This is a genomic window from Aeromonas sp. FDAARGOS 1414 (assembly GCF_019047065.1).
Classification (GTDB): domain Bacteria; phylum Pseudomonadota; class Gammaproteobacteria; order Enterobacterales; family Aeromonadaceae; genus Aeromonas; species Aeromonas veronii_A.
Window position 1 is genome coordinate 2815001 of record NZ_CP077210.1, and the last position, 56396, is coordinate 2871396.

At 58.7% G+C, this 56396-nt stretch carries 56 protein-coding genes (2 of these 56 running past the window's edge); 22 read left to right on the plus strand and 34 right to left on the minus strand.

Translation table 11 applies throughout. The annotated features are described in order from the left end of the window. From I6L44_RS12495 to I6L44_RS12505, 3 genes are all read right to left on the minus strand, one after another. Positions 1 to 726, minus strand: partial view of a nitronate monooxygenase family protein gene (locus tag I6L44_RS12495; protein WP_158112851.1) — the 5' portion only. It extends 321 nt beyond the left edge of the window; the window shows 726 of its 1047 coding nt (coding positions 1–726); its start codon is at positions 724 to 726; the stop codon falls past the left edge of the window. After that, positions 723 to 1001: a helix-hairpin-helix domain-containing protein gene (locus tag I6L44_RS12500; protein ID WP_216951994.1), complete on the minus strand. Its 279-nt coding sequence runs from the start codon at positions 999 to 1001 to the stop codon at positions 723 to 725. Before I6L44_RS12500 ends, I6L44_RS12495 begins: the two co-directional genes overlap by 4 nt. Positions 1002 to 1073: 72 nt before the next feature. Next, positions 1074 to 1715: a ribonuclease gene (locus tag I6L44_RS12505; protein ID WP_216951995.1), complete on the minus strand. Its 642-nt coding sequence runs from the start codon at positions 1713 to 1715 to the stop codon at positions 1074 to 1076. Positions 1716 to 1912: 197 nt separating this feature from the next. Between I6L44_RS12505 and I6L44_RS12510 the strand changes: the two genes are divergently transcribed. Next, positions 1913 to 2473 (plus strand): carbonate dehydratase, encoded by a 561-nt coding sequence (locus I6L44_RS12510; protein WP_005335471.1) that lies wholly within the window; start codon positions 1913 to 1915, stop codon positions 2471 to 2473. Positions 2474 to 2553: 80 nt separating this feature from the next. On the opposite strand, the gene I6L44_RS12515 is transcribed toward I6L44_RS12510, so the two are convergent. Beyond that, positions 2554 to 3462, minus strand: a complete 909-nt coding sequence (locus I6L44_RS12515; RefSeq protein WP_216951996.1) for an S-adenosyl-l-methionine hydroxide adenosyltransferase family protein — start codon at positions 3460 to 3462, stop codon at positions 2554 to 2556. A gap of 198 nt (positions 3463 to 3660) precedes the next feature. Between I6L44_RS12515 and I6L44_RS12520 the strand changes: the two genes are divergently transcribed. Next, positions 3661 to 4125 carry a hypothetical protein gene (locus I6L44_RS12520; protein WP_216951997.1) on the plus strand — a complete coding sequence of 155 codons (465 nt, stop codon included), beginning with the start codon at positions 3661 to 3663 and terminating at the stop codon, positions 4123 to 4125. Between the two features lie 217 nt (positions 4126 to 4342). After that, a complete protein-coding gene (locus I6L44_RS12525; protein ID WP_216951998.1) occupies positions 4343 to 5593 on the plus strand; it encodes a DEAD/DEAH box helicase in 1251 nt (416 codons plus the stop codon). A gap of 82 nt (positions 5594 to 5675) precedes the next feature. Here I6L44_RS12525 and I6L44_RS12530 read toward each other — a convergent pair whose 3' ends face one another. Together I6L44_RS12530 and I6L44_RS12535 are read right to left on the minus strand one after the other, a co-directional pair. Then, positions 5676 to 6947: a hypothetical protein gene (locus I6L44_RS12530; protein WP_103252384.1), complete on the minus strand. Its 1272-nt coding sequence runs from the start codon at positions 6945 to 6947 to the stop codon at positions 5676 to 5678. Positions 6948 to 7175: 228 nt separating this feature from the next. Beyond that, positions 7176 to 7940: a CphA family subclass B2 metallo-beta-lactamase gene (locus I6L44_RS12535; RefSeq protein WP_204385102.1), complete on the minus strand. Its 765-nt coding sequence runs from the start codon at positions 7938 to 7940 to the stop codon at positions 7176 to 7178. A 343-nt stretch (positions 7941 to 8283) separates the two neighbouring features. Here I6L44_RS12535 and I6L44_RS12540 point away from each other — a divergent pair, with 343 nt between their 5' ends. Next, entirely contained in the window at positions 8284 to 9312 is a 1029-nt protein-coding gene (locus tag I6L44_RS12540) for a hypothetical protein (RefSeq protein WP_216951999.1), read from the plus strand. 98 nt (positions 9313 to 9410) lie between these two features. Here I6L44_RS12540 and I6L44_RS12545 read toward each other — a convergent pair whose 3' ends face one another. Further along, positions 9411 to 11114 (minus strand): amidase, encoded by a 1704-nt coding sequence (locus tag I6L44_RS12545; protein ID WP_216952000.1) that lies wholly within the window; start codon positions 11112 to 11114, stop codon positions 9411 to 9413. 127 nt (positions 11115 to 11241) lie between these two features. Then, positions 11242 to 12339, minus strand: coding sequence for an agmatine deiminase (gene aguA, locus I6L44_RS12550; RefSeq protein ID WP_201961399.1), 1098 nt, complete (start codon positions 12337 to 12339; stop codon positions 11242 to 11244). Positions 12340 to 12494: 155 nt separating this feature from the next. Between aguA and I6L44_RS12555 the strand changes: the two genes are divergently transcribed. Continuing rightward, positions 12495 to 13448, plus strand: coding sequence for a LysR family transcriptional regulator (locus I6L44_RS12555; RefSeq protein ID WP_216952001.1), 954 nt, complete (start codon positions 12495 to 12497; stop codon positions 13446 to 13448). A 532-nt stretch (positions 13449 to 13980) separates the two neighbouring features. Continuing rightward, positions 13981 to 14325: an endonuclease domain-containing protein gene (locus tag I6L44_RS12560; RefSeq protein ID WP_216952002.1), complete on the plus strand. Its 345-nt coding sequence runs from the start codon at positions 13981 to 13983 to the stop codon at positions 14323 to 14325. 62 nt (positions 14326 to 14387) lie between these two features. Here I6L44_RS12560 and I6L44_RS12565 read toward each other — a convergent pair whose 3' ends face one another. Further along, the gene (locus I6L44_RS12565) at positions 14388 to 14954 is read right to left on the minus strand and encodes a TetR/AcrR family transcriptional regulator (protein WP_005335495.1); all 567 of its coding nucleotides are present in this window, start codon (positions 14952 to 14954) and stop codon (positions 14388 to 14390) included. Between the two features lie 199 nt (positions 14955 to 15153). Between I6L44_RS12565 and I6L44_RS12570 the strand changes: the two genes are divergently transcribed. After that, positions 15154 to 16191, plus strand: a complete 1038-nt coding sequence (locus tag I6L44_RS12570) for an alkene reductase (protein WP_199258864.1) — start codon at positions 15154 to 15156, stop codon at positions 16189 to 16191. Positions 16192 to 16304: 113 nt separating this feature from the next. Here I6L44_RS12570 and rpoS read toward each other — a convergent pair whose 3' ends face one another. From rpoS to putP, 10 genes are all read right to left on the minus strand, one after another. Next, positions 16305 to 17288 carry an RNA polymerase sigma factor RpoS gene (gene rpoS, locus I6L44_RS12575; protein ID WP_005335504.1) on the minus strand — a complete coding sequence of 328 codons (984 nt, stop codon included), beginning with the start codon at positions 17286 to 17288 and terminating at the stop codon, positions 16305 to 16307. Between the two features lie 45 nt (positions 17289 to 17333). After that, a complete protein-coding gene (locus I6L44_RS12580; RefSeq protein WP_216952003.1) occupies positions 17334 to 18404 on the minus strand; it encodes a LysM peptidoglycan-binding domain-containing protein in 1071 nt (356 codons plus the stop codon). A 9-nt stretch (positions 18405 to 18413) separates the two neighbouring features. After that, the gene (locus tag I6L44_RS12585) at positions 18414 to 18995 is read right to left on the minus strand and encodes a YqaA family protein (protein ID WP_005354505.1); all 582 of its coding nucleotides are present in this window, start codon (positions 18993 to 18995) and stop codon (positions 18414 to 18416) included. Further along, on the minus strand, positions 18992 to 19609 hold the full coding sequence (locus I6L44_RS12590) for a protein-L-isoaspartate(D-aspartate) O-methyltransferase (RefSeq protein WP_005335507.1): 618 nt from the start codon (positions 19607 to 19609) through the stop codon (positions 18992 to 18994). Before I6L44_RS12590 ends, I6L44_RS12585 begins: the two co-directional genes overlap by 4 nt. A 7-nt stretch (positions 19610 to 19616) precedes the next feature. Next, positions 19617 to 20378 carry a 5'/3'-nucleotidase SurE gene (surE, locus tag I6L44_RS12595; protein WP_005335515.1) on the minus strand — a complete coding sequence of 254 codons (762 nt, stop codon included), beginning with the start codon at positions 20376 to 20378 and terminating at the stop codon, positions 19617 to 19619. Next, positions 20359 to 21417, minus strand: a complete 1059-nt coding sequence (truD, locus tag I6L44_RS12600) for a tRNA pseudouridine(13) synthase TruD (RefSeq protein WP_005354508.1) — start codon at positions 21415 to 21417, stop codon at positions 20359 to 20361. The genes surE and truD overlap by 20 nt, the downstream gene beginning before the upstream one ends. Then, on the minus strand, positions 21417 to 21893 hold the full coding sequence (gene ispF / locus I6L44_RS12605; protein ID WP_005335518.1) for a 2-C-methyl-D-erythritol 2,4-cyclodiphosphate synthase: 477 nt from the start codon (positions 21891 to 21893) through the stop codon (positions 21417 to 21419). Before ispF ends, truD begins: the two co-directional genes overlap by 1 nt. 146 nt (positions 21894 to 22039) lie before the next feature. Further along, positions 22040 to 22732, minus strand: a complete 693-nt coding sequence (gene ispD, locus I6L44_RS12610) for a 2-C-methyl-D-erythritol 4-phosphate cytidylyltransferase (RefSeq protein WP_216952004.1) — start codon at positions 22730 to 22732, stop codon at positions 22040 to 22042. Then, a complete protein-coding gene (gene ftsB / locus I6L44_RS12615; protein ID WP_005335520.1) occupies positions 22725 to 23042 on the minus strand; it encodes a cell division protein FtsB in 318 nt (105 codons plus the stop codon). The genes ispD and ftsB overlap by 8 nt, the downstream gene beginning before the upstream one ends. A 208-nt stretch (positions 23043 to 23250) precedes the next feature. Then, the gene (gene putP, locus I6L44_RS12620; protein WP_216952005.1) at positions 23251 to 24768 is read right to left on the minus strand and encodes a sodium/proline symporter PutP; all 1518 of its coding nucleotides are present in this window, start codon (positions 24766 to 24768) and stop codon (positions 23251 to 23253) included. A 326-nt stretch (positions 24769 to 25094) separates the two neighbouring features. On the opposite strand from putP, the gene I6L44_RS12625 reads away from it, so the two are divergent. Further along, positions 25095 to 25988: a DUF535 family protein gene (locus I6L44_RS12625; RefSeq protein WP_216952006.1), complete on the plus strand. Its 894-nt coding sequence runs from the start codon at positions 25095 to 25097 to the stop codon at positions 25986 to 25988. A 69-nt stretch (positions 25989 to 26057) separates the two neighbouring features. Here the strand turns inward: I6L44_RS12625 and I6L44_RS12630 are convergent, their stop codons facing one another. From I6L44_RS12630 to I6L44_RS12665, 8 genes are all read right to left on the minus strand, one after another. Then, positions 26058 to 26984, minus strand: a complete 927-nt coding sequence (locus I6L44_RS12630; protein ID WP_005354531.1) for a L,D-transpeptidase family protein — start codon at positions 26982 to 26984, stop codon at positions 26058 to 26060. A gap of 187 nt (positions 26985 to 27171) precedes the next feature. Continuing rightward, positions 27172 to 28413 (minus strand): mechanosensitive ion channel family protein, encoded by a 1242-nt coding sequence (locus I6L44_RS12635; protein ID WP_005335524.1) that lies wholly within the window; start codon positions 28411 to 28413, stop codon positions 27172 to 27174. A gap of 143 nt (positions 28414 to 28556) precedes the next feature. Further along, positions 28557 to 29756 (minus strand): acetate kinase, encoded by a 1200-nt coding sequence (locus I6L44_RS12640; RefSeq protein WP_005354534.1) that lies wholly within the window; start codon positions 29754 to 29756, stop codon positions 28557 to 28559. 221 nt (positions 29757 to 29977) lie between these two features. Beyond that, complete coding sequence (locus I6L44_RS12645) at positions 29978 to 30448, minus strand: YhcH/YjgK/YiaL family protein (protein ID WP_124928596.1); 471 nt, start codon at positions 30446 to 30448, stop codon at positions 29978 to 29980. 314 nt (positions 30449 to 30762) lie between these two features. Continuing rightward, on the minus strand, positions 30763 to 31869 hold the full coding sequence (locus I6L44_RS12650; RefSeq protein ID WP_042084524.1) for a 1-acyl-sn-glycerol-3-phosphate acyltransferase: 1107 nt from the start codon (positions 31867 to 31869) through the stop codon (positions 30763 to 30765). A gap of 130 nt (positions 31870 to 31999) precedes the next feature. Further along, positions 32000 to 32698, minus strand: a complete 699-nt coding sequence (locus tag I6L44_RS12655) for an aspartate/glutamate racemase family protein (protein ID WP_216952007.1) — start codon at positions 32696 to 32698, stop codon at positions 32000 to 32002. Between the two features lie 126 nt (positions 32699 to 32824). Continuing rightward, on the minus strand, positions 32825 to 33415 hold the full coding sequence (locus I6L44_RS12660) for a LysE family translocator (protein ID WP_088868534.1): 591 nt from the start codon (positions 33413 to 33415) through the stop codon (positions 32825 to 32827). Positions 33416 to 33540: 125 nt separating this feature from the next. Continuing rightward, positions 33541 to 34137, minus strand: a complete 597-nt coding sequence (locus I6L44_RS12665) for a LysE family translocator (RefSeq protein ID WP_216952008.1) — start codon at positions 34135 to 34137, stop codon at positions 33541 to 33543. A 116-nt stretch (positions 34138 to 34253) separates the two neighbouring features. Between I6L44_RS12665 and I6L44_RS12670 the strand changes: the two genes are divergently transcribed. From I6L44_RS12670 to I6L44_RS12680, 3 genes are all read left to right on the plus strand, one after another. Continuing rightward, on the plus strand, positions 34254 to 35630 hold the full coding sequence (locus I6L44_RS12670; protein WP_216952009.1) for a PLP-dependent aminotransferase family protein: 1377 nt from the start codon (positions 34254 to 34256) through the stop codon (positions 35628 to 35630). A 54-nt stretch (positions 35631 to 35684) separates the two neighbouring features. Continuing rightward, entirely contained in the window at positions 35685 to 36152 is a 468-nt protein-coding gene (locus I6L44_RS12675; RefSeq protein WP_216952010.1) for a hypothetical protein, read from the plus strand. 125 nt (positions 36153 to 36277) lie between these two features. Continuing rightward, complete coding sequence (locus tag I6L44_RS12680) at positions 36278 to 37939, plus strand: hypothetical protein (protein ID WP_216952011.1); 1662 nt, start codon at positions 36278 to 36280, stop codon at positions 37937 to 37939. 152 nt (positions 37940 to 38091) lie between these two features. Here I6L44_RS12680 and I6L44_RS12685 read toward each other — a convergent pair whose 3' ends face one another. Beyond that, on the minus strand, positions 38092 to 38505 hold the full coding sequence (locus I6L44_RS12685) for a CBS domain-containing protein (protein WP_216952012.1): 414 nt from the start codon (positions 38503 to 38505) through the stop codon (positions 38092 to 38094). A gap of 154 nt (positions 38506 to 38659) precedes the next feature. Between I6L44_RS12685 and I6L44_RS12690 the strand changes: the two genes are divergently transcribed. From I6L44_RS12690 to I6L44_RS12710, 5 genes are all read left to right on the plus strand, one after another. Next, entirely contained in the window at positions 38660 to 40570 is a 1911-nt protein-coding gene (locus I6L44_RS12690; protein ID WP_216952013.1) for an ABC transporter ATP-binding protein, read from the plus strand. Next, positions 40563 to 41024 carry a DUF2390 domain-containing protein gene (locus I6L44_RS12695; protein ID WP_005343337.1) on the plus strand — a complete coding sequence of 154 codons (462 nt, stop codon included), beginning with the start codon at positions 40563 to 40565 and terminating at the stop codon, positions 41022 to 41024. Before I6L44_RS12690 ends, I6L44_RS12695 begins: the two co-directional genes overlap by 8 nt. Then, on the plus strand, positions 41018 to 41872 hold the full coding sequence (locus I6L44_RS12700; RefSeq protein ID WP_216952014.1) for a 23S rRNA (adenine(2030)-N(6))-methyltransferase RlmJ: 855 nt from the start codon (positions 41018 to 41020) through the stop codon (positions 41870 to 41872). The genes I6L44_RS12695 and I6L44_RS12700 overlap by 7 nt, the downstream gene beginning before the upstream one ends. A 722-nt stretch (positions 41873 to 42594) precedes the next feature. Further along, positions 42595 to 43224, plus strand: coding sequence for a hypothetical protein (locus I6L44_RS12705; RefSeq protein ID WP_201995639.1), 630 nt, complete (start codon positions 42595 to 42597; stop codon positions 43222 to 43224). Positions 43225 to 43374: 150 nt separating this feature from the next. Beyond that, positions 43375 to 45858, plus strand: coding sequence for a hypothetical protein (locus I6L44_RS12710; RefSeq protein WP_216952015.1), 2484 nt, complete (start codon positions 43375 to 43377; stop codon positions 45856 to 45858). Positions 45859 to 46120: 262 nt separating this feature from the next. Here the strand turns inward: I6L44_RS12710 and I6L44_RS12715 are convergent, their stop codons facing one another. Further along, on the minus strand, positions 46121 to 46327 hold the full coding sequence (locus I6L44_RS12715; protein ID WP_201995637.1) for a hypothetical protein: 207 nt from the start codon (positions 46325 to 46327) through the stop codon (positions 46121 to 46123). 218 nt (positions 46328 to 46545) lie between these two features. Further along, positions 46546 to 46752 carry a hypothetical protein gene (locus I6L44_RS12720; RefSeq protein WP_005354562.1) on the minus strand — a complete coding sequence of 69 codons (207 nt, stop codon included), beginning with the start codon at positions 46750 to 46752 and terminating at the stop codon, positions 46546 to 46548. 191 nt (positions 46753 to 46943) lie between these two features. Between I6L44_RS12720 and I6L44_RS12725 the strand changes: the two genes are divergently transcribed. Both I6L44_RS12725 and I6L44_RS12730 read left to right on the plus strand, forming a co-directional pair. Further along, positions 46944 to 47309, plus strand: coding sequence for a DUF2061 domain-containing protein (locus I6L44_RS12725; protein ID WP_042084552.1), 366 nt, complete (start codon positions 46944 to 46946; stop codon positions 47307 to 47309). Positions 47310 to 47494: 185 nt separating this feature from the next. Continuing rightward, positions 47495 to 48091, plus strand: a complete 597-nt coding sequence (locus tag I6L44_RS12730; RefSeq protein WP_216952016.1) for an MliC family protein — start codon at positions 47495 to 47497, stop codon at positions 48089 to 48091. 38 nt (positions 48092 to 48129) lie between these two features. On the opposite strand, the gene I6L44_RS12735 is transcribed toward I6L44_RS12730, so the two are convergent. Further along, positions 48130 to 49305: a retropepsin-like aspartic protease gene (locus I6L44_RS12735; RefSeq protein WP_216952017.1), complete on the minus strand. Its 1176-nt coding sequence runs from the start codon at positions 49303 to 49305 to the stop codon at positions 48130 to 48132. Between the two features lie 723 nt (positions 49306 to 50028). Here I6L44_RS12735 and I6L44_RS12740 point away from each other — a divergent pair. The 4 genes from I6L44_RS12740 (at position 50029) to I6L44_RS12755 (ending at position 52527) form a co-directional block, all read left to right on the plus strand. Then, positions 50029 to 50625 carry a hypothetical protein gene (locus I6L44_RS12740; RefSeq protein WP_216952018.1) on the plus strand — a complete coding sequence of 199 codons (597 nt, stop codon included), beginning with the start codon at positions 50029 to 50031 and terminating at the stop codon, positions 50623 to 50625. Positions 50626 to 50730: 105 nt separating this feature from the next. Next, positions 50731 to 51069 (plus strand): hypothetical protein, encoded by a 339-nt coding sequence (locus I6L44_RS12745; RefSeq protein ID WP_152564640.1) that lies wholly within the window; start codon positions 50731 to 50733, stop codon positions 51067 to 51069. 166 nt (positions 51070 to 51235) lie between these two features. Further along, positions 51236 to 51838 (plus strand): hypothetical protein, encoded by a 603-nt coding sequence (locus I6L44_RS12750; protein ID WP_216952019.1) that lies wholly within the window; start codon positions 51236 to 51238, stop codon positions 51836 to 51838. A 203-nt stretch (positions 51839 to 52041) separates the two neighbouring features. After that, positions 52042 to 52527: a GNAT family N-acetyltransferase gene (locus I6L44_RS12755; protein ID WP_216952020.1), complete on the plus strand. Its 486-nt coding sequence runs from the start codon at positions 52042 to 52044 to the stop codon at positions 52525 to 52527. Between the two features lie 124 nt (positions 52528 to 52651). Here I6L44_RS12755 and eno read toward each other — a convergent pair whose 3' ends face one another. The 3 genes from eno to mazG all read right to left on the minus strand — a co-directional run. Further along, positions 52652 to 53953 (minus strand): phosphopyruvate hydratase, encoded by a 1302-nt coding sequence (gene eno, locus I6L44_RS12760; RefSeq protein ID WP_005335583.1) that lies wholly within the window; start codon positions 53951 to 53953, stop codon positions 52652 to 52654. An 89-nt stretch (positions 53954 to 54042) separates the two neighbouring features. Further along, positions 54043 to 55680, minus strand: a complete 1638-nt coding sequence (pyrG, locus tag I6L44_RS12765; protein WP_005335584.1) for a glutamine hydrolyzing CTP synthase — start codon at positions 55678 to 55680, stop codon at positions 54043 to 54045. A gap of 141 nt (positions 55681 to 55821) precedes the next feature. Continuing rightward, a protein-coding gene (mazG, locus tag I6L44_RS12770) for a nucleoside triphosphate pyrophosphohydrolase (protein WP_216952021.1) crosses the window boundary here: on the minus strand, positions 55822 to 56396 show its 3' portion. Its footprint extends 223 nt past the window's final position; only the last 575 of its 798 coding nucleotides appear in the window; the start codon falls outside the window, past its right edge; it ends in the stop codon at positions 55822 to 55824.

Consider the following 56396-nt stretch of genomic DNA (forward strand, 5'->3'; position numbering starts at 1 on the left):
GCAACAGAGAAAGGCAGTGCCCATCTGCACAGCGCTCGCCCCCATTTGCAGCGCGTTGGCTATCCCCTTGCCATCGACGATACCACCAGCGGCAATCACCGGCAGGTCGGTTGCCGCGAGGATCTGCGCCAACAGGGTCAGGGTGCTCTGCTGCAGCGCGAGATCCTCAGAGAGGAAATGACCGCGATGACCTCCCGCCTCCAATCCCTGAGCGATGATGGCATCGGCGCCGTGTTGAGCGAGCCATACGCCCTCCGCGACCGTAGTGGCGCTGGCAAATACCTTGGCCCCCGCATCCTTCACTTGGGCAAGCAGCTCGGGCGCGGGCAGGCCGAAGTGAAAGCTGACCACCGCCGGTCTGAACTCAGCCACCATGGCGGCATGCTCCTCATTGAAAGGTGCACGACTTGGCACCATCGTGACCGCTGGGGGAAGTATGCCGAACTCGATGTAGTAGGGAACAAGGCACTGCTGCCAGCGGGCCAGAGCAACGGGATCCGGTTCCCGTTGCCGATGGCAGAAGAAGTTGATGTTAAATGGCCCAAGGCCGCTGTGGGCAAGTCGCTCCAGTTCGCTGCGCAGCTCCGCTGGCGTGAGCATGGCGGCAGGCAAGGAGCCCAAGCCGCCCGCACGGGTCACGGCCAGCGCCAGCTCGCTACCCTGCACACCGGCCATCGGCGCCTGAATAATGGGATAACGCATCCCCAGTTCGCTAAAGAGGCTCATCCATTCACCCCTTTTGCAGCGTCCGCCGCCAGATGTGCGCGGGCCAGCGCAATGGCACCGTCGATGGCACTACGCGCCTGCGGGCTGTTCTGCCAGCAAGTCGAGCCCAGCATGCTGGCCACCAGCTGGACGATATGGGTGGTGTCGGCCTCGGCCAATCCGGCCAGGGTATGATAGCCCAGCTGTTCGAGCCGCCCGATAACGGGCGGCCCCACCCCTTTCACTCCGAGCAGCATTGCCCGCTCTTGTGGGGTAAACCGGTTATTGCCATCCATCTGTCAGACTCCTTTCTGATAACCGTGGTTAAACATCAGGCCCGCAAGGGGCCCGATGAAGAGAGTGGAGGCTTAACGCACGCTGCGCAGCAGGAAGTCCGGCTGACCACAGGAGCGGCGCTCGCGCTTTTGCATCTCGGCGGAGCAGGTGACCGCATCCGTCCCCTCTTTATTGACGCAGATGTAGATCTCCCGCAGGAAGCGGCCACCATCGGCGCAAGCCACCGTGATGTTGTCGGGGGCCAGCCACTGGTTGGCGCTCGCCAAATCGGCCTTGAGCTGGAAGCTGGTTTTGCGCAGCGGCTCTTCCGGGGATTGATAAGCCGCCGGGATCTTCACCTTCTGGCGCAAATCACTCGCCAGCTGATGGAAGGCCTGCTGGCTCAGGCCGGAGCAGGTGCCATGTTTCTCCCACTCATGGCGATAGAGGAAACGGCTGGGGTAGAGGTCGGCAAACTTGCTCTCCATATCGGGATCGAGCCGTTCGCGAGTGCAGTTGCTGGGGTAACCGCGATCGTACTGGGGCCAAAGACCATGCAGCACAAAGCCCAGCTTGCGGGAACACTGGTCCCGATCCGCCGGTTTGACGGCGCAGTGCTCGGGCGACCAGGAGAGCGCCATGGCGTAATAGTCAAACGCCCCCGCCTCCCCTTTGGCCTGCACGGCCGAGGAGAGCAACAAACCACCCGCCAACAGGGCAATCATCTTCTTCATCTATATATGTCCATTTCAACCAACTCGGGAATGGCTGCAATGCTCCCATATTCCAGCGCGCGGAAACAGTGGTCCCGCCAAGGCTTGCGACAAGGGTCAGACCACTTCGGGGTTTCACCGGATAATAACGAGGCGTAAGCTGGCATCCTGGCGCCGGGTGCGCCACCGCATCATTTCAAGCAACCACAGGATGTAACATGATCCGCAAGAATCCCTCCGGCCATCTGCCTGTCATCGACGAATCCGCCTATATCGACAAGACCGCCATCATCTGCGGCAAGGTGATCATCAAAGAGAATGTCTTTGTCGGCCCCTATGCGGTGATCCGTGCCGACGAGGTGGATGAGAGTGGAGATATGGAACCCATCGTCATCGGCGCCAACTCCAATATCCAGGACGGGGTGGTGATCCACTCCAAATCCGGCGCCGCCGTCACCATCGGCGAGTACACCTCCATCGCCCACCGCAGCATAGTCCACGGGCCGTGCGAAGTGGGGAACCGGGTCTTTATCGGCTTCAACAGCGTGCTGTTCAACTGCCATATCGGTGACGGTGCCGTGGTGCGTCACAACTCGGTGATCGATGGCTGCGATCTGCCGCCGGAGTTCTACGTCCCCTCCACCACCCGTATCAACCAGCAGAGCGATCTGACCCATATCCCGCGGGTTTCGGTAGATGCCGCCGAGTTCTCCGAGGACGTGGCCCACACCAATATCGATCTGGTCAAAGGGTACAAGGCGCTCTCCAACGAGTTCTGATCCCTTTCTTTATTACCAGAGAACAAAACGGGCGCCGAGGCGCCCGTTGCTGTTTCTATCTCTACTTATATATGTGCTGGTCAGGAGCACCTCTTCAGGCTGATATGCCAGTTGGCACCGGATTGCACCTGATGCTTGGCGGCGAAGCTGTCCATGTTCAGCGCCACCGACACCTGCAGCAGACTGTTGAGGTAGACCAGCGGCTGACCTTCCGGCACATCGCCGAAGCTGCTGACGTAAGGGGCCTTGCCGTCATATTTGACCACATCCCCTTCACGGATCTTGATGCAGGCGTTATCCCCCTTGTTGATCCCCGCCTTGGTCAGCAAGGCATCGTCGATATTGGTCCAGACGTTGCCGTACTGCACATCGAGGATCGGGATGGTGCCCTTGAGGGTGCCATCTTTCTCTGCTACCGCAGGCTGATAGGGGATCTTCACTACCTCGGCGGGCAGCAGCGGGCCAACCTGCTCGTAGCTGATAGCGCCGGAGGCGAGCCGTGCGCCGGTATAGGCGTACACATCGCGGCCGTGGAAGGTGTAGGACTTCTCGGAACCCTTGAGGCGGTTGAGCTTCTCGTCGATCTGGCGCACCGCCTCGATGCCGAAGTGCTCGGCCACCAGGGTCAGGGTGCCGTTGTCCGGAGTCACGATGTAGTGACCGCTCCTGGTCTTGAGGACCACTGACTTGCGCTCGGTGCCGACACCGGGATCCACCACGCTGACAAACACTGTGCCCTTGGGCCAGTACTGCAGGGTCTGGTAGAGGCGGTAAGAAGCTTCCCAGATGTTGTAAGCCGGGATCTCGTGGGTCAGGTCATAGAGCGGCAGGGTGCGATCCACCCCGAAGGCGACCCCCTTCATGGCCGACACGGCGCCATCTTTGAGGCCGAAATCGGTCTGGATCACCAGCGCTTCGTTGGCGGCGGCGATGCCGCTTGCCAGCATGAGGGCGAGCGCTATGGCGCGGGGTGTGGTGCGAATATCCATATCTGAACTCCTGAATCATCTGAGGATAACGAAACGGCGACGGCCATTTAGACATCCAGACTGCCACCAATGGATTTTTTTGCAAGGGGTTTGCAACAAAGTGAGGGACGACTCGCAGAAATTGTGCTCGCAAAACGTCGGCGGCGGGGGTATCAAAGGCAGAATGGGAAAACGTTTACAATACAGGAGCTCAGCACCATGACACAACCCGTACCGGAGATGATGACCCTGCTGCTGGAGATTGGTGAACAGAGCAGTCAGCTCTGGCTGAGCCAGCCAGATGCGGCCCCGTCTCACTACCCGCTGGCCTTTGGCACCCACGCCATCCAGCCCGGACCGTTTCGCAATGCGCCACCCACCCCGCTCGAACTGGAGCGGGCCATCATGGTGGTGGAAGATGAGCTGATGCGCATCGCCCCACAGATCCCGCCCGGCTTGCAGCTGACCCTGCGCAGCCAGCCATCGCTGGCCGAAGCGCTGGGGGACAATGAACTCAGCCGGGATCTGGTGGAGCAAGCCTTTGGCCAGCTGGCCGCGATGGCGGAAGGGGATCCCCTCACCGCCAGCTTGCTGCCACGCGACGAGCACTTTGCCGCCGTGCTGCTGATCGTCAGGGAGTGGCTGCACCATCTGGCCAGCGAGAGCGTGCTGATCGTGGAGTAGTGTCATGGCTGATGCCCCTTGCACTGCCGACTCGCGGTAAAACAGAAGCGCGGCGACGAGGTCCTGCGCCACCGCCATGCGCAGCATGCAAAACCGGGAGCTATGCGCCCTTGCTCATCATCGCCTTCTGCCGCGCCCCCAGCTTCTGTTACCATCGCGGCCACGATCACTCATTGCATCGCGGCCGCTGGCCACGATAACCCCGACTGGTGCCCCTATGTCCACAGCCTCCTTTGCCGAACTGGCCCTCTCCCCCCGTCTGCAGCAGACCCTGACCGAGCTCGGCTATGCCGCCCCCACCCCCATTCAGGCTCGTGCCATCCCCGTCATTCTGGCAGGGCGGGATCTGATGGCGGGGGCCCAGACCGGCACCGGCAAAACCGCCGCCTTTGTGCTGCCGCTGCTGGAGCAGTTGCTGGCGCAGCCGCAAGCAGAATCCCCGCGCCCAATCCGTGCGCTGGTGCTGGTGCCGACCCGCGAGCTGGCGGTGCAGGTCGCCGAGAGCGTCGCGCACTACGGTCAGGGCACCGGTCTCACCAGCACGCTGGTCTACGGCGGGGTGAGCATCGCGGCGCAGGTCGAGGCGCTTCAAGCCGGGGTGGATCTGCTTATCGCCACCCCGGGCCGTCTGCTCGACCATCTGCGGCAGGGGGCATTGAGCCTTGATAGCCTGCGCCATCTGGTGTTTGACGAGGCCGATCGCATGCTCGACATGGGCTTTATGGACGAGATCAAGGCGCTGCTCAAACAGATCCCGGTGGATCGCCAAACCCTGCTCTTCTCCGCCACCTGCGACGACAACCTGTTTGCCCTCTGCAAGGTGCTGCTGCGCGACCCCGAGCTGATTGAAGTAGCGCCGCGCAACACCACGGCGGCCGAGGTGGAACAACGGGTCTACACGGTGGACAGTGATCGCAAGCTGGCGCTGGTCGAACACATGCTGAAAGTGAAAGGGTGGGCACCGGCACTCATCTTCAGCCGCACCCGCCAAGGTGCTGACAAGCTGGCCCAGCAGCTCGGCAAGGCGGGCATCAATGCGCTGGCCTTCCACGGCGATCTGTCGCAAAGCGCGCGTGAAAAAGTGCTGCTGGAGTTTCGCGCCGGCACCCTGCAGGCGCTGGTCGCCACCGACGTGGCGGCTCGCGGCCTCGATATCACGGATCTCAACTACGTGATTAACTTCGAGTTCCCGTTTGTGGCGGAGGATTACGTCCACCGTATCGGTCGCACCGGCCGTGCCGGCAACAAGGGGCTCGCCATTACCCTGTTCAGCCCGGAAGATGCACCGCTGCTGGAGAAGGTGGAAGCTGTGCTCGACACCCGCTTGCCCCAGCAGTGGTTTCCGGGCTTTGAGCCGGATCTCACCCGCTTCGAGCCCGAGCCGCGCCGCAACAGCAAGGCGGCCCAGAAGCAGCGCGCCAGAAAGCAGGCGCTCTCTGGCAACAAAGGCAGCAAGGGCAAGCGTTAAGCCTCCCCTGCACCGCCAATAAAAAACGCCCGCATGGGCGTTTTTGTTATCTGACCAAAGCCAGCTCTTGGCGAGTAACCCCCTAACGGGTCGCCAGCACCAGTGGCAGGGATCGCAAGATCTGCCGCTCCGCCAGGGTCGAGAGAATAAACATCACCATATAGCCGAGGCCCAGCGCCACGATAATCGCCACCACGTTGGCGGTGAACTCGGCCACCAGATAGTAGGCGGCAACCAGTGCCACTATGCCCGCCAGCCGGATCAGCAAACTCCGGGTAAAGTGGCCGTGAGCCTTGATATAGGCGAGCTGATAGCCGTTGAGCATCATAAAAATGAAGAAGATGGAGAAGTGGAACAGCACAGGCACCGCCCCCACGTAGTCGGCGGGGAAGAACAACAGCACCAGCGGCTTGCCCGCCAGCAGCATCAAACCAAAGAAGGCCAGACTGACGATGGCGGAGAGACGGAAGATCCAGCGGCGAATAAGCCTTATCTGACGGTGATCGCCATTGCGCAGATTGACCGCCAGCTCCGGCAGCACAAAGCGGTAGATGGGGAAGACAAACAAGGTGGTCATATAGGTAAAGATGGGACGCACCACCACCTGAAAATCCCCCAGCTCGTCGATGCTGAAGTGGCGGATGGTGAGCAGCACTGTGATGTAGATCATCAGGATACTGGCCCCCGCCTCCAGCGAGGCGGTAAAGCTCTTCTTCACATAGCTCACCATCTCGGGGCCGAGCGCCACCTTGGCCAGCGGCTTGGTGGCGATAGCCCGACGACGCGAAACATACATATAACCGGCGATGGCGAGCGACGAGAAGGTCAGCCCGTAGAAGAGCGAAGGGAGCGCATCCATCCCGAGCCCAAAGTAGCAGGCCATAAACAACAGGCCGTTGGCCAGCGGCTCCAGCCAGGTGACCCGGTTGGAGAGCGCATACATCCGGTACATGGCCACCAGATTGGTGAAGTAGACCTTGAGCCCCAGCCCGAAGATGACCCCCACCAGTTGCAGATACTCCACCCGGATATGGAGCCCGTGCTTGATATAGGGGATCACCGCCCCCCAGGTGAGCAGCACGATGCCGATGAGGAAGTAGCGAAAGATATTGATGATGTCCCGATCGTTCTTGGTCTGGGAGTAGCTCACCACCATGGAGGAGCGAAAACCTGTCATCAGGATAAAGGAGAGGGAGATCAAATCCACCACGCTGTTGAACAGCGCCAGCTCTCCCTTGGCGACCCACTGCGCCAGCCACACCTTGAAGGCGAAGCCGATAACGATGCTGACCAGCGAGGCCCACATCCCGGTGATAAAGGCCTGCTTGAGGCGCGCGAGAGAGGCGTATTGCATAACGAAAATGGATAACTTTCAGGGAAAAGAGAGAGGGCCATCTTATGAAAGCCCACCCGCCTTGAACAGCCTTAATCTCGCAGTGCCAACGCCCGCAATAAGTGGCCGCAGAAAAGCCGCAACAGCAAAACCCCCGCTTATTTCCTGAAAGCGGGCGTTTTGTGGTGTGCCGTTATGGCTGCTGATTGCAGCAATGGCAAGGCTTGCTACCAGTCTGTCGCGCAGCCGTTATGACTGCGGCGCCGCCTTGATCAGCTCCTCGTAGTGATCAATCAGCTCGGGGCCGTGCAGCGGCGAGTCGTGACCGCCAATCACCGTCTTGATCGGCAACTTCATCGCTTTAAGCCGCTCGATGGTCTGCGGATAGGCCTTCACATTGGCAAAGCTCAGGTTGCCCAGCTTCTCCTTGAGGATGCAGTTGCCATAGAGCACCTGCTCGTCGGGGAAGTAGACAAAGATGCCGTCCGGCGTATGGGCCGGGCCCGCGTAGAAGGCGCGCACCTTGCCCTCTTGCAGCTTGAAGTCGCCATCATGCACCACGTTCGGCAGCACCAGCGGCAGATCCGGATACTCCGGCAGCCCCTTGCGGGTAAAGGCGACAATCTCGGCCCAGTCGCTCTTCATCAGATCCCGGGTCTGGCGGGTCGCCACCACCTTGGCCCCGATGGACTTCCAGTAGGCGTTACCGCCCGCCCGGTCGGTGTGGTAGTTGGTGTTGATCACCTCCAGCACCGGCTTGCTGCTGACCCGTTTAATGAGCTTGTGCAGCTCGCGGGCGGTATCCGGCGTCCAGGTCGCCCCCACCACCGTCACCCCCTTGGCCCCGAAATAGACCATGGAGTTCTCTTTGACGTAGTAGTTGTCTTCAACAACATAGACAGGGCCGCTCACCTGCTTGAGGGAGATCCCCGCCGCCCGCACGCTGCCACCCCAGAAACTCGCCATCAGCACCACGGCCCCGGCCAACCCGCACTTCATCCAACCTTTCATCATCTTGCTCCCTCGAACCAACCGCCCCCTCGCCACCCCTGTGGCAAGCCGGGCCTTTTAAGCAGTGGGCAGAAGATACGGGGGATTTGTGAGGGGAAAATGAGGTTGTGTGAAGAGAAGGTGAAGTCTGGGGGAAGTCAGGGGAAAGTCCGGAAAAATCAGCAGCGACCTCCTGTTCGCGAACGACCGAATACTCTGTAAACGTAGGGCTTCGCTGCGCGAAGCCCTACATACAAGATGGTGAGTAATTGAGTCTGTTTTGAGCTCATTTGTGATAGACCTAATTTATTCACAAAACGATTCATAGTAACCTTTTGGCTCTTTTCTCGTGGCCGAAAGATACCCTATGGAAGCACCTGCGTTTGTTATTCGCTCAGAAAATGATGCCTATGAACTGCTTCGGCAGCTGTTGGAAAACGAAATTGATGTTGATGCTTATGACCTGCGGTTTGATGGATGGCCACGATTAACAGTCCATCTAAAAGGAGAGGGATTTCAGTCAACAATCACCCCTCCTTTGATGAGTGCCTTCTTGGAACTTCAACGCAATATATACAGAAGCTATGCTATCGCACGTTACAATACTCCTAAGGTAACGGCACTAAATGCCCTAGAGAAAGAAGCACTCCAGATCGTTGTAAAGGTAGAACCGGGTAGCTCCTTATTCAGTGTGGATCTGGATGGCCTGTTAGAAAAATGGGGTAAGGATCTAATTGATAAAATGGATGCTAAAACATTACTCACCATGGTTATTGCTGTTGCTGCCATTTGGGCAGGTAAATCCGCATACTCGGATTATCTTGCTCAACGAGTTGAGATTCGCCAAATTGAAGCGAAGAAAGAAGAGCAACAACTCCTGATTGAGCAACAAAAGCTCCGAATGGAAGAGCGTGCGCGAGACGATGCCCAAGAGACTAAGCGCATGGAAATGTTGACTGAGCTTCTCCAACAACAACCAAAGCTGCACACTATCAAAGCCTATGCTGATGACTCCAGAACTGAGTTGTTTAAACGAAGCGCAACTGCTGATGAAGTCGAAATCCAAGGCATGAAGATGGATGGAGAAACGGCAGCAGAGCTGGTAAAGAATGCTAGAAATAAATCCGAAGATGTGCGGCTAGATGGTATGTATCGCATCTTAAATGTCGACTCTTCCAACCCAGATGAGTTCAAAGTCAAAGTCCGCAGCCAAGAGTCTGGTGATGAGTTCATCGCTAAAGTCCAAGATGGAACATTAGATCGGCGCTATCTGGATGCATTGCAAAGAGGAGAGTGGTCACGTCGCCCTGTTCGCCTGCAAATTAACGCTAAGTCCATAAAGGATGAAATCCGCAGTGCCGTAGTGATGCAGGCAAACTTTCCTGAACAAGATTGAAATCAACCACCTGAATATTGTATCTCGCCTGAACCTCTGAACTTATAAATATAAGGCTCCCATCGGGAGCCTTATTGCATTCATAACGGAGATCTTCTTCACCCCAACGGCGGCGTCCGCGGTGGCACCATACGCTTGCTGCCGGTGGATTCGAAGGCCGAGGCGAAGCGCAGCAGGTTGTTGTCGTCATAGGCGCGACCGGCGAAGGTCAGGCCCACCGGCATACCGATATCGGCCATCACCCCCATGGGGACGGTGACGGTCGGCACGCCGAGGTGGCGAATGGCGAGGTTGCCGTTGGCAACCCAGATGCCGTTGCTCCAGGCGATATCGGCGGAGGCCGGATTCACATCCGCATCAGCCGGGGCGACGTCAGCGACGGTCGGGAACAGCACGGCGTCGAGCTTGAGCCCGTCCATCCAATCTTCCAAGTCCAGCTTGCGGGTCTTTTCCAGACCGCGCAGGCCATCCGGCACTGTGGGGATCTCGTCAAAGCGCTTGATGCCGCGCTTGGCCATATTGACGTACTCGTCCATGCCCGCCGCCAGATCTCCCTCGCGGTTCGGCAGGGTGCCCGGATCGTGGGGGAAGATCTTCAGCCCATCGACATCGGCCAGCTTGTTCAACTTGGGATCGCCGTTGGCACGCAGGAAGTCGTCGAACGCCCAGCCGGAGAGCTCCCACAGCTCGTCGTTGAGAAACTCCGGGCTCACGATGCCGCGATTGAACACGGTCGGCGCACCGGGTCGGTCCCCTTCGCAGTTGGAGACCAGCGGGAAGTCCACTTCGATGACTTCGGCGCCAGCGGCTTCCAGCGCCTTGCGCGCATCTTCCCAGAGGGCAATTACGGTCTCGCGGGTATGGATGCGCTGACCGGTCGGGCCGCCGATACCGGGGTTTTCGCTGGTGCCGGCCAGTTCATCCTTGTTGATAAACATGCGCGGCACGCCGAGGCGCTTGCCCTTGAGGGCATCGGGCTTGGCAGCCAGATCCAGATAGGAAGCCGGACGCACTTCAGAGGCCTTGGGCAGCTGCACCCAGGGCTGCATGCGCCACAGATCGCCACGGGTGTCGGCATCGTCGGCGACCACTACGTCGAGCACTTCCAGCAGATCGTTCATGGTGCGGGCATAGGGCACCACCACATCCATGGTCGGGGTCAGCGGCCAGTTGCCGCGCACCGAAATCACGCCACGGGACGGGGTGTAGGCGCACAGACCGTTGTTGGAGGCCGGGCCACGGCCGCTCGACCAGGTCTCTTCCGCCAGACCAAAGGCGGAGAAGCTGGCGGCAGTGGCGGTACCGGCGCCGTTGGAGGAGCCGGAAGCAAAGGGCGCGGTCAGGTAGTCGGCGTTGTAGGGGCTCTCGGCACGGCCATAGACGCCGCGCTGCATGCCGCCATTGGCCATCGGCGGCATATTGGTTTTGCCAAGGCAGATGGCACCGGCGGCGCGCAGGCGCTCAACGGTAAAGGCATCGCGCTGGGCCACCAGATCCTTGAAGGCCGGGCTGCCGGAGGCGGCGGTCAGCCCCTTGACCAGATAGCTGTCTTTGGCGGTATAGGGGATGCCGTCGAGCGGGCTCAGGGTCTCGCCACGGGCACGGCGGGCATCGGAAGCCTCGGCCTCTTTCAGCGCATCGGGATTGGCGACCACCACGGCATTGAGTTTGGTGGCAGTCTCGGGGCCGTTGTAAGCCTCGATCCGGGCCAGATAGGCCTTGACCAGTTCGACCGCTGTGGTGCGGCCTGATTCGAGCGCGGCACGCAGCTCGGCAATGGAAACCTCGGTCACTTCGATCATGGGGATCTCCTGTAAAAGGGTGACTGTTTGTCATGATGATCGCCGCATCAGCGCCTGCGACCATCACACCATCAAGAGATAAAACCCCACGGCGTGGGGTTTTGAATTTCTACACTCTTCGACCAGCTTACTGACCTGAAGGGATCTGCTGAGTAATGCAGTGAATATTGCCACCGCCCAGCAGGATCTCGCGGGCCGGCACGCCGACCACGGTGTGCTCCGGGAAGATCTCTTCCAGAATGCGCTGGGCTTCGCCATCGGTGGCGGCATCCAGCAGCGGATAGACGATGCGATCATTGGTGATGAGGAAGTTCACATAGGAACCGGCCAGACGGCCTTCTGCCTCGCGCGGCACACCGGTACCACTCTCGACACCGGCAGACTCCTCTTCGGTGCAGAACAGCGGGCCCGGCTGGGGCAGCTTCCACACTTTCAGCTTGCGACCCTTGGCATCGACCGCCGCTTCCAGCACCTTGAGGGCGGCCACGGAGCGGGCGTACTGGGGATCGTTCTGATCGTCAGTCCAGTGCAGGGCAACTTCACCCGGGCGCACGAAGCAGCACATGTTGTCGATGTGGCCGTCGGTTTCGTCCATGTAGACGCCTTCGTCCAGCCAGATAAAGCTGGTAACGCCCAGATAGTCGCGCAGGTGCGCTTCGATCTGCTCTTTGGTCAGGTGCGGGTTGCGGTTTTCGTTGAGCAGGCACTCGGCGGTGGTCAGGCAGGTGCCTTCACCATCGACGTGGATGGAGCCCCCTTCCAGAATCAGCGGCGCATCGTAGCGAGCCATCTCGTGCTGGGTCAGCATCTGGGCTGCGACCTCTTCATCCTGATTCCACGGGTAGTAGAGACCGCCCTTGTGACCACCCCAGGCGTTGAAGCCCCAATCCACGCCACGGCACTCGCCGGCAGCGTTGGTAACGATGGTCGGGCCGGTATCGCGGGCCCAGCAATCATCGCTGTCCATTTCGACCAGGGTGACGTGAGCGGGCATGATGGCGCGAGCCTGCTCCATAAACTGGGCCGGTACCCCCATAAAGACCGGAGTCGCACCACCGATGGCATCGGCCACCTTGGCGAAGGTCTCTTGCGCGAAGCGACCGGCTACGCGCCAGTTGTCCGGGCGAAACGGCCAGATCATCCAGACGGCCTGCTGGTGCGCCCACTCGGCGGGCATGGTGAAGCCGTCGGCGGCCGGCGTGGAGTTAATGGTCTTGATGCTCATCGCAAGGCTCCTTGCATGGATTGAGGCCCCCGTTTACGCCAGATGCGGCGCGGGAACCCGGAAAAATAAGGGTGGGTCGCAGATTAAGACGTTGCGCCCCCATCCATCAAATGAATAGGATGGATTGTCCCATAAACACGGCGAATAATCCCCCCATGAAACTGCACCAGCTCGACCTCAATCTGCTGCTCGCTTTTGACGCCCTGATGACGCAGGGCAGCGTCACCCGCGCCGCCGAGGCGCTCTTTATCAGCCAGCCCGCCATGAGCCACTCCCTTAACCGGCTGCGCACCTTTCTCGGCGACCCGCTCTTGGTGCGCACCCCGCAGGGGATGCTGCCGACCCCGCGCGCCCAGCGGCTGCATCTCGGGGTGCAGCAGGCGCTGCGGCTGCTGGAGCAGCAGCTCACCGAGGAAGAAGAGTTCGAGCCGAGCCAGTCAAAGCGGCGCTTCGTGCTCTGCACCACAGATTACGTGGAGTGCGTGCTGATCCCGCCGCTTATTCAGCGGCTCAGACGGCTGGCGCCGGGGGTCACCATCGAGATCCGCATCCTGCGCGACACTCTGCCCGAAGCCGAGCTGGCAAGCGGCGAGATCGATCTGGTGCTCGGCTTTGACGAGTACATGCAGGTGCCGGGGTATCTCGGCAAGGAGACCTGGCTCACCGAACCGCTGGCCGGACTGGTGCGCGCCGATCTGCCCATTGCCAAATCGGCCCCCGCCGGCGCCGAGGATGACCCCTCCCAGTGGCAGGAGCGCATCACCCTGCAGCAGCTCATCGCCATGCCCCATGTGTTCCACTCGCCGCTGGGCACCTCGGAGGCGAGCCTCGACCGCTATCTGAAGAGTCAGGGCTTTAGCCGCACCATCTCGGTCAACAGCCAGAGCTATATGTCCGCCGCCGCCATCGTCAGCCAGAGCGATCACCTGCTGGTGCTGCCCAGCATGGTGGCCGACCTGCTCGCCACCCACTGGCCGCTGAAAAGCCTGCCGCTGCCCGCAGACGTGCCGGATTACCACCTAAACTGCGTCTGGCACCCCGTTCATGCCCAGCAACCCGCACTGGTATGGCTGAAAGATTTGATGAAGGAGCTGGTGGGGCCGAGGTGAGGCCGCAGCGTCTGGCATACCCCATCGGCGCATACGCAACAACCGGCGCAGGTGTGGCTCAAGGATTTGATGAAGAAGCTTGTTGACCGACCATGATGCCCAAACCGAACCTCGATCAATTCCCTCTCCCTCCGGGAGAGGGTTAGGGTGAGGGCTGCTTCTGCTCCCTCCCCCTCATCCCCAACCCTTCTCCCGCAAGGGGAGAAGGGAGCTGATCCAGTACAATCGGCAACATCACGGGTAACCAACTAGCAGGGCAATGCCCATCCACTCATCAGCTCATCAGCTCATCAGCTCATCAGCTCATCAGCTCATCAGCTCATCAGCTCATCAGCTCATCAGCTCATCAGCTCATCAGCTCATCATTACCAAACACAACGATAGCTCGGTTGGGGTCAACAAATCCTGACAGCACCTAGATCTGTTCCCTCTCCCTTTGGGAGAGGGCTAGGGTGAGGGGACGCAATATCCAACCGGTAAACACAAAGGAAGCTGGCTATATCTATAGGGCCAAACAGAACTGGAGCCCTTTATGGAAAGCAACCGCTTTGCCAAACGACTGAGACGTGATGCCACGCTGGCAGAGCAGAAACTGTGGCAACAGTTGCGCAATCGCCGTCTGGCGGGGCTGAAATTTCGCCGCCAAATGCCCATCGGCCCCTATGTGGTGGATTTCATCTGCCTTGAACAGGGATTGGTCATCGAAGTGGATGGTTCGCAACACGGAACACAAGCGGACCAGATTCATGACGAGGCTCGGACAGCTTATCTCAATCAGCAGGGATTTCGGGTGATACGAGTGTGGAATAACGATGTACTGGGCAGGTTCAACTCTGCGCTGGATTTTATCCTGCTCTCATTACACCAATCCGATTGACCCCTTCTCCTCAATTCAAAAAGCAAAAACGGAGAAGGGGACACCCAATCCACTGACTATTTTTACGCCCGCAGGGCCCGCATCAGCTGGGCGACTACGTCGTCGAGCAGGGGGCGATCGGGGCGGCACTGGGCGAAGGTGACCAGCCCTTGCAGGTTGATCAGCAGCAGGGCGGTGAGGGTGTGGATATTGCTATCCGGCGCCAGCTCGCCCTTGGCCTGCGCCTGTGTCAGCAACTCGGCCAGATCCTGCTCCAGCTCGCCATAGATCCCCTTGACCCGCTGGGTCAGCTCTTCATCCTGCTCGCTCAGCTCCATCATGGTGCGAGTCACCAGACAGGAGCCGCAGAGCGCCTCACCCACAATCCGGTCGAGATAGGCCGCAAGGCCCGCCAGCGGGCTCGGGTTGTCGAGCAGGGAGCGGCGCAGGGTGCGTTTGCCCTCGACATAGTGATCCACCGCAGCCAGCAGCAGGCCTCGCTTGTTACCAAAGGCGCCGTAAATGCTGCCCGGGTGCAGGCCGGTGGCAGCCACCAGCTCCTGCATGGTGGTTTTGGCATATCCCTTGGCGCGAAACGCTTCCATGGCATTTCGCAGTACCTCGTCCCGATCAAACTCGGCTATGCGCATGGTTCCTCCCGTGGGAAATGGTTCACCGGCAAGGAGCGACAGGGCCCGCCGATAAAGAGTGGCTGGAAAGGGCGGCAAGTTTACCCCAGCCGCCCGCTCGGGCCAACCTTCTTGAACGCGCATTCAAAAAAAGCTTGCGCCCGACGCAAAAAACGTCTTGAATGCACGTTCAAGAATAACCCGTTCAGGACAACCTATCATGAATACCCTGTTTCAGCCGTATCGACTCAATGACACTCTGACCCTGGCCAACCGTTTCATGATGGCCCCGCTCACCCGCTGCATGGCAGGCCCAGGTCTGGTGCCGACCGAGCAGATGGCTGCCTATTACGGCCGCCGCGCCGACATCGGCCTGATTGTTTCCGAGGCCGTCATCATCCGCCCCGATGCGCAGGGCTACCCCAATACCCCGGGCCTCTTCACCCAGGCGCAGATCGATGGCTGGAAGAGAGTGACCAGCGCCGTGCACGCCAAAGGCGGCAAGATCTTCGCCCAGCTGTGGCACGTCGGCCGCCTCTCCCACCCCTTCTTCCATCAGGCTGAAGTGCTGGCCCCCTCTGCCGTGGCGCACGAGGGCACTGTGCCCCGCATGCGCGAGCTGACCTATCAGGTGCCACGCGCCCTGACCGAGGCCGAAATCGCCCAGCTGGTACTGGATTACGCCCAAGCCGCAGCCAACGCCATCGAGGCGGGCTTTGACGGGGTGGAGATCCACGGTGCCAACGGCTACCTGATCGACCAGTTCCTGCACCACTCCACCAACCTGCGCAGCGACAACTACGGTGGCAGCCCGGAAAAGATGAGCCGCTTCGCGCTGGAAGTGGTCGATGCCATCAGCACCCGCATCGGCGGTGATCGGGTTGGTATTCGCCTCTCCCCGGGTGCCTATGTCCATCTGGCGGGCAGCCCGGAAGATCGCGCCGTGTTCGACTACCTGCTGGGCAAGCTCAACGATCGCCCGCTGGCCTATATCCACCTCGGCATCTTTGATGACAACCTCACCTTCGATTATCTGGGTGGCCGTGCCTCCGACTATCTGCGTGCCCACTACAAGGGCAATCTGGTCGGGGTGGGCAACTACGACGCCGAGCGCGCCGCTGCGGCCATCGAGGCCAACCGCTTCGATCTGGTGGCTATCGGTCGTCCGCTTATCGCCAACCCGGACTACCTCACCAAGGTGAAGAAGGGCGAAGCACTGGTGCCCTACGCCGACACCATGCTGGCTGAGCTGGTATAACAGCCCGCGATCACCAGACCACAGGCAATAAAAAGCGAGGGGAGCTGTTGCTCCCCTCGTGCTATCTGGCTGATGCGCTGATCAGTTGGTGCGGGCTTAATTGGTGCGGATGCTTAATTGGTACGAAATAGCGCCTCGATGGAGAGCCCCTGACTCAGCAGGATCTCTCTCAGACGGCGCAGCCCCTCGACCTGGATCTGGCGCACCCGCTCGCGGGTCAGGCCAATCTCGGCCCCCACATCCTCGAGGGTGGCCGGCTCGTAACCCAGCAGACCAAACCGGCGTGCCAGCACTTCCCGCTGTTTGGGGTTAAGCTCCTCCAGCCAGTGGACAATGCTGCTGCGCATATCATCTTCCTGAGACTCCAGCTCAGGCCCCATGCCGCGCTCGTCGGAGAGCACATCCAGCAGCGCCTTGTCGCGATCGCCACCGATGGGGGTATCCACCGAGGTGATCTTCTCGTTGAGCTTGAGCATGCGGTTCACGTCATCCACCGAACGATCCAGCGCGAAGGCGATATCCTCGGCGGTCGGTTCATGATCGAGACGGTGAGAGAGTTCGCGCGCGGTGCGTAGGTAAACGTTTAACTCCTTGACCACATGAATGGGCAGACGGATGGTGCGGGTCTGGTTCATGATGGCCCGCTCGATGGTCTGGCGGATCCACCAGGTAGCATAGGTGGAGAAACGGAAGCCGCGCTCGGGGTCAAACTTCTCGACAGCGCGGATAAGACCGAGGTTGCCCTCTTCGATGAGATCCAGCAGCACCAGGCCGCGGTTGTTGTAACGGCGGGCGATTTTCACCACCAGTCGCAGGTTGGACTCGATCATGCGCTTGCGGGCGGCTTTGTCACCTCGCAAGGCACGACGGGCGTAGTAGACTTCCTCTTCGGCAGTGAGCAGCGGGGAGAAACCTATCTCCCCCAGATAGAGTTGCGTGGCATCCATCACCTTGTTCAGCTCAGGTGCCAGCAACTCATCAGAGATAGTCTCGTCCGCCTCGGCGGCTACCTCCTGCAACTCTTCTACTTCATGAGATTCGGGTTCAGCGTCAAACTCTAACTCTGCATCCTGCATTACCAGTTGTTCTTGGCTCATGGTGTGTCTCCCTGACGTTACCAGAGTAAGACGGTCTCTCTGGGGTTAACGCTTTGGCAAATAGCTCATCGGATTGATCGACTTGCCTCTGTACCGGATCTCGAAATGCAATCGCACATCCGGCGCGTCCGTGCTACCCATGTTGGCAATGACCGAGCCCCCCTTGACGCTGTCCCCTTCCTTCACCCGCAACTCGTCGTTGTGTGCGTAAGCGGAGAGATAGTCATCATCATGCTTGAGGATAATCAGCTTGCCGTACCCCCTTAAAGCACTGCCAGCGTATACCACTTTACCGCTGCTGGCGGCGTAGACGGGTTGCCCCTTCTGGCCGGCTATGTCGATCCCCTTGTTACCCTGTTCTGCAACAGAGAACCCCTCGACAATCCGGCCTTTTGCGGGCCAGTGCCAAGCAAGTCTCGACTGGGAGTTGTTTATTTTTTGTTCTTTGGACTGAGCGTATTCCTTCGGTGCTGCCGGAGCAACGGATTTCTGAGAGATGAACGGCGTGGTCTGACCAGATCCACTCGGCTCGGCCAACGGACGCGGACCGCTGCTCGGACGGCTCACGGCCACCGGCGTCACGGTTGCCGGACGAGTCGCAGCCACCATCTGGGTGCTGCTGCCACCGGCAGACTGGACATTGAGCACCTGACCCGGTTGCAGCGCATAGGGGGCACTCAGGTTGTTGCTCTGGGCCAGCGCCTGCGGCGTCATGCCGAACTGGCGGCCGATGCTGCTCAGGGTATCGCCGCGGCGCACCTCATAGGTACCGGCACTGCGGCTGCTGCCAACACTGGCGCTGGAACCATCGAGTCGCAGACGCTGCCCCGGATAGATGTTGTAGGGCGGGCTGATGTTGTTGAGGCTGGCCAGCGACGGCACGTCGTTGCCGGAGTTGAAGGCGATGGAGTAGAGGGTATCGCCCCGCTTCACCACATAGCTGCCGCCCTGAATGGGTGCGCTGACCTGGGCACCGCTTTGGCGAGCCGGAATGGTCGAGACAAACTGCCCCTCATCAACACCATCTACCGGAGCTGCATTTTTACTGGAGGAGCAGGCAAGCAGCAGCCATGACAACACCACGACACTGCTTCCTTGCCAAATACGCGAACGCATAATGGATCCTTAACGACTAAACCAGAAATAGGCCACCACGGCCAGACCAATACAGAGCCAACCGAGCACATCTACGTAGTGCATCAGTTTGCGTTCCATCTTCTCGCCACCCCAACGCATCAGGCCCGCCACCAGGAAAAAGCGCATGCCACGACCGATGAGGGAGGTGATGATGAAGGGCAGCAGAGCCATTTGCAACAACCCTGCCGTCACGGTAAACACCTTGTAGGGGATAGGGGTGAAGCTGGCAATGAAAATGACCCAGATCCCCCACTGCTCAAACCAGTTGCGAGCAATCTCGATCTTGTCCTGATAGCCCACAGACTCCACCAGTGGCAGTACGACCGGATCCCACAGCGCATAGCCAAGGGCATAGCCAAACAGGGCCCCCAGCACAGAGAAGACAGTAGCCAGCGTGGCGTAGTGCCACGCCTTGTGGGGCTTGGCGAGCGCCATCGGTGCCAGCATCACGTCCACCGGGATCGGCCAGAATACCGACTCGATGAAAGCGGTGATGGAGAGATACCAGGGGGCATGCTTGTGGCGGGCCCACTGCATCACCAGTACGTACAAACGGGAAAACAACTTCACTCAACATCTCCGTCAATCAGGGGAACAAAACGTACCGGCTCCAGAATACGGCTGGTCAGCTGGGATCCGGATCGTTCGATCAGCTGCAGGGTCTGCTGGCTGTCACCCACGGGCAACACCAGTCGACCCCCTTCGGCCAGCTGATCGGTCAGCGCCGTCGGGATCTCGCTCGCCGCGGCCGTCACCAGAATGGCGTCATAAGGCCCCTTGTTGGGCCACCCCAGCCAGCCGTTGCCGTGCTTGGCCGAGACATTGTGCAGATCGAGCTGGCGCAGTCGGCGTCTGGCCTGGAACTGCAGCGACTTGATCCGCTCCACGGTATACACATGCTCCACCAGATGGGCGAGGATCGCCGTCTGGTAGCCCGAGCCAGTGCCAATCTCCAGCACATGGGCCGGATTGTTTTGCATCAGCAACTCGGTCATTCGCGCCACCATATAGGGCTGCGAAATGGTCTGGCCGTGGCCAATGGGCAGGGCGGTGTTGTCCCACGCCTTGTGCGCCATGGCCTCGTCCACGAACAGCTGGCGCGGCACTTTCGCGATGGTCGCCAGCACGCGAAAATCGCGAATATCCTGCGCAATGAGCTGATTTAACAGGCGCTGTACTATCACACCACCCTCATCCCTGCAGATCTAACCAGGCCCCCAGACCGGCGAGACTGTCATAGGCAGTCATATCGATGGTCAGGGGGGTAATCGAGACATAGCCCTGCTCGATGGCAGCAAAATCGGTGCCTTCACCGGCATCCTGCTGGCTACCGGGGGGGCCGATCCAGTAGATGGGCTGGCCACGGGGATCCTCGGTGCAGATCACCGACTCCGCCCGGTGGCGATTGCCAAGGCGGGTGGTCTTGATCCCCTTGATCTGCTCGAGGGGCAAGTCCGGCACGTTGACGTTGAGGATCTGATCGGCAGGCAGGGGGTGCTTCATCAACCCTTTCACCAGCAGGGCCGCATAGTGGGCCGCAGTGGCGAAGTGGGTCTTGCCCACCAGCGAGATGGCGATGGAAGGGTAGCCAAGATGGCGCCCCTCGGTGGCCGCGGCGACCGTGCCCGAATAGATGACATCATCCCCCAGGTTGGCACCGTGGTTGATGCCGGCCACCACCATGTCGGGTTCAGGACGCACCAGCTCGTTGACCGCCAGATGCACGCAGTCGGTCGGCGTGCCCTTCACCGCATAGCTCTCGCACCCATTAAAGCCGTTTTCTGCAATACGGGTAACCCGCAGCGGTACTTCCAGCGTCAGGGAGTGACTCGCGCCGCTGCGGTTGCGATCCGGCGCCACCACAATGACCTCGCCGCAGGCGCGCAGCGCCTCGCTGAGGGCACGAATGCCCTCGGCATGCACACCATCATCATTACTGACCAGAATTCGCATCGGTCTGATTCCTGAAACCGTGATCGGCCTCTTCGGCCTGCATTAACTCGCGCACCACGCTGGTGGCAAACGCGCCCGCCGGCAGGAAGAAGGAGAGGGTCAGCGCCTCGCCGTCCAGCTGCCAGCTCATCTGCTCCGGCTTGAGCAGCAGCGGGCGGCGGTCCTGATCCAGCCCGGCTTTCTCCAGCCCATCACACCAATCGCTGTAAGGAGCCAGCACGCCCTGTTCGAACTCGGCAGCGGCGCCCTGACTGGCCAGGCGGCCACGGCCCCACTGGGGCGCGGTGAGTTGCACGTCGCCGGAGGCGAGACGCGCTTCCAGCTCGGGGGTCACGCTCTCTTCGCTGAAGATGGAGTGGCTGCCCTTGAGCATCACGCAATCACCGGCCAGCAGCTGATGGGCCAGCCCCTGTTCGATACGGGCGCTGACGATGGCGTTGAACAGCATGCTGCGGGCGGCAGAGAGGTAGAGGGAGCGCTTGTTGCGATCCTTGATCCGCTTGCCGGCAAACATCGCCTTGGCCGCTTCCAGATTGTTGCCATCGCGGCCAAAACGCTGCTCACCATAGTAATTGGGTACGCCCTGAGTGGCGATGGCCTGCAGGCGCGCCTCCAGCCCGTCGGCCTGTTCCAGACCGGTGAGACGCAGGGTGAAGTGGTTACCCTTGAGGTAGCCGACCCGCAATTTGCGGTTGTGACGCCTGGCTTGCAGGATCTGGATGCTGTCGCTCTCGATAACCGACAGGTCCGGTTCGGCCTTGCCCGGCAGATGAATGCCAAACCACTGCTCGGTCACCGCGTGACGATCCTTCAGGCCCGCCCAGGTCACCGCATTGCGGTTGACCCCGGCCGCGTCGGCCAGCAGACCCGCTACCCAGGCGGTGTTTTCGCCGGTTTTGCGCACCCGGACGAAGATATGCTCCCCTTCACCGCAAGGCTCAAACCCGAGATCTTCATTGACCACGAAGTCGGCGGCCTCGGCCTTGAGGATACCGCGGGCGGTGGGCGCCCCGTGCAGATAGGCAAGTTGTTCCAGCATTATTGTTTCACCAGTAGGACGACGGCTTCGGTGGCGATCCCTTCCTTGCGCCCCGTAAACCCAAGCTGTTCGGTGGTGGTCGCCTTGACGTTCACCCGGTTCAAATCACATTGCAGATCGGCGGCCAGCACGGCGCACATGGCGTCGATATGGGGCGCCATTTTGGGGGCCTGGGCGATGATGGTCACATCCAGATTGCCGATGGCATAACCCGCCTTCTGTACCCGGGCAAAGACATCCCGCAGCAGGATGCGACTGTCGATCCCCTTGAACTCGGCAGCGGTATCGGGGAAGTGGCGACCGATGTCACCGGCTCCGATGGCCCCCAGCAGGGCATCGCTTACCGCGTGCAGCACCACATCGCCGTCAGAGTGGGCAACCAGCCCCTGCTCGTAGGGAACCGGCACGCCACCCAGCATGCAGGGGCCAACACCACCAAATTTATGAACATCAAAACCATGACCAATGCGCATCATCAGCGGCAACCTCCCAACATGCTGAAACCAACCCCATCAATTTTGTGTACGTCCACACCATGTCCAATCCGGATCATGCTAACTCCTTGTTCGGGCCTGTTTGTTCGAGACACTCTGCTCTGAACGGTCTGTTCTGACTGAGGGGCTTATGCCTGCTGGCTTAAAAACAGCCCCGCCAGCGACAAGTCTTCCGGCCGGGTCACCTTGATATTGTCGGCGCGCCCCTCCACCATCCGCACCGTGAATCCGGCCCGCTCCATGGCGGAGGCCTCGTCGGTGATGGTGGCGCCCAGCAGCAGCCCCTCTTCCAGCGCCCGCTTCAGGGCACGGGTCGGGAACATCTGCGGCGTCAGGGCATGCCAGAGCTGCTCGCGCTCGACGGTGGCGATGATATTGCCCTCCCCATCGGAGCGTTTCATGGTATCGCGCACCCGACTGCCGAGAATGGCGCCGCCGCAGTTCATGGCCGTGGCAATCAGCGCATCGAGATCGCCGTGAGTCAGGCAGGGGCGGGCCGCATCGTGCACCAGCACCCACTCCCCTTGCGCCACATGGAGACCATTGAGGACGGAAAAGGCGCGCTCGGCGCCTCCCTCTACCCGCACAATGCGCGGGTCGGCCGCCACGGGCAGGGTCTCGAACCAGCGGTCATGGGGCGCCAGCGCCACGATCACCTGGGCGATGGCCGGGTGGGAGAGCAGCCGCTCCAGGGTATGTTCGAGAATGGTTTTACCCGCCAGTTGCAGGTACTGCTTGGGGCAATCGGCCCCCATTCGGCTGCCGATACCGGCGGCAGGGACGATCGCCGTCAGGCCGGATACCCGGCAGGCATCAGTCATCGTAGGGCTCATCGTCCGGCGCTGTCTCTTTGTCTTTCTCTTTGGGGATGATCCGGTAGAAGGTCTCCCCCTGCTTGATGTAACCCAGATCGTTGCGCGACAACTCCTCGATGGCCTCGAGGCCAGAGGTGAGATCATCTATCTCGCGGTAAATGAGGTCGTTACGATCCTTGAGAGTCTGGTTGTCCCGCTGTTGCTGCGAGATGGCCTCCGACAGGTTCTGATAATCGGATAGCCCGTTCTTCCCCAGCCAGAGGTCATATTGCAGTCCCCCCAGCAGGAGGATCAGGATCAGGGTGAATAGCCGCATGCACTAGGTCTCCTTCAGGCGGCCTAGTGTCCCATATTCGGTGCCAAGACAAAAGAAAGCGAGCCCCCGGCAAGCACAGCTCGAACAGAAAAAAGTGCCCAAGAGTGAATCAGATAGCACAAAGCCCCGCCAAACCGGTGCAAGGATGGCCAACCAGGGCGCACCTTGTCCGGGGGCGGGGCTCTCAATCAGAAAGTGACAAGAGGGATCAGTTCACCGCGACAGGCTCTCCCGCGCTCTCGGCCGGCGTGTTGTACTCCTCCTCGGCATCGCGGAAACGCTCCAGCATCGCTTTTGATGGCGCTTCGCCCAGCAGACTGCCCACCACGATGGCCAGCAGCGCGAACAAGAAGCCTGGAATAATTTCATACAGACCCAGCCAGCCGAACTGCTTCCAGACGATGACGGTGATGGCACCGACCAGCATGCCCGCCAGCGCGCCGTTGCGGGTCATTCGCGGCCACAGAACCGAGAGCAGCACAACGGGGCCGAAGGCGGCACCGAAACCGGCCCAGGCGTAGCTCACCAGCCCCAGCACCCGGTTTTCCGGATTCATGGCGACGGCGATGGCAATCACCGCGATCAGCAGCACCATCAGGCGACCCACCCACACCAGCTCACGCTGGGAGGCGTTCTTGCGCAGGAAGGGCTTGTAGAGATCCTCGGTGATGGCGCTGGAGCAGACCAGTAATTGACAACTTAGAGTGCTCATCACCGCCGCCAGGATGGCGGAGAGCAGCACCCCGGCGATCCAGGGGTTGAACAGGATTTTGGAGAGCTCGATAAAGACCCGCTCCGGGTTGCCGGTCACTCCAGCCGCCACTTCCGGGAAGCGGGCAAAGTAGGCCAGGCCGAAGAAGCCGATGGCCACCGCACCAGCGAGGCAGAACACCATCCAGGTCATGCTGATACGGCGGGCATTGGCCATGGAGTGGTGGGAATCCGCCGCCATGAAACGGGCCAGAATGTGGGGCTGACCGAAGTAACCAAGGCCCCAGGCCATCAGCGAGACAATGGCGATCACATCCAGATTCTTGAACATGTCGAGGTTGGTAGCGCTCTTGGCGGCCACCTCGATCATGGCGCTGTCCACCCCGCCGACGGCGATGATGACGAAGACCGGGGTCAGGATCAGGGCGAAGATCATCAGGGTCGCCTGCACCGTATCGGTCCAGCTCACCGCGAGGAAGCCGCCGAAGAAGGTGTAGGTAATGGTGGCGGCGGCACCGACCCAGAGGGCGGTGTTGTAATCCATGCCGAAGGTGCTCTCGAACAGACGGGCACCGGCCACCACGCCGGAGGCGCAATAGATGGTGAAGAAGAGCAGGATCACCAGCGCCGAGAGAATGCGCAGCACCTTGCTGTGATCTTCAAAGCGGTAGGTGAAGTAGTCCGGCAGGGTCAGGGCGTTGCGGTTCTTCTCGGTATGTACCCGCAGGCGACCCGCTACCCAGCGCCAGTTGAGGTAGGCGCCGATGACCAGACCGATGGCGATCCAGCTCTCGGAGATGCCGCTGACGAAGACGGCGCCGGGCAGCCCCATCAGCAGCCAGCCGCTCATGTCGGAGGCGCCGGCAGAGAGGGCGGTAACCCAGCTCCCCATCCGGCGACCGCCCAGAATGTAGTCATCAAAGTTGCGGGTGGCGCGATAGGCGACGAAGCCGATCAACACCATTCCGAGGATATACACTAGGAAGGTGATTAACATGGGTGGGCTAGCTGTCATGCAAAACTCCGTTTTGTGTCATTTTCTGCCCGCTCTGGTGACGGGCTCATCCCTAAAAAACCGGCCTAGCTTAATCAGCCGTTCGCGCCAGCTCAACCACTTTTAACAAACAAAAAACACAATAAAAACCTTTACGCATCAAATCATCTGCCACATCAAGAGGATGGTGCCAGATTTCCTGCCGTTGCCGTGATGGTCATCTCGCAGCGCCAGCCGCTACTGAGCGTTATGTTTTCACATTTTGTTACTATCCATTTTTTTACAAGCCAGCGCCCCGCTCCTACACTCCCCGCCCTGTCTCATCACACCAGCCAGAGGTCGGCACCATGTCATTTCATCTGTCACACCTGCGAACCCTCGCCCGCCGCCTTCATCCGGTGGAGGAGTCGGGTCATCTCATCCGACGGGCCAAGTATGTGGGGCGTCTCTGGCTCAATCCCGGCGCCCGCGCACTCTATCGCCAGCAGCAGGAGCAACCGCTGCTGGCGCAGGCGATCAGCCGCTTCCCCGATATTCTGGAAAAGCCGATCCACCCCTATCGCCACAAGGGGCTCCGCAAGCGCCTGCGAGCCGGGCTTATCAGCGGCCACTACCAGCAGCTGGCACGTCAGCTGCCCAAGGCGCAACAACTGGCAATCTACAGCGGGCGCGGCCTGCTGCTGGCCCAGTGGCAGAGCGACAAGCTGACGGCACCGCTGACCCTGCAACTGGATTACCAAACCCACATGGGCAAAGAGGGGGAGATGAGCCTGACCCTCAAGCTGGGTGACGCGGCGCTCTATTACATGGCCCTCAATCTGCGCCCCGCGCCGAACCCGACCCTCGAGATCTGCTCGCTGCAGGGCGGCAAGGGGCAGAGCGAGGAGATCAAGCAGGTCACCAAGGCGTGCGGCGGGCTGCGCCCCATGTCCCTGCTGGTCTATATGGCCGCCGAGCTGGCCCGGGGGCTGGCGTGCAAGAGCCTGCTCGGGATCCGCACCCAAAGCCACGTCTATCAGAGCAGCAAGCGCACCGCCGATCGGGTCAAGTTCGACCTCGACGGCTTGTGGCAGGAGCATCAGGGCAGCGTGCAGGATGAACTCTGGATGAGCCTGCCGCTGGAGGTGCCCCGCAAGACGCTGGAGGAGATCCCCTCCCGCAAGCGGGCCAGCTACAAGGCGCGCTACCAGCTGCTCGATCAGCTCGGCAGCGAGCTGCAGGCAAATCTGCTGCGAAGCTGAGTCAACGCAGCAGAAACAAAAAGGGCGAACAGCTTGCTGTTCGCCCTTTGTCGTGACGGGGATTTGCCGTTAGCGGTTGATCGCCATCGGCATGCCGTTGCGCTGCTCCAGCGCCTGCTTCACCAGTTGGGAGTCGCTGTCGGCGTGGGCAATGAAGCGGGTCACCGCCGGGGTCATCGGCAGCGGTGCCGGCAGCTTGGAGTTGAACTCCTCTTCGCTGCGCGACAGCGGCTGATGCACTTCCAGATAGCGGACACCGTTGGGCTCGAGAGAGGCCTTGATCGGCTGGTTGACGAACTGGACGCGAGTACCGACCGGTACCTGCTTGAACAGATAGGCGATGTCATCGTTGCGCAGGCGCACACAGCCGTGGCTCACCCGCAGGCCGATGCCGAAGTTGGCGTTGGTACCGTGAATGGCGTACATCTTGCCGATGTAGAGGGCGAACAGACCCATGGGGTTGTCCGGACCGGCCGGCCATACCGCAGGCAGGCTCTCGCCACGGGCGGCGTATTCGGCATGCATCTTGGCGGTCGGGGTCCAGGTCGGGCCCGCTTTCTTGCGCTGCACGCTGGTCACCCAGTTTTCCGGAGTATCGGTGCCGAGCTGGCCGATGCCGATGGGCAGCACTTCCACCACTTTTTTACCCTTGGGGTAGTAGTAGAGGCGCATCTCGGCCACGTTCAGCACGATCCCTTCACGGGGTGCATCCGGCAGGATCAGTTGCTGGGGGATCACCAGCTTCTCGCCGGTCTGTACCAGCAGGGGATCCGCATCGGGGTTGGCTTCGGTCATGTTGGTGAGCCCCAGCTGGAATTTGGCCGCAATGGCCTCCAGCGGCTGGCCGTTCTCTTCGGCCGGAACCACGTATTCCAGATTTTCCCCTACCAAACGGCTGTTGGCCGCAGGCAGAGCATATTCAACAGCGAAAACCGGCGCAGCGGTCAGCAGCAGGCTGTAGCAGAGTGTTGCCACACTATTGCGAAGGAGCTTCATAACTTTCCCATGATGATGACTTGAAGTGACGTCTCTGGGCTGGCAGCTGATCAAGAGGGGATCAGGGGCGCGAAGAGAAGGCCGCCATTTTTCTCCTCTGCACGGCAAATTTCAACTGACAAGTGGCGACGGGTCGATGATTAATATGCGGTTTTTTCCGCGTCCCCGACCCGCCCCATTTCCCTGTTTATCCCCGTTGCCAGGCACGCATGTCGTAACCTGTGGGAGATTGATGCAACCGCAGATGAAATTGCTCAATGATGGCGAAGATATGGTCGAAAATATCGGCCTGGATCCCTTCGTAATCGGCCCATGCCGTTGTCGCGGTAAAGCAGTAAATTTCCAGCGGCAGACCGTCTGACGTGGGTGCCAGCTGGCGCACCATCAGGGTCATGTCCTTGCGAATGCCGGGGTGGGCACGCAGGTAGGCATCCAGATAGGCGCGCAGGGTGCCGAGGTTGGTGAGGTGACGACCGTTGATGGGGCAGCTCAGGGCATCGCTCAGCTGCTGGTTGTAGGCACTCAGCTCCTGCTCCTTGCGGCTGAGATAGGGTGCCAGCAGTTGGGCCTGCTTGAGCTGCAACTGCTCCTCGGCCGTCAGAAAGCGCACACTGGTCATGTCGATATTGACGCTGCGCTTGATGCGGCGGCCGCCCGACTCGGTCATCCCCTGCCAGTTCTTGAAAGAGTCGGAGATCAGGGCATAGGTAGGAATGGTGGTAATGGTCTTGTCCCAGTTCGACACTTTGACCGTGGTAAGCCCGATGTCGGTCACCTCGCCATCGGCGCCGTACTTGTCCATCTGCAGCCAGTCACCGACGCTCAGCATCCGGTTGGCGGAGAGCTGGATCCCCGCCACCAGCCCGAGGATAGGGTCCTTGAATACCAGCATCAGCACTGCGGTCATGGCACCCAGACCGCTGAACAGGAACAGCGGCGACTTGCCGAGCAGCAGGGCGATCATCAGGATGCCCACCAGAATGCTGCCTACCAACTTGGCCCCCTGGAAGATGCCGCGCAGGGGCAAATCCCGGCCAAGGCGGGTGTAACGGCTCACCGACAACAGGCAGTCGAGCAGGGCGAAGAAGGCCAGCAGCAGGAACAGCAAAATCCAGAGCTGGGCCACCATCTCGATAAGCTTGAGGCTATCCGATTGGCGGGGTAGCCAGATCTCCGCCTGACCGAGCAGCACGGCCCCCTGCAGCACAAAGGCGAGCCGGTTGAAGAGGCGCTGTTGCAGCTGGGGCGGCAGCCACACCTGCTTGGCCTTGCCGAGGATCCCCACCAGCCGGACCAGCAGTACCCGGTGCAGCGCCATGTGCAGCAGCAACGAGGTGATGACTATAAAGCCCAGTGCGATCACCAGCGCCATCAGGCTGGTCACCTCCACCCCAAGGCCCGACAACCAGTTAAAAAACGCCTCTTTCATTGCTCTCTCCCGAACCGGGCAGCCCGCTGGCTGCAAAAACAGTGGTGGTCAGGGTACCGCTCCCCTCCCCCATGTCAAATCGGCGTACGCCAGAAATGACAACGCCCGGCACAGGCCGGGCGTTGTTTCAAAGCGAGGCTGACTTAGCAGACCAGGCTCAGGGCATCGCGAGCGATGACCAGCTCTTCGTTGGTTGGGATCACCATGGCGCAACGGCTGTCGGCGGTGGTGATGCGACCTTCGCCACCCAGTACCGCGGCGTTGTTGGCCTCTTTGTCCACCTTGAAGCCGAACAGAGCCAGGCGGTTCAGCACCATCTCGCGCACCATGGCGGCGTTCTCACCGATACCGCCGGTGAAGACCACGGCGTCCAGACGACCGTCCATCGCAGCGGCGTAGGCACCGACATACTTGGCCACACGGTAGGTGAAGACATCCAGCGCGCGCTTGGCACCGGCGTCGGTGGCGTAGTTGGTGGTGACGTAGCGGCAATCGCTGCTCGCTTCGGTCATCCCCAACAGACCGGACTCACGGGTCAGGGTGTGGTTGATCTGCTCAACGCTGTAACCGAGCTGGTCGTGCATGAAGAAGACCACGGCCGGATCGATATCACCGGAGCGGGTACCCATCGCCAGACCTTCCAGAGGAGTCAGACCCATGGAGGTGTCAACGGATTCGCCGTTCTTGATGGCGCAGACAGAGGCACCGTTACCCAGGTGGCAGTTGATGATGTTCAGTTCATTCAACGGCTTGCCCAGCTCTTTTGCGGCTTCTTCCGCGATGTAGCGGTGAGAAGTACCGTGGGCACCGTAACGACGGATGCCGTGTTCGCGGTAGAGCTTGTGCGGCAGCGCATAGAGGTAGGCCTCTTGCGGCAGGGTCTGGTGGAAGGCGGTGTCGAAGACGGCCACGTTCTTCTCGGACAGCTGCGGGAACACTTTCAGCGCGGCGCGAATACCGATGAGGTGTGCCGGGTTGTGCAGCGGGGCGAACGGAATGGCGGCTTCGATACCGGCGATCACGCCGTCATCGATACGCACGGAGCGGGAGAACTGCTCGCCACCGTGTACGATTCGGTGACCGATGGCCACCAGTTGCTCGGCAAGAGTCGGATCCTGCGGCAGGATGTGACCCACGATATGGTCTAGGGCCTCCTGGTGAGCGGCACCCGCTCCCAGCATGGCTTCGCCCTTGACCCCGTGGAGTTTCCATTTGATACGTGCATCATCCAGATTGAAGCATTCGGCCAGGCCGGACAGCATGTCCTCACCTGTTTCGGCGTCCATTACGGCAAATTTCAGGGAAGAGCTACCGCAGTTAAGGATCAATACCAACTTGCTCATTTTCTACATCTTCCTGTGCTTCGGCTTTATGCCGACAGTGTCGTGTCATCCAAAAGAGGATGGGATTCCCCTGCCGGGGGCTTATGGTCGCAGGAGGGTGCGTCCAATTTTTCAATTCTTGCTCTTGAAAGAGTCATCGCAACTTGTGGTGCGTATCACTGGTTTCAATGCTTGCGAGTCTCAACGCATCAGCTGCGCAGGGCTCGCCTCAATGGGAATGCTCAGGCGATAGCCAGCAGATCCTTGTGTACCTTGACCACCAGCTTCTTCACCTTGGCGGGCTGGTTGAAGGTACAGAGCGGGCGGTGCAGCTCGCCCGGCCAGAAGATGGCGAAATCGCCCGGTTGCAGCGCCAGATAGCTGGTCTGCTCGTCATCGACAAACCAGAGGTCAGGATGGGGATGGTCGGCGCCGTCGCTCACGTAGTCGTGGGGGCCCACACCTATCCACTCTTCACCGCGCAGCAGCAACTGGATATCGAGATACTGCTGATGGAATTCGCCACGGCGATCCGCGGCTGGCTCGGTCAGATCCTCACTCACCAGACAGAACAGGTTCAGGCCATCAATCTCGGTCTTGCCGAGCGGAGCGTCACCCCAGTGAGCCACGCTCTTCACCACCTCGGCCATGATATGGGCCAGCGGGGCGGGCAGCGGCGTCCGCTGCAGGGTGTTCAGGCTACCGGTGATCATGGCGTCTGTTTCCTGTTAGGTATATCTGGGCGGCATCTTTGCCAGCCAATGAAAAAGGACCTGTGACAGGTCCTTCAATAATGCCGTCTGCAATCCGTGCAAACCGGTTTAGAGCTTTTGCTCATGTTCAGCTATATGGGCACTGTTACACACTCGTCAGCACCTTGCCAAGAGACATAATCCCATTTTCATAGTGATCGTACCAGCTGAAACCATATTATTCACCACCCTTTCCCCCTCGACTTTGACCAGACGCAAAAACGGGCGCATCAGCGCCCGTTTTTTTCGCAAAACCGTTTAACAACCGGTTTCATTCAAGCCTTTTGGGCATTTTCCACCGGTTTGGCGTACATGGCCCGCCAGATCGCCTTGTGCTCTTCCGGCACCTCTGACTGACGGGTCAGGAAGGCCGCCTGCTCGATGGTATTGGCCTTGCCGGAGACATCTGCCGCCAGATAGTTGCTGGGGAAGAGGTGGTAGCTACTCCAGATCGCCTTGTCGATCAGCGCGGCCAGTTCGTCCGGATCGCTGAATCCTTCGGTGATCGGCGCACCGAAGGAGACGTGTACCCGCCCCTTCATGCCGACGATACCGGCGACGATACTCTCGATATCCTCGAACTCGCCCTTCTCATAGCTGCCGTTGACCGACTTCTCGTAGAGCTCGCGCGCCTTCGCCTTGTCGGTCGGGTCCAGCTCGTAGCTGATGCTGACCGGCACGATATTGAGGCTGCGCATGTAGTCGACGAAGTCGATCTTCTGCTTCTTGCCGTCGACGTAGAACATCTTGAGGATGGCGGGATCTGTCTTGTCATCGCCATTCTTGGCGCGTCCTTCCTTCTGGGCAATCCAGATGGAGTGACCTTCGTGAACCGAATTGCCGATATAGGCAGACAGCTCGCCGAGCGCCTTCATCATCTCCCGCGGCCCCTTGGCGGAGCGTTTGACGATAAAGCTCTTGTTGAGCTTCATCAGCTCGGTGGCGCAGGGTTTGCGCAGCAGATTGTCACCGATGGCGATGCGCACGGTATCGAAACCGTGGGTGTGCAGCCCCCAGTTGACGAACGCCGGATCCATGGCGATGTCTCTGTGGTTGGAGACAAACAGATAGCCCTGCTCTTTCTTCAGATGCTCGATCCCGGAGAAGGTCACCCCCTTGGTGGAGGTGGCGATCATGCGGGACATGTACCGGGTGACCCCCATCTGGACCTGATGCACTGTGGTCACTTTTGACCATTTGCGGCGCAGGAACAGGCGGATCATCGGGCGAATGGCCCAACCCAGCCAGCTCATCAGGGAACCGAAACGATACTTGGCGATGGCGCCGATAAATTCATCATCCTGGATCAGCCGTTCGATGGCTGCCGGCACTTCTTCATCGCGGTAGGGGCGAATATCCGCGAATCTATCTACTTCAGTCACAATGTCAGCCTTGCATGCTAGGAAACCGCAGCCAACCCGCGTTGGCCGGGGAAAATTCAGGGCGCAATTTTACACGCTTTTATGGCAAGGGGTATGAGACAAGCATGAATAGTGAGATCTGACCAGTTTATTAATCAGCTGCCAGTGCCAGCGCGACCGCCGCTTCAGCATGGATGGCAGTGGTGTCGTAGAGCGGCACCGCCGCCCGGGCATCCCCCACCAGCAGGGCAATCTCGGTGCAGCCAAGGATCACCGCCTCGGCACCCGCGGCCGCCAGCCCCTCGATAATGGCCAGATACTCGGCCCGCGACGATTCGCGGATCTCCCCCAGACAGAGCTCGTCATAAATGATCCTGTGTACCCGCTCCCGCCCGGCCTCATCGGGTACCAGCACCGCCAACCCGAAGCGATCCTGCAAGCGCCCCTTGTAAAAATCCTGCTCCATGGTGAAGCGGGTACCGAGCAGGCCGACCCGGGTTATCCCGTCCGCCCGCAATTTGGCCGCGGTGGCATCGGCGATATGGAGCAGCGGGATATCGATGGCGGCCTCAATCTCGGGGGCCACCTTGTGCATGGTGTTGGTGCCGATCAGCAAGAAATCGGCGCCGCCATCCTGCAACTTGCGCGCCTCCGCCGCCAGCAGACGGGCGGTAGCGGGCCAGTCACCGGCATGCTGCAACCGCTCGATACCGGCAAAGTCGACGCTATTGAGCAGCACCCGCGCCGAGTGCAAACCGCCAAGCTGCGCACGCACCCCGCGATTGAGCGCCTGATAGTAACTGACGGTGGACTCCCAGCTCATGCCACCCAACAGACCGATACATTTCATAGGAACTCCTTTCATCCCAAGGGAGGGCAGAACCACGCCACCTTGCAGGCAAGGCCACGCGGACGATATAAAAAAGGCCCCGCAGGGCCAACAAGACAGCCGGTAAAGGCCCGGGCCAACCCCGGGCTAAATCCAGATCATCGCGACACAGGCGGCCGTCGCCAGCCCCATGCCGAGATTGAAACGCCGCCAACCCCGGGCAGTGCGGATGATTTGCCGCACCTGGGCACCAAAAAGCACCCAGAACGCCCCGGTGTAGAGGCCGGTAATAAAGAAGATCACCAACACCCAGAGCGCGGAGGGCCAGTAAGCCTCCCCCGCCAGAGTGAAACCGCTGATGGCGGAGAGCGCCATCATCCATGCCTTGGGATTGAGCAGTTGCAGCATGGCCCCCTGATGAGCGGGAATGAGCGGACGGTTGCCCTCGGCCGGGCCGCTGGCGGTCGCCACCTTCCACGCCAGCCAGAGCAGATAGGCCGAACCGATAAGCTTGAGGCCGTCGTGCAGCAGCGGCACCTTCTCGAACACCACGCCAAGCCCCAGCGCGGTAGCGAGGATCATCAGATTGATCCCCCCGACCACCCCAACCAGCAGGGGAATCGTGCGACGAAAACCCTGCGCCGCCCCGGCGCTGGTGAGCAACATATTGTTGGGCCCAGGCGTGCCGCAGGTAACCAGGGCAAACCCCGCCAGGGGCAGTAACCAGTTCAGATCCATCTCAACCTCTTGTCGATGCAACGCCCCCGTTATGGGGAAAGCCTTCTAATATGCAGAGCCAACCCCTTGGCGACAAGTCAGAAATGCCTCTTTCTCGGCCACCTCCCCCATCAGCGCAACACGACTCAATACCAGAGCATCACCACGCAGAGCGCCGTCAGCAGACCGAGAGAACCGTTGAGTCGCCGCCAGCCCCGATCCGAGCTGATCCAGTTGCTCAGCTGATGGCCGAACAGTACCCAGACAAAGCAGACCGGCAGGGCCACCAGCACAAACATAACCATCACTGCCAGCTGACTCGACCAGTAACTGGCGCCGGGCAGGCTGAACAGACTGATGGCGGAGATCCCCATCATCCACGCCTTGGGATTGAGGAACTGAAAGCCCAGCCCCTCCAGCATGGTTAGCGGACGGGCGCACCGGGCCGGATCCCCCGGCGCCCCGGCCACCGCGATACGCCACGCCAGCCAGAGCAGATAGAGGCTGCCGAAGATCTGCAAACCGAGGCGCAACAAGGGCCAGCGCTCGAACAGCGGATAGAGCCCCAGCGCCAGCACCAGTTGCAGCACCGGCTGCCCCAACCCCACCCCGAGCAGATGTGGCAGGGTGCGGCGCACCCCGAAGTTGGCGCCGGAGGCCGTCAGCATCAGGTTGTTGGGCCCCGGCGTACCGCAGGTGAGTACGGCAAAACCGAACAGGGTGACATACCACTCCATCGTCATATTGTGACTCCTTACTTGCCACATTGTATCGATACAATGTGTGCTATTTGGTTGTTATCAGGTTGAAATTCACGCTATATTGACAACAAATTTTGATCAATGGATTTATTGTCACCGTGACAATCTGGACACCCGACCTTGCGGCCTTCGATGGCCCCCTCTACCTCAAGCTGGTCAAAGCGATCGAACAGGGGATCGCGAATGGCGAGCTGCCACCGCAGACCCGATTGCCTACCCACAGATCCCTGGCGGATCGCCTAGGCGTCACCGTCGGCACCGTCACCCGCGCCTACAGCGAGGCGGAGCGGCGCGGCCTGCTGGCCGCCCGGGTGGGCCACGGCACCTGGGTCAAGGGAGCGAACACAGATCCCGCCAATGAGTGGGTGATCCGCCAGGAGGAGGGGCACCGCATCGAGCTGTGGCAGAACCTGCCGGTGCAGCTGGATCGGGCGGCCATCATTCGCCCCATGCTGGGGGAAGTGGCGGACGGGGATCTCAACGCCCTGCTCGGCTACGACAAGGAGGCGGGACGACCGGATCAGCGCCAGCAGTTCGTCAACTGGCTGGCGGAGCAAGGGGTAGCCTGCAGTGAGGATCGCCTGCTGTTCAGCCACGGCGCCCAGCACGGCATCATGCTGGCGCTGCTGGCTACCCAGTGCGTGGGGGAGACCATCCTGTGCGAGGGGCTGAGCTACCCCGGTATGCTGGGCAACGCCCGCCAGCTGAAGAATCAGGTGGTGGGGCTCGCGATGGACGAGGAGGGGCTGCTGCCCGAAGCGCTGGACGCCGCCTGCCGCACCCGCCGGGCCAAGCTGCTCTACCTCACGCCAACCCTGCAAAACCCCACCACCGCCATTATGAGTCTGGCGCGGCGGGAGGCCATCGTCGCCATCGCCCGTCGCCACGATCTGCTGATCATCGAGGATGACGTCAACGGCCTGCTGCCCCAGCAACCGGTGATCCCTCTGGTCAATCTGGCGCCGGAGCGGGTCATCTATCTGGGCAGTCTGGCCAAGATCGCCTGCGGCGGCCTGCGGGTCGGCTTCGTGCTGACGCCCCCTGCCCTGCGCAGCGCCTTCGCCCAGACCATGCGGCTGTCGAGCTGGATGGTGAGCCCGCTGCTGATCGAGCTCGCCTGCAAAATGGTCAGTCAGCGCCAGATCATGCCGCTGGTCGAGCAGCAGCGGGAGATCCTCAAACGCCGCGGCGAACTGCTGCGCCACCTGCTGCCTGCCGCCCGCTGGCAGCCGGGCAGCATGCACGCCTGGCTGCCGCTGCCGGAGCCCTGGCGCAGCCAGCAGTTTGCCGCTGCCGCCGATGCCCTTGACGTTGGCGTGGCGAGCGGGGAACACTTCGCCGCCGGTCAGTTTGCCGCTCCGCAGGGGGTGCGCCTGAGCCTGAGCCAACCCGCCACCGACGCCCGGGTCGGCGAGGGGCTGGCCCGTCTGGCCCAACTGCTGCAGGGGACGCCCCCCAGCAATCCCCTGCTATAGTCAGGGCCAACCGACCTGACCTTCACGCTTCATCGTCATAGCCAAGGAGATGCCGTGCCCCCCATCAGAGCCGCCCTGCTGCTTGCCACCCTGTTGCTGGGTGGCTGTGCCTCGTCAACGACCCACCAGCAGCTGGGGGCCGCGCTCAATGGACTGGAAGGGGAGTTGCAACAGCTGGAAGAGGAGCTGGCGGCGATGAACGGCCTGCACTATCAAAAGGCGATCGATGCGCCGCTCAGTTTGCGCCGCGCACTCGGGGCGCCGCAGCCCACCCCAGAGGGGCTGGTGCCGGTGGCCAGCAAGCTGGAAGATGGGCCACTCCTGCGCTATCAATACCGACTGCCAGCGGGGATGGCGAGCCTACCTCAGGACAACCTCTGCCAGCGCTACGAGTTCGAGCTGCGCCATCTGGGCCGCCTCGGCAAGCTCGAAGTCAGCTGGCAAGGGAAACTAGGGAGTGGTTCACACCTGATCCGTCAAACAGAGTGTGTCTTTCTCACCGGGGTACATGGCTCCCGGTAACCACCTATAGTGCCCTCTCCCTTCCCGCGCTGACTACTGTCACTTTTCCTCCCTCCGCAGAGTTGTCGCTATGTTCCTCTTGGGTCTACTCTGATCTACTCGTGGAGTATTGAAAGGACGCGTGCATGACGATACTGCTGCTCGAAGAGGATCCCCTGCTCCGTAGCGCCATCACCAGAGAACTGACCGAACAGGGTATTCCTGCTGAACGGATCCACCACCACAGCCATCCGGGTCAGGAACGCAGCGGTCTGCTCACCCTGCTGCAACAACAGCCATTCGATGCCATTGTCTGCCAGCAAAATAGAAAACTGGGCCATGACGGCGCCCGCCTGCTGCATGAGGCACACTACCTCGGCCTGCTGCAACCCGCCTGCGTCCTGTTGTTGCTGGATGCGGACCAGAACGAGCAGGATTTTCTCCCCTCGGACCTCTACTTCTCCCTCCATCTGCCACTCCCCTTCATGGCAGGAGAGCTCACGACTGTGCTCAAGCAGTTGGCACAACTGAGCAAAATGACCCACACCCTCGCCCCTCCGGCCCTGCTGCGGGAGTGGAAACTGGCGACCGCACTCTGTGAAGACCTGCTCTATCAACGGGACAACCGCCCCCTTGCCCCCTGGCTGGATCGGTTCAAGGGCTACCTGCTGCTGCAATCCAGCGAACAGCTCACTGCCGCTCAGCATTATGCCCTCTGCGCCAACGAGTATCGGGCAAGCTGGCCAAGGGTCGGACTGTTTTACGCCATGTTGGGATTGGGCAAACTGCAGAGTGCCGAAACTGACTTGCAGCGTCATCAGGCCATATTGCCGACCGCCACCCGACTGGAGCTGCAACTCGCCAGCCAGCTGCACCAACATCAGTGGCAGGCAGCCTGGGAGACCATGGTGCAGCTGCAGCAAGTCCGCCCTCATCAACCACGCTGGCATCAGCTGGCCATGATTCTGGGACTGTTACAGCAAGACGAGAGGAAGGTACTGGAACAAGCCAGCACCCTGAATCTTCACTATTTCAGTGAGCTGCGCGTCCGGTTGGCCATCGACCACTTCATGATCAATGCCATGCTGGCGGTACTGTGGCATGCACCGTCCAGCAACCGGATCCGCTCCCTGAAACAGGAGTGGACCCACCTGCAGCGAACAGTGAACCTGCCTCCCCAGGAGTACGAGCTGCTGCAAGCACTGATGCAGGGACTGGATTACTGCTTCGACGAGGCGTTGATCCTGATCGCCCACCATCAACCCAACCAGGCGAGCGAGAACCATCTCACCCTGTTGTTGGGCTTTGCCGTCTGTCAGTTTTGTGGCCTGCCCCATCATGCCCAGCGTTATCTCGCCCAACTGGCACACTACCGTGACCGTGTCGCGCCCCACCCACTGACCCGTAAACTGTTTCACCATCTGCTAACGGAACTGGGCCAACGGTTGACGACGCGGGAGCAGCGCCTGACCAGCTTGCGCCAGACCCGCCATCAGGGGATACAAAAAGGTGATTATCAACTGGCTCTGCAGGCCGGCTTGCAGTTGCTGGAGGAGTTCCCTGCCCTGCCCGGCGATGCCTGGCAATTGCTGGAACTGCTGCAACACAGCTGGCCGACGGGCATGGCTGCCCCTAAGGTAGCGCTGCTGGTCGATACCCTGGAGCGGCGCCTCAAGCACAGCCCTGCGTTTCTGGATCAACATGCCCAGCAGTACCAGCGTACTCTGCAGGAGATCCGCACCCACTTGCAGCCGCACCTCTCCGGCAGTGGCCCATCCAGCCTGGCCAAGGGGCCCCCGGAGTCATGATGAAGCAGCAGGGGGTGCACTTACCTGCGCCACCAGCCACCACATAGAGAGAGGGGAGCCTTGGCTCCCCTCTATTCATTTCGTGTACCCTTATGGCCCTCAAGGACGGGCACAAGCAGCTACGGTGACAGATGACTGTTATGTACCTGGGCTCAGCCCAGCGCGTCACTCTCCAGCGCCGCCTTGAGAAAATCTTTCCAGCTGATGATGCCGACCAGGGCGTCATTCTCCAGCACCGGCAGGCAGGAGACCCCCTTCTCCAGCATCAGCTTGACGCCGTCGCGCACGGTGAGATGGGGAGCGATGGTGACGAGCTGACGACTCATGATCTGGTGGGCCCGCTTGTTGAGGGTTTCGGTATCGCGGCTCATCTCGGCTTCGGAGTCGAGATAGGGGCTGATGGCGCGGAACAGATCCCGATCCGAGATGACCCCCACCAGCTCCTCCTCTTCCAGCACCAGCAGGTGGCGAAAGTGTGCCTGCTCGAAGATATCCCTGATGACTCGGAGTCGATCATCCATTGAAACGGTGGCGACCCGGGTCGTCATAATATCCCTGATATGCATGCTAACCTCCCGTAACCAACCTGGTTTCTCTGTTATGGCATGTTTTTGCAGTGCCAGCCAGTGGCCAACCCTTCGCTACAGTGCAAATCAGCGTCATTTCACGTAAGATCCGCGCCAGTTTTTCTCCTCCATTTTGAGCAAGCAGATCCCACCCATGATAGTTGCCAGTCAAATCGAACTGATCCGCGGCGGCCGCAAGCTGCTGGACAACGCCTCCGCCACCATTCACCCCGGCCACAAAGTGGGTCTGGTGGGCAAAAACGGCTGTGGCAAGTCCACCTTTTTTGCACTGGTACGGGGCGAGCTGGCCATCGACAGCGGCACCTTCAGCCTGCCCGCTGGCTGGCAGATTGCAGGCGTCGCGCAGGAGACTCCGGCGCTCGACTGCTCCGCGCTCGAGTACGTGATCGACGGCGACAAGGAGTTCCGCTCGCTGGAAGCCCAGCTGGTGCAAGCCGAGCAGGATGACAATGGTCTGCTGGTGGCCGAGCTGCACGGCAAGCTCGACACCATCGGCGCCTACAGCATTCGCGCCCGCGCCGCCGAGCTGCTGCACGGCCTCGGTTTCAGCGACGAGCAGTTGAGCTCGCCGGTGCGCAGCTTCTCCGGTGGCTGGCGCATGCGCCTCAACCTCGCCCAGGCGCTGCTCTGCCGCTCCGATCTGCTGCTGCTCGATGAACCGACCAACCACCTGGATCTCGATGCGGTGATCTGGCTGGAGAAGTGGCTCAAGGGCTATCAGGGCACGCTGGTGCTCATCTCTCACGACCGCGATTTCCTCGATTCGGTCATCAGCCGCATCATCCATATCGAGAACGGCAAGCTCAACGAATACACCGGCGGCTACTCCGACTTCGAACTGCAGCGCGCCGAACATCTGGCCCAGCAGCAGTCCATGTACGAGAAGCAGCAGCGGGAGATGTCCCACATGCAGGCGTATGTGGATCGCTTCCGCTACAAGGCCTCCAAGGCCCGTCAGGCCCAGAGCCGCTTGAAAGCGATGGAGCGGATGGAGAAGATCCTGCCCGCCCACGCCGACTCGGAGTTCAGCTTCGAGTTTCGCGAGCCGTCGGCCCTGCCGACCCCGCTCATCGCCATGGAGAACCTCTCTGCCGGTTACGGCGACAAGGTGATCCTCGAGAAGATCAAACTCAATCTGGTACCGGGTTCGCGCATCGGTCTGCTCGGTCGCAACGGCGCCGGTAAGTCCACCTTTATCAAGATGCTGTCGGGCTCCAACCCACCGCTGTCGGGCAAGCTCGAAGTGAGCGCCGGGGTGAGCATCGGCTACTTCGCCCAGCATCAGCTGGAGACCCTGCGTCTCGACGACTCCCCGCTCGATCATCTGGCCCGCCTCGCGCCAGACAAGACCGAGCAGGAGCTGCGCAACTATCTGGGCAGCTTCGGCTTCCACGGTGACAAGGCGCTCGACAAGGTAGCCCCCTTCTCCGGCGGCGAAAAAGCGCGACTGGTGCTGGCGCTGATCACTTGGCAAAAACCCAACCTCCTGCTGCTCGATGAACCGACCAACCACCTGGATCTGGAGATGCGCCACGCCCTGACCATGGCGCTGCAAGGCTTCGAAGGGGCCATGGTAGTGGTCTCCCACGACCGTCACCTGCTGCGCACCACTACAGATGACTTCTATCTGGTGCACGGTGGCCGGGTCGAGCCGTTCGACGGCGATCTGGACGACTATCACAAGTGGCTCGGCGAGCAGGAGAAAGAGGCCAACGCCAAACCGGCCGATGGCCCGGTCTCCGCCAACTCGGCAGTGGCACGCAAGGATCAGAAACGGCGCGAGGCGGAGTTTCGGCAAGCGACCCGTCCCCTGCGCCAGAAGCTGGAAAAGCTCGAAGCGAGCATGGAGAAGCTGCAGGGCAAGCTTGGCGACATCGAGAGCCAACTGGCCGACCCCGCCATCTACGAAGAGAGCGCTAAAACCAAGCTCTCCGAGCTGCTCAAATCCCAGGGCCCCCTCAAGGAGCAGCTGGAAGAAGTTGAGCTGGAGTGGATGAGCCTCTCCGAAGAGCTGGAAACCATGGAGCAAGCCTTCTTTGCGTGACGAACAGCTGATGGCCAGCGAGCGGGTCGCGGTCCACGAATTACCGACGCCGATCGGCTTCTGGCACTGGAGCGGCAAGGTCTATGGTGAGCGCAGCCAGGATTGGCTCACCGTGCAGGAGCAGGGGGGCAACGTCAATCTGGCGCTGCTGCTGCACCGGCTCGATCAACTCGGCATCGTGGTCGATCTGACCGACCTGCAACCGGCGTTGGTGCAGACCGAGGCGGTGCTAACCCCGTGGCGCGCCCTGCGCCAGAGCGCCAAGACGCGACTCGACGAGCAGCAGTATCAGTCGATGCTGGCCCACGAGCTGGAGCTGGAGCGGCTGCAACAGGGCGTCCTGTTGCAGACCCTGCGCAGCCTCTCCCTGTTTCGCGGAAACAGCCGCAATTTGTTGAACTATCTATCGTTACTGGGTGCCCAGCAGGGCCCCCTCAGAGATCTAATATGCTGAGCTACCGCCACGCCTTTCACGCCGGCAACCATGCCGACGTGCTGAAACACGCCGTTCAGGCCCTGATCATCGAGTCCCTCAAGAAGAAGGAGAAACCCTTCATCGTGCTGGACACCCATGCCGGTGGCGGTCTCTACGACCTGCGCGGTGACTGGTCCCAGAAGAAGGCCGAGTATGCCGACGGCATCGGCCGCCTGTGGGACGAGCGGGCCCAGTGGTCTGCCATGGCCCCCTATCTCGGCGTTATCGAGGAGATGAACCAGAACGGTGAGCTGCACTACTACCCCGGCTCGCCGGAGCTCTCCCGTCGCCTCACCCGCGAGCAGGACAAGCTGGCGCTGATGGAGCTGCACAACAACGAGGTCGAAGATCTGCGCGCCAACATGGGCTATGACCCCCGCGTCGCCGTGCACCACCGTGACGGCTTCGAGGGGCTGATCGCCCTGCTGCCGCCGACCCCGCGCCGCGGGCTGGTGCTGATCGACCCGCCCTATGAGCTCAAGGAAGATTACTTCGCCGTGGTCGACACCCTGAAAAAGGCGCAGAAACGCTGGGCCACCGGCATCTACGCCCTCTGGTATCCGATCCTCGGGCAGGAGGCGGACAAATCCCGCGACATGCTGCGAGCCATCAAGCGGGAGAACTTCGGCAACGTGCTGGTGGCCGAGCTGGAAGTGGCCGGTCAGACTGCCGACTGGGGCATGAACGGCTCAGGCATGCTGATCATCAGCCCGCCCTGGATGCTGGACGAGCAGATTGAAGCCTTCTTGAAGCCCCTCTGCGCCAAGCTGGCGCAGGGTGCAGGCGCCCAGTACAAGGTCGAGTGGCTCCACAAGGTCGCAGAGTAGGCCCGCACCAGCTCGCTCTGGCGCCCGGCCAAGGCGTCAGCGAGTCGCTCACCCAAGCCGTTCACAGTGGCGGCATGGCCAGCAAAGAGAAGCCCCGTTCAGGGGCTTCTTGTTTTTTACCCGCTACCGCTTTACCCACCAACCCTTTTCCCCACTAACTGTTTTCCTTACCAATGGCAGCACCCGCCCCATCTGCATACCAGATCAGTCGTTATTGACTAATTAGTCGATCTAGCTCAGAAATCGGCCATCTGGTCCTTTCCCTCCGCCTGCCCGCCGCTAATATACCCGATTGGCAACAAAGCCTCGTAGGAGTCACCCCATGAGCCATGCCAACCCCATCCCGTTGGTTAAACGCAGCAGACTGGAGGCTGAAATTCAGGGGCGGTAGCCATGCCAGATGGAATGGATAAGCGAGAGTTGCCTACGACCCACTCAACATGGTGACGGCCCCATTTTTATTTCTGACCTGCTCATGCTGGCGTGATCTTACGGCGCTTGCCAAGAGTGCGCTGAGAACTGATTTTTCATACAGTAGTAACGGTGGCGTAAAAAGAGGAAGTCAAGCGAATACACCTATTACGAAAAGTAAGCTGGTAACATTATGATGTAATGATGCTTTTAACTCGACGGCGGTGAAGATGTTACGGAGTTATATGAAATTCTCTGCTAACGGATTAATGCCGCCTTCCATCTAATCACTGTTATGCGAAAGGATACATATGTCAGACAAATTAACGAACAATGAGAAAAGAGATCTTGTGCTTCAAGCAGGAATGCAGCTGGTACCATATGTTGGCGGACCGATGGCATCTCTTTATTTTGGAACAAAGCAAGAAAAACGCTTTAAACGTCTAGAGTCTTTCTATCAAGAGTTAGCGCAAGAAGTTGAGCGAATGCGAGATTCTGTTCAGACAATGGAAAAGCAAGACCCCATTGCACTAGAAGCAATAATGGAATCTTTACATGAAAAGGTTGAGGTTGAGCCAACTCACGAAAAGCGTCAGTTTTTCAAAAATTACTTCAAAAACACTCTAAAAAGCCCTATTACTAATAACTATGATGAGCGAAAGTATTTTCTTGATTCTTTAGGAGATATGTCTCTTCTAGAGTGCGAAATATTGGCATTTATTAAAACACAACCTCAACAAACTCAAGTAGGTGCCATTAATAAGCCTGGAGTTGACCAATATGCAATAGTCGGAGCAATAGGTCGCTTAAAATCCAGAGGCTTTTTAGTTGCAGCGCAAGGTTCATTTTCTATAGGTGGTGGTGCAGATAACTCTCTACAAGAATTGGTCACAATTTCACCATATGGCCAACGCTTTTGCTCATTCTGCTTAATCGCATAACAAATTGCTGCACACGGATAAATTACTCGCTGCGCTCCTAATTTCCCGGTGAGCAAAGCGTTATGTGCACGTAGGATGATGATTAAAACTTCTATCTTGAAGTGCAACCAGAATAATTAATGGTTTTATTTTTTACGGTTTGGGGGAAAGATGCTGCATCTCTTGTTAGGGTTGGTCGTGCTGGTTGTCGGCATTGTCTTGTTGAAAAAACTGTTCAAATTCATAGTGGTAGTTGCCGGCGGCGTACTGGGTATGGTCGCTGCGGTGTTCATGGGGCCTGCCGCCTTGCTGGCGATTCTGCTGGAAAAGTTCGCCAACGCCCTGCGACTCAAGCTGGTTATGCCTTACCTGATGCTGAGTGGTTTCAGCCTGCTGGTTGGCTGGGTCTACCTGGAAGGGCGTTACTACGGGCTGCAGGATTCGGGCTTTGGCTACTACCGCAACCTGATCACGCTGTTGCTGGCGCTGGCGGTCATCGGTGCGGTGTTCAAAACCCGCGGGCTCAATGCAATCAACGCCAATCAGATCCTGCTGCTCAAGAAAGAGCGGCAAGGCTGGGCGCTGTTCCATGCCGCCCTGTTGCTGACCCTGTGCGCCATCATCTCACCCTGGATTGCCGCCGCGATCGAGCCACTGAACGGCCTGCAAGCTTGGCTGGGCGGTGCTTACTGGGTGGCTGCCTTGCTGGTACAACTGTACGCCCTGATGGACAGCCACGAACGCCGAACCTTCTGCACCCAGGCGTTTGCCGCACTGTCCGAAACCGAGCAACTCAACGCCCGGGAACACTGTAAAACGCTGGCCGATGAGCATCACTTGGATCAGGCCGATGCCGAGGCGCTGTATCAGGGCTGCATCGTCCTGCTGATCGAGCGGGGCGTGCTGCACGAGTACGAGATTCTGTCTGACCCCTGGGTCTTCAAGGCCGAGTGGGACGCGCACAACCGCCGGCGTATCGAACATATGATCAACCCATCGGCCCGCCTGGATCTGGATGCCGTGGTACAACTGATCGGCCAGACCTACCGCCTGAATCAAGAACAGGCCCGGGATTTTCTCGAATTCAGCGCAGGGCTGGGCGTGATCTACGGCATTGGCACCGACGCCTTCTTCGTTCCGCTGAAACAGCTCGACAACATCAGGGTATGCACCTCCTGCGGGCACGCCGAAGAGGGCCACGTGCCTGAGCAGGGTGAATGGTTCTGCTCCAGCACCTGCCGCGAAACCGAAAACCTGTGCCTGGAAATCAAAGACAAGCCCTATAAGGACTTTCTCGACAGCGCCGCCACCAGTGGTTTTGTGCTGATGGCCGGTGGCGCGGCGCTGGATGCCAACCACAAATTGTTCGCCACCGGCGGCCAGGGCCACGGCTTTGCCGCTGAAAACGCCAACCATCGGATCGACAAGCTGATGATGAAAAAGGCGGAACTTGTTGGCGGCGACAATGCCAAGAACGGCGCAGACCGCCTGGTCGATGGCGCCAGCCTGCAAACCAAATACTGCCAAACCGCCGCACGTAGCGTTGGGGCCGGGTTCGACGGGCAGAATGGCAGCTACAAATACCTGGACGCCCAGGGCAAGCCCATGCAGATCGAGGTGCCCAAGGACCAGTACGAACTAGCCGTGGAAACCATGAAAAACAAGATCAAGGACGGCAAGGTCCCGGGCGTCAGCGACCCCGAGCAGGCCAAAGACTTGGTGGTCAAAGGGCATCTGACCTACGACCAGGCCAAGAACATCACCAAGTTCGGTACCCTTGAATCGGTCACCTATGACATCGCCGAAGGGGCGATTGTTGGCGCGGTGGCCGGCGGCATCAGCTTTGCCCTGAGCGCCTGCGTCTACTACGCCTCCACTGGTGACAAGAAGCAGGCACTCAAGGTCGCCGCCATCCAGGGCGGCAAAACCTTCGGCAAAAGCCTGACCGTGTACGTTGGCGCCCAACAGCTCAACCGGGTCGCCGTGGTGCAGAAGGTGCTGAGCAAGATCGACGTCTCAGCGCTGTCGCACAGCAAACGCAGCCTGCTGCAAAAAGGCTTTGGCGTCAGCTCCAAGAACAGCCTCAACAAAGCCCTGCGCGGCACCGTGATCACCTCCATCGTGCTGATCGCCGTCACTACCGGCCCGGATATGGTCAAGATGGTCCGCGGCCGAATCTCCAAGGCCCAGTTCATCAAGAACCTCGCGGTGGTGTCGTCCGGCATTGCCGGTGGCACCATCGGCTCAATTGCCGGCGGCATCGTATTCAGCCCATTTGGCCCAGTCTCTGCCATGCTCGGCCGCACCGCAGGCGGCATCATCGGTGGGGTGATTTCCTCGGTCATTACCAACAAGATCGCCGGCAAGCTCATGGAAGAAGACCGCGTGCGGATGCTCAAGCTGGTACAGCGCCAGCTCGAATATCTGGCTGTAAGCTTTATGCTGACCAAGGACGAACTACAAAACTTGAACAATAACCTGGATGAAATCCTACAGCCTAAAACCCTGGAAATCATCCACGCGGCTAAATCTGAACAACGGGCTATGGCCAACTTCATCCTAAAACCGGTTGTGGTCAGCGTGGTCAAGCAGCGACCAGCTTTGCAGTATGATGGAAATGAGATTTTCTTGGCGTGTGAAGAAATTGTTGCGTAACTGCTAAGGAATAAGCACATGACAAATCAATGAACTTCGCGCCTTCGGCGCCGGACGCAGCAAAGCTGCGCCAAACAAATCTAAACAAATCTGGGACACCCACCTTTTTGAGCAAGGCGTAGCATACCCCGAACCCAAAAGATGGGTGTCCAAGGTCTTCTCCCGCCCCTACGGCGCTCACCGAGTTAAAAAGCAAAAGCCCCATCACGGGGCTTTTGCTATTGGTGCGGCCGGTGTGTGCAGCAGCCTGAACCAGCACGCCCTATGAGCGGGCGGGCAGATCCTGTTTCAGCGCAACCAGCAACAGGGCCAGCGGGCCAAAGGGCGGAAACAGACAGAGTAGGGAGCAGATAAGGGTGACCAGCGCCGGATGCTCGCTCTTGCGGCGCGCCAGTCGCCAGGCGATGACGCCGACGATGACCATCAGCAACGCAATGAACTGGCCAAGCAGGGTGGCATTGATATTCATGAAAGATCCTTTTTCATGGGCAAGTGTGAAAAATCTGGGACACCCACCTTTTTGAGCAAGGCGTTGCATAGCCCTAACCCAAAAGATGAACCCAAAAGATGAACCCAAAAGATGGGTGTCCAAGGTCTTCTGCTCACCGAGTTAAAAAGCAAAAGCCCCATCACGGGGCTTTTGCTATTGGTGCAGCCGGTGTATGCGGCAGCCTGAACCAGCGCGCCCTATGAACGGGCGGGCAGATCCTGTTTCAGCGCAACCAGCAACAGGGCCAGCAGGCCAAAGGGCGGAAACAGACAGAGCAGGGAGCAGATCAGGGTGATCAGCGCCGGATGCTCGCTCTTGCGGCGCGCCAGTCGCCAGGCGATGACGCCGACGATGACCATCAGCAACGCAATGAACTGGCCAAGCAGGGTGGCATTGATATTCATGAAAGATCCTTTTTCATGGGCAAGTGTGAAGAAGCTGTACTTTATCGCCTTGGTTGCGATTGGCAACCGCTGAACCACACCGGCCACTCGCCCGTTGATAGGTTCTCTCTATTCTGGCAATAGATGAGAATAGTTTTCATTTAATCTCATTTCGGCGGATACTCTCATCATCAACAGAGGGAGCCGCCATCATGAAAAAGACCATCAGCTTTGCCATCCTGCACTTCGGTGTCGCCTTTACCGTGGCCTACCTGCTGACCGGTGAGCTGCTGACCGCCAGCCTGATCGCCCTGATCGAGCCCGCCGTCAACACGGTCGCCTTCTACTTTCATGACCTTGGCTGGCACAAGCTCAAGCCAAATCACAGCCTGCAGGCCAAGACCAGCAGCTTCGCGGTGGTCCACTTCTCGGTGGCCTTCGGGGTGGCCTTCCTGCTGAGCGGCGAGCTGCTCACCGGCGGCGTGATGGCGATGATCGAACCGGCCATCAACACCGTGGTGTTCTTCTTCCACGAGCGGCTGTGGCGCGCCCGCAGTCAGCAACTGGCGCTGGCCTGATCAACCGGGCAACCCGCCTCCCCCTTTATCGCGGCCACAAAAAACCCGACATTCCGGCGAGGAGTGTCGGGTTTTTCCGTTTGGCAGCCATTCAGCAGCGCAAGTACGCTCGGCTCCCCTGCTGCATTGCCCTGTAGAGTGTGCTGTAGTAGGCAGATATGCCCTCTCATTGCTGGAATCTATCGATGAACAAGACCTTGTTTGCCACCCTGCTGTTTGCCCCTCTACTGGCCAGCGCCGCAGCCCCTTCCTTTGACTGCACCAAAGCCTCCGGGTCGGTCGAAACCCTGATCTGCAAGGATGCCGGACTGGCCGCCCTTGATAACGAACTGGCGGCCCTCTACCCCAAGGCGATTGCTGCGCTCTCTCCTGAGCAGCTCAAGACCGAGCGCGCCATGCAGCGCGGCTGGATCAAGGGGCGTAACGACTGCTGGAAGGGGCAAGATCTGCGCCAGTGTGTGGAGGATAACTACCTGCTGCGGATCACCGAACTGCAGATCAGCGGCGGCCAGCTGATGGTGCCGGCACCGGTCAACTACAAGTGCGGCAAGAACGTCACTCTCTCTACCTACTTCTATAACGATGCCAAGCTGCCCGCAGCGGTGATCAACCTGAGCGAGGGTGACAAGCAGCAACAAGTGCTCGCCTATGAAGCCCCCAGCGCCAGCGGCGCCCGTTATGAAGGGCAAAACCTCACCTTCTTCACCAAAGGGGACGACGCCACGCTGGAGCGTTACGGCCAGCCAACCCTCACCTGCATGGAAAATCCAACCAAGGGCTGAGGCTCATAGGGGCGGCTCGTCTTGCCGCCCCACCTTGACTAGATAGCGATATCCAGCGGTTTTCCTTCCCGCACAATCCGCAACTTGAGCGACCCCGGCTTGCTGGTGCTGAGCAGTTCACGCACCTTGTCGATATCGAGGGGACGATAAGCCACCCCGTTGATCTGTTCCAGAATGTCGCCGTTGACCAGACCATAGGGGGCAAGATCCCGTTCGTCGCTGTAGTAGACCTGCAGATGCTCGCCATCAAAACGCACTCCGATATTGCGCAGGGTTGGCGGCACTTTGCGCGCCAGGCTGTCAGCGTCGTAGCAGATCATCATCCGCCCGGGCATGATCGCAAAGCGATTGAAGCGGTTAACAAAATCCAGCCCCAGACCATACTGCTCATTGCTGTTTTCCGACACGCGCAGCTCACCGAGCTGGCGCTCATCAAAGTGCAGACCGGTGAGGATATGTTCACGCCCCTCCACCATACCGCTGGCATCCACCCCTTTGCGTGGCGTGGCATCTTCGCCAAAGATCGCCTTCTGGCTGGCCATAAAGTCGATAAAGGCATGGTCGGCATAGCTCTGATCAGCCCCGGTATCCAGATACATGCGCACGCTGCTCTCGCCGTGGGTCAGATACACGGCCGGGGAGCGGTTGTAGCTGTCTTCATAGCCGATGCAACGCTCGAAGGTGGCTGCCGACGGTGCCGTCAGCGAAGCTATGAGCTGATGCTTGTCGCGATCAAACACCCAGTTGAAACGGCGGATGGTGTCGATCCCGAGGATGCCATCGATACGGCTGCCGAGAGACTGGGAGAAGAGATCGAAATCAATAGTTGCCCATAGCTCGCTGTCATCAATGGTGACCGACCCCACCGAGAAGGGCTGCGGCTCAACAAAACCAAGCTGCTCGCTGCCCAGTTGGCTCGAAACGCTGTTCACAGTGGCAAAATCAGCCTGATAGGCCCTGGGCAATTCGCTTAAGGTCAGCGCCTTGAAGCGGCTGGCCAGACGACGATCGATAAAGGTGATACTGGCCCCGGTATCGAGCAAAAACTGGTACTGCTCACCTGCGATGGTGACGGGGATCAGGGGGGCACTTTCGTAATGCACTGTCAGCACCGGGCCGGGTGCATTGCGCTTGGTGGATGAATCCGGGGCTGTGCAGCCTTGGACGACGAACAGGGCCAACATGGCCAGCGCCACTTTGAACTGCGACTTCATAACTCTCCTTCCCGATAGCAGATGCCCCCGCGACGCCACCACATAATGCTATCTTGTTGATTTATAGATAAATAAGCTATTTCAGCGGGGGATATGGACAATAACAAAGAGTTTTATGCTGGTTCAAGCCAGATATGACCATGAATATTCTATGGTGATAGTTCAAGAATGGTTGTTCACGCTATCTCGGCGCGTCATCAATCGCGGGTGACATTTGATTAATTTATTGATCTTGCACAGAAAATCTCAATGTTGAGCTTTCTCTCCACAGCGCCATGGTTAATATTGCCATTTGGCAACAATTGCCTCGTCGGAGTCTCCCATGAGCCATGCCAACCCCATCCCGTTGGTGAAACGCAGCAGACTGGAAGCTGAAATTCAGGGGCGGTAGCCATGCCGGATGGAATGGATAAGCGAGAGTTGCCTTCGACCCACTGAAAATGGTGACGACCTCATTTTTATTTCTGACCTGCTCACACAGGCGTGATTTGGCGGTGCTTTCCATGAGGAGCCCATGCACTTTTAACACAGGGGCAATATATGGCGCAAAAAGTAAGTCAAGCTAATACGCTCCGATACCAGAAGTGAGTTGGTAATATTATTATTTAATGATGACTTTTGCTTGGCGGCGATGAAGATGTTACAGAGTTATATAGTGCTCTGCTAACGGATTAGTGTCGCCTTCCATATGATTACTGCTATATTGTTTTTGGAGCTCAGCGTTTGGATATTGATGACATAATTGATTTAACTCGTAGAATTATCTCTGACCATTCTTGTAATGTTGACAATGATGATGAGCTTTATCCCATCGTATCTGTAGCTACGAGTGATGCCTACAACTCAATCATTGACAGTTTTTACCTATTAGAAGACACCCAATTAGCCAAACATTCGTTCTTAGAACGAAATCAGTCACTATCGTTTGGCGAGTTGTATTTGTACTTCTATGGAGTTCTTAATGCTATTTATATGCAACAGCAAGCTATGCTAGTTATTCTCAGAAAAATGGCTATAGAGTTTGACTTAAGCGAAATCCAGGATTGTTTAGTCTTTGATATTCGAAACAGTTTTGCTGCTCATAGCGCAAATCGAGGTGGTAGACAGCTCAAAGAACATAGCTTTATTTTAGACCGTCATTCTCTTCTGCAAAGTAAGCTGAAAGGTTACTCTGCCAATCATGAAAGCGGATTTCTATCTCATGATACGGATGCTTCAACTTTGATTTCAGAATGGGATAAAGTACTTTCCAAGTATCTAGCGTACATATTGACAGTTGTTAAAGAGAACTACGAAGCCAAAATACAACAAAATATTTAAGAATGATTCCTTACGTTCTGGTTTCGCTTCTTTCACAGAATGGCAAATACACATCACACCTTAATTTTGCGTTAGGCAAATCAAATTCTAAAACAGGATATATTAATGAAAATCAGAACATTATTTATTTTTTTCGCTATATTAATAGGTGTTCCACAGGTCTCTTATTCACAATACTCAGATATTCCTAAGCTTACAGAACATGAAAGTTATTCAAATGTCCGAGAGAAAATGATAAAGGCTGGCTGGAAGCCTTATACTAGCAACGAAGCAGATACTTGTCTTAAAGGTGACTCGCGTTGTGAAGGTAGGCCGGAAATGTTGGCTTGTGCAGGAACAGGAATGGCTAACTGTAAATTTACTTGGGAAAAACAAGACAACATAATAGCAATATGCACTGTAGGCGAAGATGCGAAATTTGAAGATATGTGTTCCTACCCATAAACCAACAAAATTCAATAAATATGCCAAACAAACTCCTCAATGGGACTGTCAACGCGTGGCTTTTCCAGTCCTATTAAGTCGCGGTGGTTACGGTTGTTATGTTTGAGTTTAGCGTTATGCGTTGCCAGCCCCTTAGGCAGGCGTTAGACATTTTAAGGAGTCATGATTGAGTAAAGCTATTGATTGGGGCATGGAAGTAGCGAATATTAGCAATGAGCTTTCTGATGCAGGTGTTCCGGGAGTTGGTCTGCTAGGTAAGTTTGCACAGAGTTTTTATAATGATTACCTCAATAAAAGGTTTGAAAGTTTTTGCAACAAAGCTGAAGTAGATGAAGAATTAATAAATAAAATTTCTGTGAACGAAGACTATTCGAACTGCTTTTACGCTACTCTTGAAACAGTACGTCAAACTCACTCTCAATTGGGTGTCAAAGCATTAGCTCTAATTTACAAAGATCATTGGAACGATCCGGATTTTTTGATTCCAGTTATGAGAGCATTTAATCAAGTAAGCAATCTAACACTTCTTGCTTTCATGGAACTGTACGAGAGTATTGATGCAGGAAAGGATTACTTGGAACTGAAAGTTATACAAGATGGTGAAAAACAGTTTCACCCTCGATACAACGAAGCTGTCGAGTTGATCTACAGAAACTTTTTTGTACAAAGTGTATCTGCATCAATGGTTGAAAATGGTCCAATGCAAGGAATGAAATGGCATCATACAGACGCGTATTATGATTATTGTGTCATGGCAAAAAATGTCTAACAAAGTATTTAAGAAGGATTCGCAACGCTTGGTAAATTTCGTTTAATTTCAGCTTTAGCCCATAGGTTCGATTAGTGAAACGTAATCGGACGTTCGCGGTCACAATATTTCTTGATAGCACCAATTGCCTTTAGAGACCAACTTTCACGCTGTCTCATTTTTTACCTGTATCTTTGCTGGCGTAACACTCCCCAAGGAGATTTATGAAGCCCGACTTAACCGGCACTCGGATTGTGCTGCGCACCATTGGCCCGCACGATACTGCCGATCTGTTCGAGATTTATGGCAATCCGCTGACCATGGAATTTGCCTCTGATCCCTGCTTTACCTCTCCCGCCATGGTGGCGCAGATGATGGCGAGCGTGGTGCGGCTGGAGCAAACGGGGGAGTCGCTGGAGTGGGCGATTGTCGAGCGGGAGGGCAACAAGGTGATCGGTACCTGCGGCCTGCACAGTTTCAGCGAGACGGGTCGCTGCTGCGAGGTAGGTTGCCTGCTCAATGCGGCCTATTGGCGCAGAGGGTTTATGTCGGAAGCGCTGGGATTGCTGTTCGCCCACGCCAGCACACTGGGAGTCACCTGCCTCACCGCAGATATCGATGCAGATAACGTCCGTTCTATCGCCCTGTTTGAAAAGCTAGGCTTCAAGGCGCATGCAGGGCGCTATCAGCGCATGCTGCCCTTTGTCTGACCCGAAGACCAGAGCCACAACGTCCTCGCCTCTCAGGGCGTTGTGGCAAGGATCAGGCATAAAAAAACCGGAACCCAAGGGTTCCGGTTTTTTTCATTCCAGCCGAGGCTGGCAAACCAGCAAATTAAGCCTGGTTTTTAACTTCTTTCAGACCGCGGAAAGGAGCTTTGGCACCCAGAGCTTCTTCGATACGGATCAGCTGGTTGTACTTGGCAACACGGTCAGAACGGCTCATGGAACCGGTCTTGATCTGGCCAGCAGCGGTACCAACAGCCAGGTCGGCGATGGTCGCGTCTTCGGTCTCACCGGAGCGGTGGGAGATGACAGCAGTGTAGCCAGCGTCTTTGGCCATCTTGATGGCAGCCAGAGTTTCGGTCAGGGAACCGATCTGGTTGAACTTGATCAGGATGGAGTTGGCGATGCCGTTGTCGATACCGCGCTTCAGGATCTTGGTGTTGGTTACGAACAGGTCGTCACCAACGATCTGGATTTTCTTGCCCAGTTCAGCAGTCTGGTAGGCGAAACCTTCCCAGTCAGATTCGTCCAGGCCATCTTCGATGGAGACGATCGGGAACTTGGTGGTCAGGTCAGCCAGGAAGTCGGAGAAACCGTTGGAGGTGAAGACACGGCCTTCGCCTTTCAGGTTGTACTCTTTCTTCTCTGCGTCGTAGAACTCGGAAGCAGCGCAGTCCATAGCCAGGGTGATGTCGGTGCCCAGTTTGTAACCGGCAGCGGCAACGGCTTCAGCGATAACTTCCAGCGCTTCGGCGTTGGATTTCAGGTTCGGAGCGAAACCACCTTCGTCACCAACTGCAGTGTTGTAGCCCTTGGACTTCAGCACTTTGGCCAGGTTGTGGAACACTTCTGCGCCCATGCGAACGGCTTCTTTCAGGGTCTTGGCGCCAACCGGCTGGATCATGAACTCCTGGATGTCGACGTTGTTGTCGGCGTGCTCACCACCGTTGATGATGTTCATCATCGGCAGCGGCATGGAGTAAACACCCGGGGTGCCGTTCAGCTCGGCGATGTGGGCGTACAGCGGCATGCCTTTGGCAGCAGCGGCAGCTTTGGCGTTAGCCAGGGAAACAGCCAGGATGGCGTTGGCGCCGAACTTGGATTTGTTCTCGGTACCGTCGAGGTCGATCATGATCTGGTCAACGGTGGCCTGGTCCTTGGCATCTTTACCCAGCAGAGCTTGAGCGATCGGGCCGTTTACGGCTTCGATGGCTTTCAGCACGCCTTTACCCAGGAAACGGCTCTTGTCGCCGTCACGCAGTTCCAGCGCTTCGCGGGAACCGGTGGACGCGCCAGACGGAGCGGCTGCCATACCAACAAAACCACCTTCCAGGTGAACTTCGGCCTCAACGGTCGGGTTACCACGGGAGTCGATGATTTCACGACCGATCACTTTAACGATCTTGGACATGTGTATTTCCTCAGGTTTCGTAAAAAAACAACAAAAATATGCCAAAAAAAGCGGCTGTGGCACAGTGCCCCAACCGCATTTATTTTCAATTACTTCAAATTACGCTTCTGATACTCGCCTGCCGCCTTCACAAAACCGGCGAACAGAGCGTGGCCATCACGAGGAGTAGAGGTGAACTCCGGGTGGAACTGCGCAGCCACGAACCAGGGGTGATCCGGGATCTCGATGATTTCCACCAACTTCTTGTCGGCGGAGAGACCGGTCACTTTCAGACCTGCCGCTTCAATCTGCGGCAGCAGCTTGTTGTTGACTTCGTAACGGTGACGGTGACGCTCGTAAATGGTCGGGCTGCCGTACATCTGACGCACCTTGGAATCTTCGACCAGGTGGCAGAGCTGGGAACCCAGACGCATGGTACCGCCCAGATCAGACTTCTCGGTACGGGTCTCGACGTTGCCCTCTTCATCCACCCACTCGGTGATGAGGCCGACGACCGGGTACGCGCAATCTTTCTTGAACTCGGAGGAGTGAGCCCCTTCCATACCCGCGACGTTGCGAGCGAATTCGATCATGGCAACCTGCATGCCGAGGCAGATACCCAGGTAGGGGATCTTGTTCTCGCGGGCATACTGGGCAGCCAGAATTTTGCCTTCCACACCACGCTCACCGAAGCCACCCGGCACCAGGATCGCGTCCAAACCTTCCAGCAGCTCGGCGCCACGGGTCTCGATATCCTGAGAGTCGATGTACTTGATGTTGACGGAGTGACGGGTCTTCAGACCACCGTGCTTGAGCGCCTCGTTGACGGACTTGTAGGCGTCCGGCAGGGAGACGTACTTGCCGACCATACCGATGGTCACTTCACCAGTCGGGTTGGCCTCTTCGTAGATAACCTGTTCCCACTCGGACAAGTCAGCCTCTTTGCACTCCAGACCGAAACGCTCGGTGAAGTAGGAGTCCAGGTTCTGGGATTTCAGCAGTGCCGGGATCTTGTAGATGGAGTCGACGTCTTTCATGGAGATGACGGCGCGCTCGGGCACGTTGCAGAACAGGGCAATCTTGGCGCGCTCGTTGGCCGGAATGGCACGGTCGGAGCGGCAGATCAGCACATCCGGCTGGATACCGATGGAGAGCAGCTCTTTGACGGAGTGCTGGGTCGGCTTGGTCTTCACTTCACCGGCCGCAGCCAGGTAAGGAACCAGCGTCAGGTGCATGAACATTGCGTTGTTGCGGCCCACTTCGGCAGCCAGCTGACGAATGGCTTCGAGGAACGGCAGGGACTCGATGTCACCTACGGTACCGCCCACTTCGACGATGGCAACCTGATGGCCTTCGGCACCGGCAATCACCCGCTCTTTGATGGCGTTGGTGATGTGCGGGATAACCTGAATGGTGGCGCCCAGATAGTCACCACGACGCTCTTTACGCAGTACGTCGGCGTAGATACGGCCGGTGGTAAAGTTGTTGCGACGGGTCATCTTGGTGCGGATGAAACGCTCGTAGTGGCCCAAATCCAGATCGGTTTCGGCCCCGTCCTCGGTTACGAACACTTCACCATGCTGGGTCGGGCTCATGGTGCCCGGATCCACGTTGATGTACGGGTCCAGTTTCATGATGGTCACATCCAGACCACGGGCTTCCAGAATGGCTGCCAGAGAAGCTGCGGCAATGCCTTTGCCGAGGGATGAAACAACGCCACCAGTAACAAAAATATATTTGGTCGTCATGCTGAACCTGAAAGAAGTTTAGGGAATTTTAAGGGGTGCTTCGGGGATGAAGCAGGACGGGGAAACAGTATACCAAAAACCCCTCTCCCAAACAATGAGCAAAAATCTATCAGGCTCACCGCCCCCCCATCTTGCGCCAAATCAACTTTGCTCGGTTTCCTTCGCCTTATCCCAGGCGGCATCGAGCTTTTCGAGGGTGCAATCGGTCATTTTCAAGCCTTCTGCGGCGATTATCTGCTCAACCTGACGAAAACGACGTTCGAACTTGGCGTTGGCACCGCGCAGCACCTGCTCCGGATCCTTGCCTAAATGACGCACCAGATTGACGGTGGCAAACAGCAGGTCGCCGAGCTCGTCGCTCACCCGCGCCTCGTCCACATCGGCCATCAATGCCTCTTCCATCACCTCGTCGATCTCTTCGTGGATCTTGTCCACCACAGGCCCCAACGTCTTCCAGTCAAAACCGACGGTGGCGCAGCGTTTCTGAATTTTGGCGGCGCGGGTCAGGGCCGGCAGCGAGAGCGGGATATCGTCCAGCACGCTCTCTTTGTCGAGGGCCGCCCGCTCCTTGGCTTTTTCCGCCTCCCAGTTCGCTTTTACCGCCTGCTCGTTGGAGAGATCTGCATCGGAAAAAACGTGGGGGTGACGGCGAATGAGCTTTTCGCTCACCGTATCGACGATATCGGCAAAGTCGAACAGCCCACGCTCCTTACCCA

Bases quoted from the DNA above. Each gene is read 5' to 3' on its own strand.
- I6L44_RS12745 (WP_152564640.1), top strand. From the start codon at position 50,731: ATGAAAATCAGAACATTATTTATTTTTTTCGCTATATTAATAGGTGTT.
- I6L44_RS12705 (WP_201995639.1), top strand. From the start codon at position 42,595: ATGTCAGACAAATTAACGAACAATGAGAAAAGAGATCTTGTGCTTCAA.
- I6L44_RS12540 (WP_216951999.1), top strand. From the start codon at position 8,284: ATGGAAGCACCTGCGTTTGTTATTCGCTCAGAAAATGATGCCTATGAA.
- I6L44_RS12565 (WP_005335495.1), bottom strand. From the start codon at position 14,954: ATGCGCATAGCCGAGTTTGATCGGGACGAGGTACTGCGAAATGCCATG.
- I6L44_RS12755 (WP_216952020.1), top strand. From the start codon at position 52,042: ATGAAGCCCGACTTAACCGGCACTCGGATTGTGCTGCGCACCATTGGC.
- I6L44_RS12685 (WP_216952012.1), bottom strand. From the start codon at position 38,505: ATGCATATCAGGGATATTATGACGACCCGGGTCGCCACCGTTTCAATG.
- I6L44_RS12535 (WP_204385102.1), bottom strand. From the start codon at position 7,940: ATGATGAAAGGTTGGATGAAGTGCGGGTTGGCCGGGGCCGTGGTGCTG.
- aguA (WP_201961399.1), bottom strand. From the start codon at position 12,339: ATGAGCATCAAGACCATTAACTCCACGCCGGCCGCCGACGGCTTCACC.
- I6L44_RS12725 (WP_042084552.1), top strand. From the start codon at position 46,944: ATGAAAAAGACCATCAGCTTTGCCATCCTGCACTTCGGTGTCGCCTTT.
- pyrG (WP_005335584.1), bottom strand. From the start codon at position 55,680: ATGACGACCAAATATATTTTTGTTACTGGTGGCGTTGTTTCATCCCTC.
- I6L44_RS12680 (WP_216952011.1), top strand. From the start codon at position 36,278: ATGACGATACTGCTGCTCGAAGAGGATCCCCTGCTCCGTAGCGCCATC.
- I6L44_RS12735 (WP_216952017.1), bottom strand. From the start codon at position 49,305: ATGAAGTCGCAGTTCAAAGTGGCGCTGGCCATGTTGGCCCTGTTCGTC.
- I6L44_RS12500 (WP_216951994.1), bottom strand. From the start codon at position 1,001: ATGGATGGCAATAACCGGTTTACCCCACAAGAGCGGGCAATGCTGCTC.
- truD (WP_005354508.1), bottom strand. From the start codon at position 21,417: ATGCTGGAACAACTTGCCTATCTGCACGGGGCGCCCACCGCCCGCGGT.
- I6L44_RS12730 (WP_216952016.1), top strand. From the start codon at position 47,495: ATGAACAAGACCTTGTTTGCCACCCTGCTGTTTGCCCCTCTACTGGCC.
- I6L44_RS12710 (WP_216952015.1), top strand. From the start codon at position 43,375: ATGCTGCATCTCTTGTTAGGGTTGGTCGTGCTGGTTGTCGGCATTGTC.
- I6L44_RS12715 (WP_201995637.1), bottom strand. From the start codon at position 46,327: ATGAATATCAATGCCACCCTGCTTGGCCAGTTCATTGCGTTGCTGATG.
- ftsB (WP_005335520.1), bottom strand. From the start codon at position 23,042: ATGCGGCTATTCACCCTGATCCTGATCCTCCTGCTGGGGGGACTGCAA.
- I6L44_RS12625 (WP_216952006.1), top strand. From the start codon at position 25,095: ATGTCATTTCATCTGTCACACCTGCGAACCCTCGCCCGCCGCCTTCAT.
- I6L44_RS12560 (WP_216952002.1), top strand. From the start codon at position 13,981: ATGGAAAGCAACCGCTTTGCCAAACGACTGAGACGTGATGCCACGCTG.
- I6L44_RS12510 (WP_005335471.1), top strand. From the start codon at position 1,913: ATGATCCGCAAGAATCCCTCCGGCCATCTGCCTGTCATCGACGAATCC.
- I6L44_RS12660 (WP_088868534.1), bottom strand. From the start codon at position 33,415: ATGGATCTGAACTGGTTACTGCCCCTGGCGGGGTTTGCCCTGGTTACC.
- I6L44_RS12640 (WP_005354534.1), bottom strand. From the start codon at position 29,756: ATGAGCAAGTTGGTATTGATCCTTAACTGCGGTAGCTCTTCCCTGAAA.
- I6L44_RS12635 (WP_005335524.1), bottom strand. From the start codon at position 28,413: ATGAAAGAGGCGTTTTTTAACTGGTTGTCGGGCCTTGGGGTGGAGGTG.
- I6L44_RS12530 (WP_103252384.1), bottom strand. From the start codon at position 6,947: ATGCAATACGCCTCTCTCGCGCGCCTCAAGCAGGCCTTTATCACCGGG.
- I6L44_RS12630 (WP_005354531.1), bottom strand. From the start codon at position 26,984: ATGAAGCTCCTTCGCAATAGTGTGGCAACACTCTGCTACAGCCTGCTG.
- I6L44_RS12665 (WP_216952008.1), bottom strand. From the start codon at position 34,137: ATGACGATGGAGTGGTATGTCACCCTGTTCGGTTTTGCCGTACTCACC.
- I6L44_RS12700 (WP_216952014.1), top strand. From the start codon at position 41,018: ATGCTGAGCTACCGCCACGCCTTTCACGCCGGCAACCATGCCGACGTG.
- I6L44_RS12580 (WP_216952003.1), bottom strand. From the start codon at position 18,404: ATGCGTTCGCGTATTTGGCAAGGAAGCAGTGTCGTGGTGTTGTCATGG.
- I6L44_RS12555 (WP_216952001.1), top strand. From the start codon at position 12,495: ATGAAACTGCACCAGCTCGACCTCAATCTGCTGCTCGCTTTTGACGCC.
- I6L44_RS12515 (WP_216951996.1), bottom strand. From the start codon at position 3,462: ATGGATATTCGCACCACACCCCGCGCCATAGCGCTCGCCCTCATGCTG.
- I6L44_RS12570 (WP_199258864.1), top strand. From the start codon at position 15,154: ATGAATACCCTGTTTCAGCCGTATCGACTCAATGACACTCTGACCCTG.
- I6L44_RS12690 (WP_216952013.1), top strand. From the start codon at position 38,660: ATGATAGTTGCCAGTCAAATCGAACTGATCCGCGGCGGCCGCAAGCTG.
- ispD (WP_216952004.1), bottom strand. From the start codon at position 22,732: ATGACTGATGCCTGCCGGGTATCCGGCCTGACGGCGATCGTCCCTGCC.
- I6L44_RS12545 (WP_216952000.1), bottom strand. From the start codon at position 11,114: ATGATCGAAGTGACCGAGGTTTCCATTGCCGAGCTGCGTGCCGCGCTC.
- ispF (WP_005335518.1), bottom strand. From the start codon at position 21,893: ATGATGCGCATTGGTCATGGTTTTGATGTTCATAAATTTGGTGGTGTT.
- putP (WP_216952005.1), bottom strand. From the start codon at position 24,768: ATGACAGCTAGCCCACCCATGTTAATCACCTTCCTAGTGTATATCCTC.
- I6L44_RS12655 (WP_216952007.1), bottom strand. From the start codon at position 32,698: ATGAAATGTATCGGTCTGTTGGGTGGCATGAGCTGGGAGTCCACCGTC.
- I6L44_RS12720 (WP_005354562.1), bottom strand. From the start codon at position 46,752: ATGAATATCAATGCCACCCTGCTTGGCCAGTTCATTGCGTTGCTGATG.
- I6L44_RS12525 (WP_216951998.1), top strand. From the start codon at position 4,343: ATGTCCACAGCCTCCTTTGCCGAACTGGCCCTCTCCCCCCGTCTGCAG.
- I6L44_RS12520 (WP_216951997.1), top strand. From the start codon at position 3,661: ATGACACAACCCGTACCGGAGATGATGACCCTGCTGCTGGAGATTGGT.
- eno (WP_005335583.1), bottom strand. From the start codon at position 53,953: ATGTCCAAGATCGTTAAAGTGATCGGTCGTGAAATCATCGACTCCCGT.
- I6L44_RS12505 (WP_216951995.1), bottom strand. From the start codon at position 1,715: ATGAAGAAGATGATTGCCCTGTTGGCGGGTGGTTTGTTGCTCTCCTCG.
- I6L44_RS12645 (WP_124928596.1), bottom strand. From the start codon at position 30,448: ATGATCACCGGTAGCCTGAACACCCTGCAGCGGACGCCGCTGCCCGCC.
- surE (WP_005335515.1), bottom strand. From the start codon at position 20,378: ATGCGAATTCTGGTCAGTAATGATGATGGTGTGCATGCCGAGGGCATT.
- rpoS (WP_005335504.1), bottom strand. From the start codon at position 17,288: ATGAGCCAAGAACAACTGGTAATGCAGGATGCAGAGTTAGAGTTTGAC.